Origin of the sequence: Brevibacillus sp. (genome assembly GCF_003521185.1) — a bacterium.
GTDB lineage: Bacteria > Bacillota > Bacilli > Brevibacillales > Brevibacillaceae > Brevibacillus > Brevibacillus parabrevis.
Genome location: NZ_DOTK01000094.1, coordinates 1 through 55622, shown reverse-complemented (window position 1 = coordinate 55622; position 55622 = coordinate 1). Strand labels below are relative to the sequence as shown.

At 52.7% G+C, this 55622-nt stretch carries 58 protein-coding genes; 1 reads left to right on the top strand and 57 read right to left on the bottom strand.

The window, feature by feature from the left end; all coding sequences use genetic code 11:
• Positions 1 to 73: 73 nt before the first annotated feature.
• From asnS to DEP07_RS27235, 21 genes are all read right to left on the bottom strand, one after another.
• The gene (gene asnS, locus DEP07_RS27335; RefSeq protein WP_122963540.1) at positions 74 to 1363 is read right to left on the bottom strand and encodes an asparagine--tRNA ligase; all 1290 of its coding nucleotides are present in this window, start codon (positions 1361 to 1363) and stop codon (positions 74 to 76) included.
• Positions 1364 to 1555: 192 nt separating this feature from the next.
• The gene (locus DEP07_RS27330) at positions 1556 to 3973 is read right to left on the bottom strand and encodes a WIAG-tail domain (protein WP_229049901.1); all 2418 of its coding nucleotides are present in this window, start codon (positions 3971 to 3973) and stop codon (positions 1556 to 1558) included.
• 176 nt (positions 3974 to 4149) lie between these two features.
• Positions 4150 to 5664 (bottom strand): AAA family ATPase, encoded by a 1515-nt coding sequence (locus DEP07_RS27325; protein WP_122963542.1) that lies wholly within the window; start codon positions 5662 to 5664, stop codon positions 4150 to 4152.
• On the bottom strand, positions 5657 to 6184 hold the full coding sequence (locus DEP07_RS27320; RefSeq protein WP_287103266.1) for a hypothetical protein: 528 nt from the start codon (positions 6182 to 6184) through the stop codon (positions 5657 to 5659). Before DEP07_RS27320 ends, DEP07_RS27325 begins: the two co-directional genes overlap by 8 nt.
• A gap of 171 nt (positions 6185 to 6355) precedes the next feature.
• Entirely contained in the window at positions 6356 to 6835 is a 480-nt protein-coding gene (locus DEP07_RS27315) for a cell wall elongation regulator TseB-like domain-containing protein (RefSeq protein ID WP_122963544.1), read from the bottom strand.
• Between the two features lie 30 nt (positions 6836 to 6865).
• Complete coding sequence (locus tag DEP07_RS27310) at positions 6866 to 7561, bottom strand: hypothetical protein (RefSeq protein WP_287103265.1); 696 nt, start codon at positions 7559 to 7561, stop codon at positions 6866 to 6868.
• Positions 7562 to 7938: 377 nt separating this feature from the next.
• On the bottom strand, positions 7939 to 9243 hold the full coding sequence (locus DEP07_RS27305) for an amidohydrolase (RefSeq protein ID WP_063226990.1): 1305 nt from the start codon (positions 9241 to 9243) through the stop codon (positions 7939 to 7941).
• Between the two features lie 15 nt (positions 9244 to 9258).
• On the bottom strand, positions 9259 to 9882 hold the full coding sequence (locus tag DEP07_RS27300; RefSeq protein WP_122963546.1) for a redox-sensing transcriptional repressor Rex: 624 nt from the start codon (positions 9880 to 9882) through the stop codon (positions 9259 to 9261).
• Between the two features lie 15 nt (positions 9883 to 9897).
• Positions 9898 to 10794, bottom strand: coding sequence for a ComEC/Rec2 family competence protein (locus DEP07_RS27295; protein ID WP_122963547.1), 897 nt, complete (start codon positions 10792 to 10794; stop codon positions 9898 to 9900).
• A 41-nt stretch (positions 10795 to 10835) separates the two neighbouring features.
• Positions 10836 to 13742 carry an ATP-dependent DNA helicase DinG gene (gene dinG, locus DEP07_RS27290; RefSeq protein ID WP_122963549.1) on the bottom strand — a complete coding sequence of 969 codons (2907 nt, stop codon included), beginning with the start codon at positions 13740 to 13742 and terminating at the stop codon, positions 10836 to 10838.
• 90 nt (positions 13743 to 13832) lie between these two features.
• On the bottom strand, positions 13833 to 15356 hold the full coding sequence (locus DEP07_RS27285) for a tetratricopeptide repeat protein (RefSeq protein WP_287103264.1): 1524 nt from the start codon (positions 15354 to 15356) through the stop codon (positions 13833 to 13835).
• Between the two features lie 90 nt (positions 15357 to 15446).
• The gene (panD, locus tag DEP07_RS27280) at positions 15447 to 15830 is read right to left on the bottom strand and encodes an aspartate 1-decarboxylase (protein ID WP_122963551.1); all 384 of its coding nucleotides are present in this window, start codon (positions 15828 to 15830) and stop codon (positions 15447 to 15449) included.
• 53 nt (positions 15831 to 15883) lie between these two features.
• Positions 15884 to 16747, bottom strand: a complete 864-nt coding sequence (gene panC / locus DEP07_RS27275) for a pantoate--beta-alanine ligase (protein ID WP_287103263.1) — start codon at positions 16745 to 16747, stop codon at positions 15884 to 15886.
• Positions 16744 to 17598, bottom strand: a complete 855-nt coding sequence (gene panB / locus DEP07_RS27270; protein WP_122963554.1) for a 3-methyl-2-oxobutanoate hydroxymethyltransferase — start codon at positions 17596 to 17598, stop codon at positions 16744 to 16746. The genes panC and panB overlap by 4 nt, the downstream gene beginning before the upstream one ends.
• Positions 17599 to 17860: 262 nt before the next feature.
• Positions 17861 to 18844, bottom strand: a complete 984-nt coding sequence (locus DEP07_RS27265; RefSeq protein WP_122963555.1) for a biotin--[acetyl-CoA-carboxylase] ligase — start codon at positions 18842 to 18844, stop codon at positions 17861 to 17863.
• On the bottom strand, positions 18834 to 20057 hold the full coding sequence (locus DEP07_RS27260; RefSeq protein ID WP_122963556.1) for a CCA tRNA nucleotidyltransferase: 1224 nt from the start codon (positions 20055 to 20057) through the stop codon (positions 18834 to 18836). The genes DEP07_RS27265 and DEP07_RS27260 overlap by 11 nt, the downstream gene beginning before the upstream one ends.
• Positions 20058 to 20212: 155 nt before the next feature.
• The gene (gene bshA, locus DEP07_RS27255) at positions 20213 to 21328 is read right to left on the bottom strand and encodes an N-acetyl-alpha-D-glucosaminyl L-malate synthase BshA (protein WP_122963557.1); all 1116 of its coding nucleotides are present in this window, start codon (positions 21326 to 21328) and stop codon (positions 20213 to 20215) included.
• Positions 21329 to 21348: 20 nt separating this feature from the next.
• On the bottom strand, positions 21349 to 22044 hold the full coding sequence (gene bshB1 / locus DEP07_RS27250) for a bacillithiol biosynthesis deacetylase BshB1 (protein WP_063226979.1): 696 nt from the start codon (positions 22042 to 22044) through the stop codon (positions 21349 to 21351).
• Entirely contained in the window at positions 22041 to 22451 is a 411-nt protein-coding gene (locus DEP07_RS27245; RefSeq protein WP_063226978.1) for a methylglyoxal synthase, read from the bottom strand. The genes bshB1 and DEP07_RS27245 overlap by 4 nt, the downstream gene beginning before the upstream one ends.
• 50 nt (positions 22452 to 22501) lie before the next feature.
• The gene (gene dapB, locus DEP07_RS27240) at positions 22502 to 23254 is read right to left on the bottom strand and encodes a 4-hydroxy-tetrahydrodipicolinate reductase (RefSeq protein WP_122963559.1); all 753 of its coding nucleotides are present in this window, start codon (positions 23252 to 23254) and stop codon (positions 22502 to 22504) included.
• Positions 23247 to 23594, bottom strand: a complete 348-nt coding sequence (locus DEP07_RS27235; protein ID WP_122963560.1) for a nucleotide pyrophosphohydrolase — start codon at positions 23592 to 23594, stop codon at positions 23247 to 23249. The genes dapB and DEP07_RS27235 overlap by 8 nt, the downstream gene beginning before the upstream one ends.
• Before the next feature lie 231 nt (positions 23595 to 23825).
• Between DEP07_RS27235 and DEP07_RS27230 the strand changes: the two genes are divergently transcribed.
• Positions 23826 to 24683: a YitT family protein gene (locus tag DEP07_RS27230; protein WP_287103262.1), complete on the top strand. Its 858-nt coding sequence runs from the start codon at positions 23826 to 23828 to the stop codon at positions 24681 to 24683.
• Between the two features lie 69 nt (positions 24684 to 24752).
• Here DEP07_RS27230 and DEP07_RS27225 read toward each other — a convergent pair whose 3' ends face one another.
• The 36 genes from DEP07_RS27225 to DEP07_RS27050 form a co-directional block, all read right to left on the bottom strand.
• A complete protein-coding gene (locus DEP07_RS27225) occupies positions 24753 to 25568 on the bottom strand; it encodes a sporulation protein YpjB (protein ID WP_122963561.1) in 816 nt (271 codons plus the stop codon).
• Positions 25569 to 25617: 49 nt separating this feature from the next.
• Positions 25618 to 26217: a DUF1405 domain-containing protein gene (locus DEP07_RS27220; protein ID WP_217021773.1), complete on the bottom strand. Its 600-nt coding sequence runs from the start codon at positions 26215 to 26217 to the stop codon at positions 25618 to 25620.
• A 75-nt stretch (positions 26218 to 26292) separates the two neighbouring features.
• On the bottom strand, positions 26293 to 27087 hold the full coding sequence (locus DEP07_RS27215; RefSeq protein WP_122963562.1) for a menaquinol-cytochrome c reductase cytochrome b/c subunit: 795 nt from the start codon (positions 27085 to 27087) through the stop codon (positions 26293 to 26295).
• Positions 27088 to 27116: 29 nt separating this feature from the next.
• A complete protein-coding gene (gene qcrB / locus DEP07_RS27210) occupies positions 27117 to 27788 on the bottom strand; it encodes a menaquinol-cytochrome c reductase cytochrome b subunit (protein WP_049740092.1) in 672 nt (223 codons plus the stop codon).
• A 1-nt stretch (position 27789) separates the two neighbouring features.
• A complete protein-coding gene (locus DEP07_RS27205) occupies positions 27790 to 28308 on the bottom strand; it encodes a ubiquinol-cytochrome c reductase iron-sulfur subunit (RefSeq protein WP_063226971.1) in 519 nt (172 codons plus the stop codon).
• 222 nt (positions 28309 to 28530) lie between these two features.
• Positions 28531 to 28956: a DUF2487 family protein gene (locus tag DEP07_RS27200; RefSeq protein ID WP_242771736.1), complete on the bottom strand. Its 426-nt coding sequence runs from the start codon at positions 28954 to 28956 to the stop codon at positions 28531 to 28533.
• Positions 28957 to 29044: 88 nt separating this feature from the next.
• Positions 29045 to 29260 carry an IDEAL domain-containing protein gene (locus DEP07_RS27195; RefSeq protein WP_063226969.1) on the bottom strand — a complete coding sequence of 72 codons (216 nt, stop codon included), beginning with the start codon at positions 29258 to 29260 and terminating at the stop codon, positions 29045 to 29047.
• Between the two features lie 9 nt (positions 29261 to 29269).
• Positions 29270 to 30388, bottom strand: coding sequence for a hypothetical protein (locus DEP07_RS27190; protein ID WP_122963564.1), 1119 nt, complete (start codon positions 30386 to 30388; stop codon positions 29270 to 29272).
• Positions 30389 to 30517: 129 nt separating this feature from the next.
• Positions 30518 to 31462 (bottom strand): tetratricopeptide repeat protein, encoded by a 945-nt coding sequence (locus DEP07_RS27185; RefSeq protein WP_122963565.1) that lies wholly within the window; start codon positions 31460 to 31462, stop codon positions 30518 to 30520.
• Between the two features lie 101 nt (positions 31463 to 31563).
• Positions 31564 to 32214 carry a zf-HC2 domain-containing protein gene (locus DEP07_RS27180; protein WP_122963566.1) on the bottom strand — a complete coding sequence of 217 codons (651 nt, stop codon included), beginning with the start codon at positions 32212 to 32214 and terminating at the stop codon, positions 31564 to 31566.
• Positions 32211 to 32801, bottom strand: coding sequence for an RNA polymerase sigma factor (locus tag DEP07_RS27175; protein WP_063226965.1), 591 nt, complete (start codon positions 32799 to 32801; stop codon positions 32211 to 32213). Before DEP07_RS27175 ends, DEP07_RS27180 begins: the two co-directional genes overlap by 4 nt.
• A gap of 146 nt (positions 32802 to 32947) precedes the next feature.
• Entirely contained in the window at positions 32948 to 34069 is a 1122-nt protein-coding gene (locus DEP07_RS27170; RefSeq protein WP_122963656.1) for an amidohydrolase family protein, read from the bottom strand.
• A gap of 388 nt (positions 34070 to 34457) precedes the next feature.
• On the bottom strand, positions 34458 to 35738 hold the full coding sequence (aroA, locus tag DEP07_RS27165; protein ID WP_122963567.1) for a 3-phosphoshikimate 1-carboxyvinyltransferase: 1281 nt from the start codon (positions 35736 to 35738) through the stop codon (positions 34458 to 34460).
• Positions 35739 to 35819: 81 nt separating this feature from the next.
• On the bottom strand, positions 35820 to 36923 hold the full coding sequence (locus tag DEP07_RS27160; RefSeq protein WP_122963657.1) for a prephenate dehydrogenase: 1104 nt from the start codon (positions 36921 to 36923) through the stop codon (positions 35820 to 35822).
• Between the two features lie 70 nt (positions 36924 to 36993).
• On the bottom strand, positions 36994 to 38088 hold the full coding sequence (gene hisC / locus DEP07_RS27155; protein WP_122963568.1) for a histidinol-phosphate transaminase: 1095 nt from the start codon (positions 38086 to 38088) through the stop codon (positions 36994 to 36996).
• A gap of 29 nt (positions 38089 to 38117) precedes the next feature.
• Positions 38118 to 38936: a tryptophan synthase subunit alpha gene (trpA, locus tag DEP07_RS27150; RefSeq protein WP_122963569.1), complete on the bottom strand. Its 819-nt coding sequence runs from the start codon at positions 38934 to 38936 to the stop codon at positions 38118 to 38120.
• Positions 38936 to 40168: a tryptophan synthase subunit beta gene (gene trpB / locus DEP07_RS27145; RefSeq protein ID WP_122963570.1), complete on the bottom strand. Its 1233-nt coding sequence runs from the start codon at positions 40166 to 40168 to the stop codon at positions 38936 to 38938. The genes trpA and trpB overlap by 1 nt, the downstream gene beginning before the upstream one ends.
• The gene (locus DEP07_RS27140; RefSeq protein ID WP_122963571.1) at positions 40128 to 40799 is read right to left on the bottom strand and encodes a phosphoribosylanthranilate isomerase; all 672 of its coding nucleotides are present in this window, start codon (positions 40797 to 40799) and stop codon (positions 40128 to 40130) included. Before DEP07_RS27140 ends, trpB begins: the two co-directional genes overlap by 41 nt.
• Positions 40796 to 41593: an indole-3-glycerol phosphate synthase TrpC gene (gene trpC, locus DEP07_RS27135; protein WP_122963572.1), complete on the bottom strand. Its 798-nt coding sequence runs from the start codon at positions 41591 to 41593 to the stop codon at positions 40796 to 40798. Before trpC ends, DEP07_RS27140 begins: the two co-directional genes overlap by 4 nt.
• Complete coding sequence (gene trpD / locus DEP07_RS27130; RefSeq protein ID WP_122963573.1) at positions 41583 to 42608, bottom strand: anthranilate phosphoribosyltransferase; 1026 nt, start codon at positions 42606 to 42608, stop codon at positions 41583 to 41585. Before trpD ends, trpC begins: the two co-directional genes overlap by 11 nt.
• On the bottom strand, positions 42602 to 44116 hold the full coding sequence (gene trpE, locus DEP07_RS27125; RefSeq protein ID WP_122963574.1) for an anthranilate synthase component I: 1515 nt from the start codon (positions 44114 to 44116) through the stop codon (positions 42602 to 42604). Before trpE ends, trpD begins: the two co-directional genes overlap by 7 nt.
• A gap of 283 nt (positions 44117 to 44399) precedes the next feature.
• Positions 44400 to 44777: a chorismate mutase gene (gene aroH / locus DEP07_RS27120; protein WP_122963575.1), complete on the bottom strand. Its 378-nt coding sequence runs from the start codon at positions 44775 to 44777 to the stop codon at positions 44400 to 44402.
• The gene (gene aroB, locus DEP07_RS27115) at positions 44777 to 45880 is read right to left on the bottom strand and encodes a 3-dehydroquinate synthase (protein WP_173595811.1); all 1104 of its coding nucleotides are present in this window, start codon (positions 45878 to 45880) and stop codon (positions 44777 to 44779) included. The genes aroH and aroB overlap by 1 nt, the downstream gene beginning before the upstream one ends.
• Positions 45880 to 47043: a chorismate synthase gene (aroC, locus tag DEP07_RS27110; protein ID WP_122963577.1), complete on the bottom strand. Its 1164-nt coding sequence runs from the start codon at positions 47041 to 47043 to the stop codon at positions 45880 to 45882. Before aroC ends, aroB begins: the two co-directional genes overlap by 1 nt.
• A 203-nt stretch (positions 47044 to 47246) precedes the next feature.
• Entirely contained in the window at positions 47247 to 47414 is a 168-nt protein-coding gene (locus DEP07_RS27105; RefSeq protein WP_007785434.1) for a hypothetical protein, read from the bottom strand.
• A 77-nt stretch (positions 47415 to 47491) separates the two neighbouring features.
• Positions 47492 to 48265, bottom strand: a complete 774-nt coding sequence (locus DEP07_RS27100) for a CheR family methyltransferase (protein ID WP_122963578.1) — start codon at positions 48263 to 48265, stop codon at positions 47492 to 47494.
• A 130-nt stretch (positions 48266 to 48395) separates the two neighbouring features.
• Entirely contained in the window at positions 48396 to 48839 is a 444-nt protein-coding gene (gene ndk, locus DEP07_RS27095) for a nucleoside-diphosphate kinase (protein WP_063226951.1), read from the bottom strand.
• Positions 48840 to 48943: 104 nt separating this feature from the next.
• Positions 48944 to 49909 carry a polyprenyl synthetase family protein gene (locus tag DEP07_RS27090; protein ID WP_122963579.1) on the bottom strand — a complete coding sequence of 322 codons (966 nt, stop codon included), beginning with the start codon at positions 49907 to 49909 and terminating at the stop codon, positions 48944 to 48946.
• 16 nt (positions 49910 to 49925) lie between these two features.
• On the bottom strand, positions 49926 to 50789 hold the full coding sequence (locus DEP07_RS27085) for a menaquinone biosynthesis protein (RefSeq protein ID WP_122963580.1): 864 nt from the start codon (positions 50787 to 50789) through the stop codon (positions 49926 to 49928).
• 4 nt (positions 50790 to 50793) lie between these two features.
• Entirely contained in the window at positions 50794 to 51390 is a 597-nt protein-coding gene (locus DEP07_RS27080) for a UbiX family flavin prenyltransferase (protein WP_122963581.1), read from the bottom strand.
• Complete coding sequence (locus tag DEP07_RS27075) at positions 51387 to 52256, bottom strand: UbiA-like polyprenyltransferase (protein WP_122963582.1); 870 nt, start codon at positions 52254 to 52256, stop codon at positions 51387 to 51389. The genes DEP07_RS27080 and DEP07_RS27075 overlap by 4 nt, the downstream gene beginning before the upstream one ends.
• 50 nt (positions 52257 to 52306) lie before the next feature.
• A complete protein-coding gene (locus tag DEP07_RS27070) occupies positions 52307 to 53026 on the bottom strand; it encodes a demethylmenaquinone methyltransferase (RefSeq protein ID WP_287103261.1) in 720 nt (239 codons plus the stop codon).
• Between the two features lie 4 nt (positions 53027 to 53030).
• Positions 53031 to 53864, bottom strand: a complete 834-nt coding sequence (locus DEP07_RS27065; RefSeq protein WP_122963584.1) for a heptaprenyl diphosphate synthase component 1 — start codon at positions 53862 to 53864, stop codon at positions 53031 to 53033.
• Between the two features lie 115 nt (positions 53865 to 53979).
• On the bottom strand, positions 53980 to 54495 hold the full coding sequence (locus DEP07_RS27060) for a hypothetical protein (protein ID WP_287103260.1): 516 nt from the start codon (positions 54493 to 54495) through the stop codon (positions 53980 to 53982).
• 70 nt (positions 54496 to 54565) lie between these two features.
• Entirely contained in the window at positions 54566 to 54793 is a 228-nt protein-coding gene (mtrB, locus tag DEP07_RS27055; protein ID WP_063226943.1) for a trp RNA-binding attenuation protein MtrB, read from the bottom strand.
• 36 nt (positions 54794 to 54829) lie between these two features.
• Positions 54830 to 55510, bottom strand: a complete 681-nt coding sequence (locus tag DEP07_RS27050) for a lytic transglycosylase domain-containing protein (RefSeq protein ID WP_122963586.1) — start codon at positions 55508 to 55510, stop codon at positions 54830 to 54832.
• Between the last annotated feature and the right edge of the window lie 112 nt (positions 55511 to 55622).

Genomic DNA, 55622 nt, shown 5'->3' with positions numbered 1-55622 from the left:
ATCGCCCATGCTGGGCGCACCAATAGGAACACCCTGCTGCCCTCTCGCAACAGGGTGTATGAGAAACACGAACTTACGGATAGAGACGATAGAGCATACGCGGGAACGGAATCGTTTCACGCACGTGATCCAGACCGCAAATCCAGGCGACTGTCCGCTCAAGCCCCAGACCGAAGCCGGAGTGAGGAACGGTTCCGTATTTGCGCAGGTCCAAGTACCAGCGATACGCTTCCTCGGACAGCTCGTGCTCGGCGAACCGTTTTTCCAACAGCTCCGGATCGTCGATGCGCTGGCTGCCGCCGATGATTTCGCCATAGCCTTCCGGCGCGATCATGTCTGCGCACAGCACTACTTCCGGACGCTCAGGATGCGGCTTCATGTAGAATGCCTTGATCTCGGTCGGATAGTGCGTGATGAACACAGGCTTGTCGAAATGGTCCGCAATCAATGTCTCGTCTGGCGCTCCGAAATCGTCGCCCCACTTGATCTCGCTGCCTTTTTCCTGCAACAGCTTGATCGCATCGTCATACGTGATGCGCGGGAAAGAACCCGTTACGTTTTGCAGTTTGGTTGTATCGCGCTCCAGCGTTTTCAGTTCGCGCTGGCAGTTTTTCAGGACGGATTGCACCACATGGGACACAAAAGCTTCCTGAATGCGCAAGTTTTCCTCGTGATCGACGAAAGCCATCTCCGGCTCGATCATCCAAAACTCGATCAAGTGACGACGCGTTTTCGATTTCTCTGCACGGAAGGTCGGACCGAAGGAATAAACGCGACCCAATGCCATAGCGGCCGCTTCCATATAGAGCTGACCGGATTGGGACAAATACGCGTCTTCATCAAAATATTTGGTATGGAACAGGTTCGTTGTTCCTTCTGCTGAAGTCGGTGTCAGGATTGGCGGGTCTACTTTCACAAATCCGTTTTCATGGAAATACTCGTATACAGCGCGAATCACTTCGGAACGAATCGCCATAACCGCACGCTGGCGCGGAGTGCGCAGCCACAGGTGGCGATGATCCATCAGGAAGTCTACACCGTGCTCCTTCAGGGAGATCGGGTATTCCTGGGCGATCTGAATGATTTCAACGCCTGTTACCGTCAGTTCGTAACCGCTTGGTGCACGATCATCTGCGCGAACGACGCCGGTTATGTATAAAGAGCTTTCCTGAGTCAGTTGGGATGCATTTTCCCAAACGTTTTCCGCTACTTCTGCTTTCACTACTACGCCCTGAATGAAGCCGGACCCGTCGCGAAGCTGCAGAAATTGAATTTTCCCGCTGCTGCGCTTGTTGTACAGCCAGCATCCAATGCGTACTTCTTGTCCAACATGCTGCCCTACTTGGGCAATCGTCGTCAACATCGAATAATTCCCTCCATTTACCATGCCACACAACAGACTAAGTGTACCCAACAATTATACTATTGGGGGCAGGCAAATTCAATCAAAGACTCCCTTGAACGGGTGGTTACCATAATATAATTATGTTAACAAAAAGCGAGGAAGCCGACTGCACTTCCCACCAACGGCCCCTCGCTTCTTGTTTCTCATTGCTCAGGAACGCAAATCGTCCTCATCACGAAATGTTTCATGCTCATCCGCTGCTTTTTCCTCGCCGGCATCTTCATCTGCTTCGTACTCGCCCTCTTCCCATTCTTCCCCCAAGTCGTCATCCTCTTGCTGCTCATGATGCAGGGCTGTCACCTCGTCATGCACCTGCTCGCCTTTTTCGCCAATGGCGATCCACTGCAAAACGCCGCTGTCTTCCTGCCCGGTTTCCTGACGAAAGACGGTAAGCACAGCCGAGGTGCGTTTGGTGTATTTGAGCGACACGGACACCCCGACCTGATTCGTCATCGCAACCAGGCAATAATGGACGTCTGCATAGGGAGTGGGCAAGCGGACCGTGACGTCTGCCGTCTGGCTTTGCGCCGGAATGCGGAATGGGACAAAGCCAAACTGCTGAAGCGTCGTGCCCAGCTGAACATTCGTCTCAACCGTTTGAAAAGCCAGCTTCTCCCGCGTAATCGACTTGTCGGCCAGATGCTCTGCCGTGACGGTTCTCGGCGCTATTTTCGCTCCGCTAACGGCATGATCGGCCAGCTTTTCTTCCGTTACCGTATTTGTTTGCAGGTGCTGACTTTCGATGGAGTTGACGGCAAGATGCTCGCCCGTGAGTGTTCCCTTGACGAGATGGTCACCGCTCAAGCTGCTCTTTTCCACATGTATGCCTGTAATCGCATGCATTTCGAGCTTGCTTCCGTCGACAGCGTGATCCGCCAACTTTTCGCGTGTGACGCTATTCTCTTGCAGCTTTTCTTTGGAGATGGACTTGGGCTGGATATGTTCGTGCTGCACGGATTGATTGGCAAGATGCTGGGCGGTCACCGCTTTTTCGCCGATTTTTTCGCCAGTGACGGCTCCTTTGCCCAAGTGCCTTGTCTTGATGGCCTCTGTCGCCAGCTTGGGAGACGTAACCGCCGAATCGGCCAGTTTGTTTGCGGTAATGCTCAAATCCGTCACTTTGTCGGTCGAAACAGACTCGGGAGCGAGTTTTGACGTCGTCACTACATGATCGTGCAAATGCTGCGTCTGGATCGCATATTCCCGCAGATGACTGCTGCCGATGACGCGTTCACCGATATGCTGCTCCTCGATTGAGCGCCGCGCGATTTTCTCCGCACGAACAGCCCCGTCAGCCAAATGCCTGCTGTTGACGCTCTCCTCCACCAATTGCTGCTCGCCTACGCTGCGATTTGCCAATTTGTCGAGCGTGACGGCTTTGTCCGCCAGCTTGGCTGCCGTGACCTGTTGCTCCCCGATTTTTCTGGTCGTGACGAGTCCATCTTGAAGATGCGTCGTTTGAATGCTGCTTGCTTGCACGTGGACGCTGGCGATCGACTCTTTTGCCACTTTTTCCGAAGTGACGCTGGCGTGATCCAGATGTTCGGTGAGGACGGCGTAAGGACTGATTTTATCGCTTGTGACCGCTTCCGGCTGCAAATGCTGGCTGTAAATGGAATGAAAAGCGATGTGCTGATCCGTGACGCAGCCCGCCGAAAGATGCCCGCCGTCTACGCTGTTCTCCGCCAGATGATGATGCAAAATCGCTCCCTCGCGAATATGCTGGGACTCGATCGAATCCTCCTCCAGCTTGGTGGAAGTCACGGCCCCATCCCGGATTTTGTCGGTCGTGACCGCGCCGTCCTCCAGCTTGACGGAGTTGATCACATAGTTGGCTAGGTTGCGAGTCTGAATGCTGCCCATCTTGATTTTGTCCGATGTGACAGACTGATCTTGAAGCAGCTCATTCGTAATCGCCTGATCCTGGATGTGCTTCGTCTGGATCGCAGACTCTGCAAACTTCATGGAATCAATGGTCTTGTCAGCCAATTTGTCGGACGTAATGCTGTTGTTGACAAGCTTTTGCCCGGTAATGGAATGGTCCTGCACATTTTCGCTGGTGACCACATGTCGTCCCAGATGCTCTCCGAGGATCGCGTACGGAGCGATTTTGTTTGAAGTGACGCTTTTGTCTGCCAGCTTGTTGCTGTCGACGGCGTAGTCCTTCAACAGCGACGTATCAATCGTTCCCGGCTTGATTTTGGACGAATCGACAGCGCGGTTGGCGATTTTTTCCGTAGTGACAGACTGATCCGTCAAATCATCGGTATAAACAAACGATTGCACCCGGTCATCATTGCGATCTTTGATGATCTTGGAAAAAGTCGTCTGGTTGGACGACACACCCTGCTTGGGCATTTTCTGCAATGGTTGTTGTATCGGGCTTGTCGGTGCATGGGAGCTTGGCTTGGGGCTGTTGACAGCGGACTCCAGCAGTTCCAGCTCCAGATCAGCCATCCAATCCTGCTCCGATGTAGAAGATGTTTGCATAAGCGGAATTTCATGCAAGGTTTGCCTGAACGTTTTGGACAGACCTCTGCTCATTTTTTTTCGGTTCGCGTTTGCCATAGAGTCTCCTTGCCTCCTGATGTCATTCCCGGATCATTCTGTAAGATATTCAACCCTATAGGCATTTGGCACCGCAACGCAAAATTTGTTTCGCCCGTTCACAAGTTTTCCCCACGCAAAAAAACCTGCCAGGCCAACATCAGTTGCTGTCTAGCAGGTTTTTCGTCGCGATTTGATTACGATACAGCCGCTTCCTGTCTCGTTTGGGACAAGAGCGCCCTAAATTCATCTCCTTGCAGCACTTCTGCTTCCAGCAGCGTGCCCAAACCAGTCTGGAACACCGCATCGTACTGGCGAAGCAAGCGGTGCGTCTCCTCCAGCAAACGGGACAAGAGTCGCTCTACCTCATCGTGAATCCTCGTTTTGTCTACGTATTGCAGATGGACAATCCCGAGGTCCGACATCCCGCTGGACACGATTTCCTGAGACATGCCCAGCGCTTGCTCGAAGTCGTTTTTGGAGCCGGTACTGCGGCCGCCGTAGTAGATTTCCTCTGCTACTGCTCCGGCGAGGCTGACCATGATCTGTTTCTCCAAAGCGTCCCTTGTGTACAAATAGCGGTCTTCCATCGGATTTTGCCGAACGTAGCCGAGCGCTTTGCCGCGCGGGCTGAGCGTTACTTGCGAGACAGAACCCGGACGCACGACCTCACTGATGATCGCATGTCCCAATTCATGCAAGGCGACGCGCTTTTTCTCTTCCTCGGAAGCCTGGCGGTCGACTTTTTCTCCGAGCATGACCTTGTCTACGGCGTAAGCAAAATGCTTGGCCATGATCTTGTCGCTTTTGTCGCGCATGGCGTAAATCGCTGCCTCGTTCGCGACACTTTCCAACTGCGCTCCCGAGAAGCCGAACGTCTCCTGCGCCACCTTTTCCAACACCACATCCGCGCCCAGCGGCTTGTTTGCTGTATGGATGGTCAAAATCTGCTCGCGCGCAGGCTTGTCAGGCAAATCTACCGTAATGTGCCGGTCAAAACGTCCTGGTCGAAGCAACGCGGCATCCAGCATGTCTTTGCGGTTCGTTGCCGCCATGACCAAAATGCGCGGTTTCTCGCTCGTCGCTACGCCATCCATCTCGGTCAGCAGCTGGTTCAACGTTTGGTCGTACTCCCGTTGTTGCTGCCCGTCCCTTTTTCCGCCGACAACATCAATCTCATCGATAAAAATAATCGCGCTGTCCTGTCCGTTTTTCTCGGCCATCGTCTTCGCCTCTTTAAACAGCTCACGGACACGCTGCGCTCCGACACCTACATACATCTCCACGAATTGCGAGCCGGAAGCCGCGACAAAGGCAGAGTTGGTGTAGTTCGCTGCCGCTTTTGCCATCAACGTCTTCCCGGTACCAGGAGGCCCGGTCAGCAGCACGCCTTTGATCGGACGAATGCCGTATTGCTCAATCTTGTCTTTGTAGACGAGAAAATCAAGCGATTCTTTCAGCTCTTTTTTGGCGCGTTCCTGACCGCCGATATCGGCAAACTGCACGTCCGACTTGGGAATCTCGTGCTTGTTCTGCTTCCGTTTGCCGCCGAGCGCCACATTGCCGCCCTGACCGTTTTGCTGACGGATGACGAGGAAATAAATCGCCCCCAGCACGGCGGCGAACAAAATAAACGGTGTGATATTCACGCCCAGAAACACAAGAAAAACGAGTATCGCAGGAACGACGCCGATCAGTACCTCTTTACCCACGAGCCGTCACCTCTTTTGCCTCGGAACGGGGAACAATCGTATAAAAGTCCTCCGTTCCTTTTTTCAAATAAACGTAGATGTTTGCGTCATCCATAAAAGCATCTGCCGCATCGAGCTTGTTCGTCTGTTTCCACTCCGCAATCAAGGCAGGAATGCGGCTGTATTGATGCAAGTCCAGCGCTTCGGTGAAAATAAACTGGCCGCTTTTCCAAACCTCTGTCATAGCCTCTGACTGATTCGCTACCACGATAGCGACTTGCTTGTCGCCCGCAATCTTTTTCGTTCGCGCAACCAGATCGCGATACTCCGCTGGAAATGCTTGCGGATTCGTCACTTTTACATCTATTTGAATTTTATCTTTGCCTACATGGAAATTACTGAGTGTAGCTGATTGCATCTGGCTGACTTCTGTGCGGATCGGCTCTTCAATCTCCATCTTCTGATACAAGAACCATCCTCCAAACAGGAGAGCCAGTGTCGCCAGCAAGGACAACCCGATTGCACTTTTTTTCAACTGCACAGCTAGTCCCCCCATATCGCGTTCTCATTTTCTCTCTTGTCAACGAACCCAGTATATCACATGAGTATATCAATTTTTTATACAGATGTTGGGTGGCATGCCAAACAGGCCTTTTCCAACAAGGAAAAGACCTGTCGCGAGCGTATATACCCTCTGGGTCAAAACAAGCAATCAGGTAGGCGACAATACATAAGAAGCGAGCAGGGCGCCACTGAACAAGTCATAGTGCAAGTAATGATAGCGACCGTTTGCATCCTTCACGGTCACTTCCCAAAACTTCTTGTCCTTTTCAAGTCCGGGCACGATATGGGTAATCTCGGACTTCGGAAAAGCCTTGTTTACCGCATCCTCCACATTTTTGCGCGGAACGGCAAGATCCATGCGATCAAACGATACTTTGTCTGCGGTCATCCAGGCTACTACAGGCGTACCGGCTTTGTTCTTCCCGATCACCACGGCATAGCTTTCCGTACCGCGATATTCGTCGATGGATTCGATTTCGGCAATCGTCGTCCTCGTCTGCACCCACTCACGTACGGTCGCATCGAATTGCGTGCGCTCTCCTGCTACGGAAGCAGTCAAATGATAGGCGAATCCCGCGATTGTCAACAACAGCGCGGCGATTACTCCCACGATAATTCTCACTAACACGTTTTTGGTAACTCCTTTATGCGGTTGACATTACAATCGGAAACGAAGCTGGTCCTGTTTGATCCCCGCCACGGTTCTGATTTGCATTTCCAGCTCCAGCTGGCGAAGCGCGCCTGTGTCAGGCTCATACCAGAGCTGATATTCGATGTTGATCCCTCTGGCAAGCTCAGGGGTAATATCAGCGATCGGAAAGGACGGCCCGAGCCACATCGCCAACAAGGATGTCACTTTTTCCGGCGGCACCGTGAGACGATAACCGCTCCAGTCGCTTCCCGAAGTATCGGCGATCGTCTGCGGCTCGACCGATGACAGCACGCTTTGCAACAGGACAGCGTGTTCATACGGCGTAAACAGGGCGTAAGGGAGTGCTGCATGATCCTGAACTTGTCCGTCTATTGTTACGGTAACCGGCTGCTCCTGGTTACGGCTGATGGCCAGCTTGTGCCCGCCGATTTCTCCGTCCAGGCTGAATGTCTCATGCCGATAGCGGCCATTCAGCGCTTGGTCCTGCATGTAAACGAGAAACGAGCGCTCCTCTGACCGAGTCAGCTGTTCCAAAAGTTGCGGCACGGCATACGCCTCTCGTTTGCCAATCAAGCCCTGTTCATTCCCGGCATCGGCAGCTGAACGGTTCCACAAACCAAAAGAGCCGAGCGCCATCCCGAGGCCAAACAGGCCGAGAAAGATCGGGATCAGCCACCATAGCTGTTTGGGCCGGACGTACATCTGGCGTTCCCCCTGTCCCATTTTTGTCATAGCCTATGCTATACGGGAAGGTTTTAGAACGGCACGGAAAACTTGCTAATCATAGCTCGGGGCCAAGCGGTCATACTACTTATACACCCGCAAGGAGGTGAGCGCGTGAAGTCGCCGCAACAAAACGCATCTCCTGACATACTTGGGTTTTTGCTACAAGAATACCGCGTCTCCTGGGCTGGACTGTCTTCTCCCTTGCGTCAACTGTCGCACACACCCACACTGCATTTTCGCCATCATCCCCTGACAGAGCTGTGGCGAAAATGAGCACGGCACGATGTAATACCCAAATTCCCCTACCTACACCTACACTCCCTTACTCCTGTCCCACACCAGACAGGAGCCTTTTACCGTTTCAGCGCAGCGAATACGCGATTGGCTTCGTAGATGGCACGCTCTTCGTCGATGGTGAGCAGCTTGTGGTTGCGCATCAGGAACTTGCCCGCAACGATTGTGTCTTTGACATCACGGCCGTTTGCCGCATACACGACATGGGAAATCGGCTCATGCGCAGGATGGAAATGCGCCTGGTGGCTGTCGAGAACGATCAGGTCAGCCTTTTTGCCTACTTCAATGCTGCCGAGCGTATCAGCCTGGAACACACCGTCTGCCCCGTAGCGAGTAGCCATGCGCAGCGCCTCTTCAGCCGGAACGGCTACCGGGTCGTTGTTCACGCCTTTGTGCAAAATCGCTGCGAGTTTCAGTTCTTCAAACAGGTTGAGGTTGTTGTTGCTCGCCGAGCTGTCTGTTCCGAGCGAAACGCTCACGCCTTTTGCCAGCATTTTCGGTACAGGTGCTACCCCGCTTGCCAGCTTCAGGTTGCTGACGACGTTATGGGAAACTTTCACTTGATATTTTGCCAAAATGTCAATCTCTTCATCCGTCAAATGCACGGCGTGGGCAACCAGTGTAGGGCGGTTGAACATGCCCAGCTTTTCCAGGTGAGCGACTGGACGCAAACCGTAATCTTTCTCGTTTTGCCCCACTTCCCATGCCGTTTCAGACATATGGATATGCAGCGGCAAAGACAGCTCGTCCGCTTTTTCAATAATTTGGCTGATAAACTCAGGCGAGCACGTATACGGTGCATGCGGTGCCATCATTACGGTGATACGGCCATCCGCCTGGTTGTGCCATTCTTTGGCAAAAGCGGTCGCATCGCGCAGCTTGGTCTGTCTTTCTTCCTCGGAGCACAGACCGATCATGCCGCGGCACAGGCGGGCACGCATGCCGGATGCATCGACTGCCTTGGCTACTTCGTCCATATGATCGTACATATCGACGAATGTCGTGGTTCCGGTACGGATCATTTCAATCAGGGACAGTTGGGTTCCCCATTTGACAGAATCAGCGGTAAATTGCGCTTCCAGCGGCCACATTTTCTCTTCCAGCCATTGTTGCAACGGCAAATCGTCCGCATAGCCACGCAAAAGCGACATGCCCGCGTGTCCGTGTGTATTGATCAAACCAGGCAGGATGAAGTCGCCTTTTTGGTCGATGACTTCATCGTAGCCTGCATCGGAAAGGTCTTCAGGGGTAGGGCCTACATATGTGATTTTGTCGCCTTCGAACGCGACAGCTCCATCGTGGATAACCTCGTTTTGTTCATTTACCGTAATCACTGTTGCGTGGATGAGGATGGTCTTTTTCATGACTACACTCCATTCTTACGTTAAGTAGTAGGCCAGGCTCTGCAAATTGGAAGTCACATCCGCATAGTGGATGCGCACATCCTTTTTCGCGCGAATTGTCGTAGGAGCAAAATTGAGGATTCCCTTGATACCCGCTTGAGTCAACTGATCACATACGGATTGCGCAGCCGGTGCGGGCACGGTGATAATCGCCAGCTTGATTTGTCTTTGCGCAATCGTGTCCGCCAGCTCATTCAATGGCTGAATCGGGATGCCCGCCACTTCTTTTCCCAGCTTGCCGGGATCATTGTCAAAAATGGCCGCAATCCGCATGTTATCTTTCAAATAAGCGTTGTAGTTGCTGATCGCATGGCCCAAATGGCCTGCTCCAACGAGCGCGACGCGTATCTCATCCGTCAGCTTCAAAATCTGGCGAATTTTTTCCACCAAGTAATTGACGTCATAGCCAATTCCTTTTTTCCCGAAATCGCCGAATGTTGCCAGGTCTTTTCGGATTTGGGCCGGATTCACATCCAAGTTTTTGCCCATTTGCTGGGAGGAAACAGTAGTTACCTCGTTTTGCTGCAAATAGCTGAGGTAACGCAGATAAATCGGCAGGCGGCGGACGACCGCTTCCGAAATCTTTTCGTGTTTAGCCACGCTCGGTCTTCCCCCCTATTTCTTTTGCTTGAATACCCTGTAATCTTTCCCGTTGGACAAGATCGTGATCGATCCGTCCCGGCCCGTCATATACGTCTCCGCCCACGACTCGCCCAACCGCTCCAGCACCTCGGTCTTGCCCTCTTTTTGCATGTCGCGCTCTGTATTGCTCTGGATGATGGCGACCTGCGGATCGACCCGGGAGAGAAAAGGCTGCGAAGTTCCTTGATTGCTGCCCTGGTCTCCCACTTTCAGCACAGCCGACTTCAACTGCTCGGGATGGCGGGCGAGCAAGCGCTCCTCGGCCTGTTCGTTGATGCCGCTCACAAACAAAAAGCGCAACTGATCATGCGTCAGCGCAAAAACGAGCGAATTGTTTTGCGGCGATAAAAACAGCGGCTCGCTGGGCAGCAATACATCCATCGTGATGTCGGTATCGAGAATCAGCTCCTGGTTCTCCTCGAGTTCTCTTTGCTTCGCGATCTTGTCGTACGGAACGAACTGGCGGATCGAAGGCGCAATCAGCTTGGGCACAATGACGGAATCAATGATGATTTGCTGGTGTAAAAAAGGGAATCCTCCTGCATGTTCAGGCTGATCGTTCGTCAAGACCAGATAGTCCAGGCGCGTCAACTTCGCAGCGGAAAGATGCGCGGCCAAAGCTGGCCAATCCTCCGCGCTGCCCGTATCAATCAGCATGGTTTTCCCGCTCGGCATCCGCACCAAGGTGCTTTCTCCATGAGGAAGCGCCCAGTAAGTGATGACAAGACCCGTAAACTCCGCTTCGTTCTCGGTTGCAAACGGGTCGTCCACCTTAACGGCTTCCTGCAAATGGGTATCGATGGAGCATGAACATAGCAATGCCACACATGCGACGAGAAGCAGCCAGGCCCACTTTTTTTTCCATAACATTTATTTTATCACCTAAATCCCTGCTAGACTATTGCTTCATTTTATGAATCTGGCAGGGATTGCATACGTAAGAACGGTTCAATTCGCTCGCGCAGCGTCGGCCAGGAGCCTGTCTCCACCTGAAACGGCGGGAGAGATTGCAAAAAGGAACGGCCGTAGCGGGATTCGACCACACGCGTATCGAACACGACCACAACGCCCCGGTCCAAATGGTGACGAATCAACCGTCCGACTCCTTGCTTGAACAAAATGACGGCTTGCGGCAGCGCCAGCGACATGAACGCGTTTTTTCCGTCTGCTTTCAACGCTTCCGCACGTCCCTGGTAAACCGGGTGGTTGGGCGGCGTGAACGGCAGCTTGATGATAACCAGACTGCTCAGCCACTCTCCTTGGATGTCCACGCCCTCCCAGAAGCTGCTCGTGCCAAGCAAAACGCTTCGTTCCATCGAACGAAACAGACTGACCAGCTTGCTGCGGTTGTTGCTGTCAATGCCGTGTCCAAACAGCGTGTACGGCTCCGGTTCCCCGGCCAGACGCTCTTTCATGGCTTGATACACCAGCCGCAACATCGAATGCGAGGTAAACAAAATCAGCGTCCTGCCTTTTGACGCCACAACCACGTCTACACAGCCTTGGATGATCGCTTCGAGATACGTCTGGTCGTTTTCTTTTCCCGGCGCCGGAAAATCGGAAGGAATCAATAGCAGCCCCTGCTCTTCGTAATGGAACGGCGATGGCAGCGACAGCGTGCGTACCCGCTCGGCAGGCAGCTTGTCGAGGCCAAAGCGGCTCATGACGTAAGAAAAGCTGTTTTTGACCGTCAGCGTAGCGGAAGTCATGATCAGGCTGCGCTTCTGGGAAAAAAGCGGCTCGGCAAGCGAATCCGCGACATCGAGCAACGCCGCAGACAAGTGCACCTGCTTGCGGGCCGTGCGCGACTCGACCTCCATCCAGTAGACGTAGTTCGGATCTTGCTCTTGCAAAAAGAAATGCAACAGCTCCATCACATTTTGCCATTCCTTCACCAGCCCGAACAAATCCGTCTGCAAGCTGCGGATGAGGAAGGGCGGCTTCTCCTCTTGGGGAACGGGAACCAGCTTCAGCATCTGTTCCAGTCTGGAGGCGAAGTCTGTCATGGCGTCGATCAGCTTTTTCGTCACCTTGCGAATTTTTTCTTGTTTTCCCGTGAAAGAAGCTACCCGATACCGCACCGTCTCCCTGCCTGCGTCTGTCGTCTCCTCGGCGCGCTCGGAAGCCCATGCGTACAGAAACTGCGTCCATTGCTGAGCCTTGTCGCGCAAAGACGCAGACAGCTTCTTGCACTCCAGAAGAACCGTGTTCAGCTCTTCCTGGACAGACGGCTGCCAGCTTTGCATTTCCTCGGCAAAGCGTGCAATCGCTCCCCCCTCCTCGACAGAAGCGCGATCCAGCAAAAACATCACCTGTGTCGTTGTCAGCTGCTTGCCCAAGTGCTGTGTCGCGGCATCTTCCAGATGGTGTGCCTCGTCGAGAATCGCGACCTCGTACGGCGGGAGAATCCGGTTCTCTGCCTGCAAGTCGCTGATGAAGAGAGCGTGGTTGACGATGAGCACATCTGCTTCTTTTGCCCGGTCTTTCGCCTGAAAATAATAGCAGCGGCTAAACCACGGACAGGCCCGGTTCAAGCAAGAGCTTGTATCGCTTTTCACCTGCTGCCAGAAAAGCTGGCCGCTCGGAGGCAGGCTCAGCTCCTCCACATCACCCGTTTCGGTCTGCGTTAGCCACGTGAGAAGCTGGCCTTTTGCCAGCCGCATCTCCTGGTTGCTGCCCTCTACCGGCTCCTCCAATGCCATCTCGAATTTGCGCAGGCACAAATAGTTGCCCCGGCCTTTCAACGTCGACGCGGTAAAAGCAAAAGGAAGTGTCTGCTGCAACGTGGCGATCTCTTTATGGAACAGCTGCTCTTGCAGTTGAATCGTGTTCGTGCTCACTACAAGCTGCTGTTGATTTTGATACGCCCAAATGATCCCGGGCAGCAAGTACGCCAGAGACTTCCCTGTGCCTGTCCCTGCCTCCACCAAAAGGTGCGTGCCCTCCTGCATGGCGTCGAAGACAGCGTGCATCATCGCTTCCTGTGCTTCCCGGCGCTGGTAGCCGCTCATGCTGGCATGCATCTGGCCTTTTTCGTTCAGCATTTCTTCCAGTTGCTCGCTGAACGCTTTTCCGTAGCTCCGTTCTGTCTGCGGGCGCTGGAAACTCGCCTTCAGCTTTTCCTCGCGCTTTTTCAAAGCCAGTTGGCGGTATATATCCCACAGCGGTGAAGCTTGCCGTGCTGGCTCGTCGCCCAGCTGTGGCAGCTCCGCCAGCTTTTCCATTTCCATTTGCCGCAAAAGTGTCGCGATGTCCGAACGAAACGACGATACGAGCATTTGCAGTCGTTGAATCGTCACGAGCGGCAACTGCTGCAAAATATCGAGCAAGTGCAAGAAGAGCTGGGCGGTTGCCAGCGCGTCACTGTCGGCCTGGTGAGGATTGTCATGCTCGATCGCAAGCTCCGACGCCAGTTCCCCAAGCCTGTAGCTGTTTTGCATCGGCAAAAGCAAGCGGGACAACTCGACTGTGTCGAGCACATATCCGTCAAACGCATAATAGCCCTGGCTCAGCAGGGCTTCTTGTAAAAATTGGAGATCAAAGCTTGCATTATGGGCAACAAAAGCTCGTCCATCCAATAAGCGCAAAAATGTCGGGAACACCTCTTCCAAAGTAGGCGCGTCAGCCACCATTTCGTTGGTGATCCCTGTCAGTTGCGTAATAAAAGGGGGGATGTCCTGTCCGGGATGAATCAGGGTCGAGAAGCATTCTGTGATCTGCCCGTCGTCGATCGCCACAGCGCCGATCTGAATAATGCTGTCTCCCTGCCGCGGATGGCTCCCCGTCGTTTCAAAGTCTACTACCAGTAATCGATTCAAGCGTTGTCACCTCGTAACCTGGGCGGAACCTGTCATCCGCACTCATTCACATTCGGCAACAGTGGGAAATATTCCTGCTTCCGACTGCAATTACGGCTGCACAAGCTCGTTTTGCACAGCTTCTGCGCCGAGCTTGCTCGCGCACAGCTGCAAGTAAAGCGGGATTTCCCGAAACTGGTCTGCGTGAGGCAACGTTCGCTGGAAATACTGCTCAGCCAGCCGCCAGTTTTCCTCCACCATCGCCAGTCTCCCCAAGTGGAAGTACCCAAGAGAACGGATATACGGGTCCGCATCATCCAGAAACAGCTTGGCCAACCGCTTCGCTTCCAGCGTTTCTCCAATTTTTTCAAAAGCGGAGATCATTCCGGACTGCCCCAGGCGGTTTTCGCTGTTTTTTGCCAAAATGCCGCGAAACGCTGCAATGGCCCCCGGGATATTGCCATCAAACAGCTGCATCCAGCCGTAGCTGAACACAAAATCATCCTGCTCTGGCGCCAGACTGATCGCTTTTTTCACAAGTGTCAGCGCTCGTTTGCTCCCGGCGATCAGCCAGGTGTTCCATGCCAGCCCGTGCCACGTCCAGCCTTCCTTGGGCAACCGTTCCGTCAAAAAATGATAGCACACTTGTGCCCGGTGGTAATTGCCCACAGCTTCGTACAAATGAGCCATTTCCTGCAACGTCTCGTTATCGAGATCGCGGTTGGGCAAAGTCAGGCTCGATGGGGCAACAAGCTCTGCCGTCTCGTCCATCTGCATCAGCAATTTGGCGGCGCGAAGCCATAACAGCTGCGCCTCCCAATCTTGCTCGTGCTTTTGCAAATAACATTCGATCTCATCGAGCGCTTCCTGGGCATCGCCGTCCATCAAGTAGCAGAGAGCGAGGTTGTACTTGGCTTCCTCCTGCTCAGGCTTTACTTCCAGCGAGGTTTTAAAAGCTTGCACGGCCTCCAGCCACTGCTTCTCCTCCGCTAATATGCAGCCGATGGCATTGCTGCTGATCGCCACGATCGCAGGCGAGCTTGCCGATTTTCCCAACAGCCGAAACTCGCGAAAAGCCATTTCCTTGTCGTCGCAAAACAACAGGCTGTAAGCGTAATACAGCCGACCGCTTTCCCAGTCCGGCGCTTCTTTCACCAGCTCGGCAAAACACTTTTTCGCGTCCTGAAACATGCGCAGATGGTAAAATCCTTCTCCGCGGCGAAATACAGGCTCGTAAGCGTGCATCGCTTGTGGCAGTTTGTCGGCTTTGGCTTCGAATTTCGGCTCGGATTTTGACTCGCTTTTAGTCTCGTTCTTGGCCTCGCTTGCCGTCCCTTTTTGGCCATCCTGTTTATGGTCCGCCGCTAACGGTTCTTTTTTTAAGGAAACGGGCTTGGCCTTTTCCTCTTGCGTCTCTGTCGGCAGCTGCCCTTCCATTTGCTTGATGTGCCGGATCGCGTTGGACAGCTTCTCTTCAAATTGCAGCCACAAATCGACGACCGTATCGCTGACCTGCCGCAAGTAAAACAGTTGATCCGCTAATTGAAGCCTTTCCTGCTCCGATGCTTCCTGCCACCGTTCCTCTATCGTCTGTGCTTTTGTGCGCAACGTCTGAAACCAGTCTTCGATCTTCACGAAAAAGCCACCCCCCTGTGAGGCATGAGTAGTTTCATTGTCTCACAAGGCAGGTGGCTCTATGCGCAAAGCCAAAGGCAAATGCTTTGTCTACAGGATCGTCGCGTGTACTTCCTCGCCAAGCATTTCCTTGATCCGGTTCTTCTCGTCCATGATCGCCACTTTTGGCTTGTACGTACGAGCTTGCTCATCGGTCATCATGGCGTAGGCGATAATGATCACGATATCGCCTTCCTGAACGAGACGGGCTGCTGCGCCATTCAGGCAAATTACGCCACTTCCTGGCGCTCCTTCAATCACATACGTTTCCAGACGCGCCCCGTTGTTGTTGTTCACGATTTGCACTTTTTCATTGGGCAAAATATCGAGCGCATCCAAAATATTTTTGTCGATCGTGATGCTCCCCACGTAGTTGAGGTTCGCTTCTGTCACTGTTGCGCGATGGATTTTCGCTTTCATCATAGTGCGAAACACAGGCATTACCTCCCTTGTCATCCTTATGGAACTTTTTCGCTTACCACGTATGATTAACGGACAGACGCGATCAGGTTGTCAATCAAACGTGTCTTGCCAAAACGGACAGCAAGCGCCACGATAATGTCTTGTCCGGATGTCTCTTTTTCGATTGGCTCCAAATCAGGATAACCCAAAATTTGGATATAGTCGATATCTGCCAGCGGTTTTGCTGCAATCATTTGCTCGATACGCTCTTTGATCTCGGCAAGCGGCTTGCCCTCTGCGAGCCACTCTGCTGCCTGCTGCAAGCTTTGCGACAGGATGAGTCCCTGTGAGCGTTCTTCTGCGGACAAATACACATTGCGCGAGCTCATCGCCAGTCCATCGGCTTCCCGAACGATCGGGCATGGCACTACCTCTACCGGAACGGACAAGTCTTTGACCATTTGCGTGACCACGGCTACTTGCTGCGCATCTTTTTGACCGAAAAACGCATAGTCAGGCTGGACGATGGAGAACAGCTTCAAGACCACCGTCGACACTCCGTCAAAATGCCCCGGCCGGGAAGCGCCGCACAAAGGTGTCGTGACGTTCGCTACCGATACCGTCGTCAAGATCGGCTTGGGATACATTTCTTCGACAGTTGGTGTGAACAGCAGATCGACTCCCGCTTCAGACGCCATCCGGCTGTCACGCTCGATATCGCGCGGATACCGTTCAAAATCTTCATTCGGGCCAAATTGCAGCGGATTGACAAAAATGCTCATGACGACGAGGTCACACTTTTCTCTCGCTGCCTTGACCAGACTGAGGTGTCCTTCATGCAAAAAGCCCATCGTGGGCACAAAGCCGATTGTCTTGCCTTGCCGCCGTGCTGCTTGTATTTGAACGCGCACATCCTCGATTGTGGATAGCTGCTGCATCGTTTGAATCATGATTGGGTCACTCCTTCTCCGTACAGCTCCTTGATCGTCTCTTCCGATGCACGAAACACGTGATCAGGCCCCGGAAAGTGACGAAGCTCGACTTCTTTGACGTAAGTGGCGACTGCCTCGCGAATGGATGTGCCGATGTCAGCGTAGCGCTTGACGAATTTCGGCGTCAATTGGGAAGCGTAACCAACCAGGTCGTGGAACACGAGCACTTGTCCATCACAGTCTGCCCCAGCGCCGATGCCGATTACGGCAATCTCCAGCTTTTGGGCAATCATTTTGGCTACCTCTTGCGGCACGCATTCCAGCACAATCGCAAAAGCGCCAGCCTGCTGCAAAGCCAATGCGTCATCCAGCAATTTTTTTGCCGCTTCCAGATCGCGTCCCTGCACTTTATAACCGCCAAGCTGATGAACCGACTGCGGAGTCAGGCCGATATGTCCCACTACCGGAATGCCTGCCTGAACCAATCGGGTGATCAGAGGCGCAAGCTCGCTTCCGCCCTCCAGCTTGACTGCTCTGGCGAGTCCCTCCTGCATTAGTCTTCCCGCATTTTTCACCGCTTCTTCGATCGTGCCGTGATAGCTGAGAAACGGCATGTCCGAAACGACAAAAGCGCGTTTGGCCGCTCTTGTCACCGCCTTCGTATGGTGGACCATATCGTCCATCGTCACAGGCAGCGTGGAGTCGTAGCCAAGCACGACCATGCCGAGCGAGTCGCCAACGAGAATCATGTCCGCGCCAGCGTCCTCTACCAGCTTTGCCGATGGAAAATCGTAAGCTGTCACCATCGTGATGGGAATGCCCGCTTCTTTCTTTTTGCGGATGTCCGAAGTCGTGACTTGTTTTGTCATTTGCGTCTTCTCCTCTTTCGCGCCAAGCTTCGTGGATAGAGAGGAATAAAAAAACCTTCTCGCTCATAAAAGGGAGAAGGTTGTCCATGCCAAAGAGACATACTTGTCTTGAACGGATTCCTTCTGTCTCGGTCCACAAAGGCTCTGAGCAGATTTTTGTCCTTGCGTATTTGCCTTATCTATACACCATTTGCTGCAAAAATACTCCGGGAGTACCGTTCTTGAAAAGATACAGCCTCCCTTTTGGAGTATAGCAAATCATCTACACATTTGCACGATAATTGACGTCCGCCGAATACACTTTATGGATCTGGCCTGCCCGATCTTCCACCATGAGCACGCCTTCCTCATCAAGCCCTATCGCTTGACCTTCCAGCTTTTGCGAGATCGTCTGGACGGTTACCCAGCGGCCAATCGAATAGGAGTTGGCTTCCCACTCTTGCTTCACACGCGCGAAGCCTGCGCGCAAGTAATGGTCGTACTCCTCCTCGAAGTTTTGGCAAAAGCGCTGGATGAACGAAACGCGCTTGATCGGAGTGCCTGACTCGATTCGCAAAGAAGTCGCGATAGACAACAACTCTTCGGGAAAGTCAGCCTGTACACTGTTGGCGTTCAGCCCGATGCCGATCACCAAGTAATTGACGCGATCCGATTCCGCGTTCAGCTCGGTCAATACCCCACACACTTTTTTGTCCCCGATAAAAATATCGTTCGGCCACTTGATTTTGACAGGAAGCCCTGTTTCCTCGCGAATCGTTCTCGCGACAGTCACCGCTGTCAGCAAGGTCATCTGCGGCGTTTTCGGCAGCGGGATCGCAGGGCGGACGATCAGGCTCATCCAGATGCCTGTCCCTTTCGGAGAGTGCCAGGGACGTCCCAGCCGCCCTTTTCCTCCCGTCTGTTGCTCCGCCAAAACGAGCGTGCCTTCCTGTGCGCCTTTTGCCGCAGCCTCGTGCGCGAGCGGCTGCGTGGAGACGACCTCGTCATGGGCGATGACATGCTGTCCGATCCGCGCGGTAGACAGCCCCGCCATGATTTCTGCCGCAGACAGCCGATCAGGCGCTGCAAGCAAGCGATAGCCCGACTTGCGGACAGCTTCTACCTCGTACCCATCCCGCCGCAACTCCTCGATGTGCTTCCAGACCGCTGTTCGCGAACAGCCGCACGTCTGGCTCAGCTCTTCGCCGGAAATAAAGCGTCCCGGCTGATCGCGAAAGGCTTGAAGAATGACTTGTTTAATGTTCATCTTGCGCAACCTCTTTCTTTGCAGCTTCAATCAAATCATGGGGGGTGTTCGGCAATCCGTGCAGGGCCGCTTGCCGCAGCAGCGTCCGCAACACGTGGACAATCCATTCCCCCGGTTTCTTTTGCAGGGCGAGTTGCAGATCAAGCCCGGTTATCGCAAGTTCCTTCATGGTTTTGACCGGCATCGCGTGATATTGTTCGGACAGGCTCGCCAGCATGGCTTGCGGCTGCTGATTCCACCAGCATGCCAGCAAAAGCTGGGCGAGCTGCTCGCATTTTTCCCAGCCTGCTTCGAGCAACAACTGCCCCCACTCAAGCGGTTTTGGCTGATCCCACTCCGGTTGCAAATGCCGCAATTGCTCCACAAAAAAACCGATTGCTTCCGTCTCCCGCTTGGACATTCGCAAAAGCTGGCAGGCAGCGATCGCTTCCTCGGAGGTAAACTGCGCTGCGTAGAACAGAAGCGCCCATTTTTGCGGCAGACTGTTTACATGCGCACTCCGCCAAAATTGGGAAGCCGAATCGCGAAACAACCGCTGCAAGACAGGCGAATAGCCAAACAGTTCCGTTTCGTTGATCAGATCGCAACCGATTTGCGGGGCTTGGCTGCCGAGCATTTTATTCAGCTCTTCCCGGACACGCTCCACAGCGATATGCGCCAAAAGCGAAGCCGTCTCGCTCATGGCAGCAAGCGTCCTGGCCTCAATCGCAAAACCGAGCTGCGCCGCAAAGCGAACGGCTCGGAGCAATCGCAGCGCATCTTCCCGAAAGCGCTCCAGCGGTTGTCCCACGGCCCTGACCAGTCGCGCTGCCATATCTGCCTGACCGCCAAACGGGTCCTGAAGCTCTTTCATCCGATTCATCGCCATGGCATTCATCGTAAAATCCCTGCGCTCCAAATCCAGTCTGAGATCGGACACGAACTGGACGTCTGCCGGACGGCGATAGTCTTCATACTTGCCTTCCGTCCGATAAGTCGTCACTTCAAAAAACTGCCCCTCGATCCTGACAGACACTGTCCCATGCTTGAGTCCGGTCGGAACGTGATCGGGAAACAAGCGGATGACGTCGCCAGGATGGGCATTCGTACATATATCTATATCGTGCACGGGCCGAGACAGCAGCCAATCGCGGACGCATCCGCCGACATAGTAAGCTTCAAATCCGTGATTCTCCAACGTCTCAAGAACCCGGTTTGCCAGATGGAGCGTCATACCGCTCCCCCCTTTCTCGCATGGTTCACCCGATGTTATGAGGAGGCGACACTCATGAGATTTTTGTATGGGCTGTTCATTTTTGTATCCAAGTTGCATCAATTGGTGAAAAGCCGATTGTCCCGCCAATAGCTGTTGTTGCCCGTATCGAGTGCTTATCCGAGCAGCTTGGCGTAGAGCGCCTCGTACTCGGAGGCAATCGTTTCGTGACAAAACGTTTTGCAGGAGCGTTCGATGCTGTTCGCGGAAAACTGGCGATACATTTCTTCATTTTGCAACAGACGAATCGCCGCTTGCGCCATGCCTTCGACGTCTCCGATCGGACGCAAAAAGCCGTTGACGCCATCGACAACCACTTCGGGAATCCCGCCAGCCACGGAAGCCACGACAGGAACGCCACACGCCATTGCCTCCAGCGCAACCAAGCCGAAGCTTTCCTTTTCCGACGGCAAGAGCATCAAGTCTGCCATGGACAACACTTCCGCTACGTCCTCCTGTTTGCCCAAAAAGCATACGTCCTCTGTCAAATCTTGCTCGGCGATTTGCTTGCGGACGGCCCCCATCTCCGGTCCTTCCCCAATCAGGATCAGACGCGCAGGCATCTCTTGCCTGACTCGCGCAAAGATGTCAATGACATCCGGAACGCGCTTGACCGGACGGAAGTTGGATATGTGCATGAGGATTTTCTCCCCGTTTGGAGCGAACACTTTTTTCAGGTGCTCTACCTCTTTCGGGTAGTAGCGCCGCTTGTCGACGAAGTTGTACACCGGAACGATTTCTTTTTCGACGTGCAAAAGCTCTTTTGTCTGCTTGATCAAATCTTTGGATACAGCCGTCACGAGATCGCTGCGCTCAATGCCGAAGCGAATCATGTCGCTCAAGTTCGAGTCATACCCCAACACGGTAATATCGGTCCCGTGCAGAGTCGTGACGATTTTCAGATGATCCCCGACCATTTGTTTCGCTAAAAACGCACACAGCGCATGTGGCACGGCATAATGTACGTGCAATAAGTCCAGCTTTTCATTTTTGGCCACCTGCGCCATCCGGTTTGCCAGCGTCAAATCGTACGGCGGATATTTGAACACGTCATAATGGTTCACTTCTACTTCGTGGTAAAAAATATTCGGATGGAAGGCTCCCAGGCGAAAAGGCATCCCGCCGGTAATAAAATGCACCTGATGCCCGCGCTCCGCCAACAGCTTGCCAAGCTCTGTCGCGACAACCCCTGAGCCTCCCAAAGATGGGTAACAAGTAATCCCAATGTTCATTTCTTAGGTGTCACCCCTTTTTACAAGCTGTTCAATACATAAGGCGCAGCACTGACAAATCCTTCTGCATACATCACGCCTGCTTGTTGCCCAAACAAGCGCTCGCGATACTCGACCGATTCCAGATACCCGTTGGTCAACGGAGTCTGCACACTGCCTTCTTCCAGCTCGAATTGACTGCGGTAGCAGCGGAGCACTTCCATTTTTTGCGGGTAGATCGCGGTAATGTCGACCACAAACTGGGGTGTGACCGTCGAATTAATAAAATAGTACAGAAATTGAGCAGGGCGATACGCTGGCAGCTCCGAATCAGGCAAATACTTGCGGATACCCGCATTGAAGATAGCTTCCCGCACGATGCGGCTTACGCTCTCATGGTCGGGATGCCGATCGGAAAAATACGGAGCGAGCACTGTACGCGGACGCGTTTCGCGGATCAGCTTCACGACCCGCTCGATCGCTTGCTCCCTGACGCTCTCCAGCCCGCGGTCAGGCAAGCCAAAATTGTAGCGCGCCGCAACCCCTAGCAGCTTGTCAGCCGCAGCCGCTTCCTGTTGTCTGCGCTCCACCGTGCCATTCGACGACAGCTCGGCGTACGTCAGATCGAGAATCGCTGTACGCTTCCCGGATTGCGCCGCCAAAAGCAGGCTCCCCGCCGCGCCGATCTCCACGTCATCAGGATGCGCACCAATCGCCAAAATGTCGAGTGAACTCATGCCTCATTCTCCTCGTGCAGCACCTCGCGCCAGGACAACTCCCCGCGCTCCAGCGCCTTGAGCATGATTTCCGCAGACCCAAGGTTGGTGGCAAACGGAATTTTATGCACATCACACAGCCTGAGCAGCGCAATAATGTCCGGCTCATGCGGCTGCGAAGTAAGCGGATCACGCAAGAAAATAATCAGATCCATCTCGTTTCGGGCAATTTTCGCCCCGATTTGCTGGTCGCCCCCCAGAGGTCCTGACAAAAATCTGGTGAGTTTCAGCGAAGTGGCATCCATGATTCTTGCGCCTGTCGTACCCGTGGCATACAGCTCATGCTCGGCCAGGATCGACTCGTAGGCCGTTGCCAATTGGACAATCTCTTCTTTCATTCGATCATGCGCTATCAATGCAATTTTCACGAGAAACTCTCCCTTATGTCTCGATAGAGATCGCTTTTTTAATCAAACGTTTAATCAATCAAATGTTCCAGCCCGTAAATCAAACCGTACATGCTCATCACAGCTTTGATCGCCAAGTTGACGCCTGGCATAAACGACTCGCGATTGATGGAATCGTGGCGAATCGACAACGTTTGCCCGGTCGCACCGAACAGCACTTCCTGGTGAGCAACCATTCCCGGCAAGCGGACGCTGTGAATGCGGAAACCTTCGTACTCGGCTCCCCGCGCACCCGGAATCGTCTCCACTTCTTCCGGGTGTCCCTGCTTCAGCTCCTGGCGCACAGCAGCGATCATTTCCGCCGTCTTTAGTGCTGTGCCGCTTGGCGCATCCAGCTTGCGGTCGTGGTGCAGTTCGATGATCTCCACATGCGGCATGTACTTCGCTGCCATCGCGGAAAATTTCATGCAAAGAATGGCCCCAATCGCAAAATTCGGAGCAATGATCGCCCCCAGACCCGCTTCTTTGTAACGATCGGTCATTTCCTGCAACTGCTCGGGAGTCAACCCGGTCGTCCCGATCACAGGTCGAACGCCGTGTGCCAAACACAGCTCCATGTTTTTGTACACGCTATGCGGTGTCGTAAAATCGACAAGCACGTCAGGCTGCATTTCTTCCATTTGTTTGGCAATTTGTTCCGCGTCAAGGCGCGTATCCAGATTGCCGGTATAGATCATCTGGTCGTCCTGCGCCAGCATTTTGACAACTTCCTGTCCCATGCGTCCGTTGGCGCCCGCCACCGCTACCCGTATTTGTTTATTCATGCGGATCGTTCTCCTCAATTCTTGTCCAGCGATCTTTATCGCGTGTGTTGAATTTGTGCATAATACGATCAAACGCTTCCTGCAAATCAATGCCAAGCGAGTTGGCGAAGCAGATCACAATAAACAGGACGTCGCCCAGTTCTTCTTCGACCGTTTTCTCGCCTTCGTCTTTCTTTTTGGGCTTTTCGCCGTAAAAATGATTGATCTCCCGTGCCAGTTCCCCGACTTCTTCCGTCATGCGAGCCAGCATGGACAGCGGTGAAAAATACCCTTCCTTGAATTGCGATATGTATTGGTCCACTTCCTGCTGGATTTCTTGCATCGTTTTTTGCCGTTCCATTCGCCCACTCCTTTGTTGTTTTCATCCTTCTCTCTTTCACCTATCGTACACAAAAAGGCTGCGTTTGCCAAATCTCAATACTTCCTCTTCCAACATATGGACAATCAAATAATCGGTCATTTATAATGGCTTTCGTATGACCCTCAGGCATCAAGGTTTTCGCTCGCACAACTGCACAACATGTCGGACAAAAAAGCATCCATTTCGGCTCCGGCAAAACAGGAGGACACTATGAACATCCGTTTAAAGAGCATCATCGCCATCATTATCGGTTCTGCCATCATGGGATTCGGCATTAACGCCTTTAACATCCCCAACCATCTTGCCGAGGGCGGTATCACGGGGATTAGCATTTTGATCAAGCTATTGTTCCCGGTCGTGGATCAAGGGATTGTCTTCTTCGTCTTGAACGTACCGCTGTTCTTGTTAGGTTGGAAAATTCTCGGCCGCACGTCTTTTTTCTACACGATTTTAGGAACGGTCGCCCTTTCCGTCTTTCTCTCCGTCTTTGACGGCGTCATGCCACTCGTGATGAAAGACCGACTGCTCGCTTCCCTGTACGCTGGTGTAGCTGTCGGCGTCGGTTTGGGCATTATTTTCCGCTATGGCGGAACGACTGGCGGAGTAGACATCATCGCCCGCTTGCTGCAAAAATACATGGGTGTCAGCATGGGTAGAACGCTGTTTTTCGGCGACATCCTCGTCATCGGCGCATCGCTCATCTACTTGAACCTGGAGAGCGCGATGTATACGCTCGTCGTCGTGTTTATCGCAGCGCGCGTGATCGACTTTTTCCAGGATGGGGCTTACGCCGGAAAAGCGCTGATCATCATTTCCAATCACGCCGAGCAAATCTCGAAGCAAATTCTCGATCTCGGCCGTGGCGTAACGCTTCTGGCGGGTAAAGGAGCTTACTCTGGGGAAGAAAAGAAAGTCATTTACGTCGTCGTCAGCCGCAACGAAGTCATGCGCTTTAAAAACATCGTGCAAGAGATCGATCCGCACGCTTTCGTGATCGTCAATGACGTGCACGAGGTGCTGGGCGAAGGCTTTACGCTTGATGAGAATAAAAAGCCGCTGCATGATTAAAGCTTCAAACGCAACAAAACCTTGCCTGAGCATAAGGGCAAGGTTTTTTGTGTACGCTTCCTTCCGTTTTCAGGTGGAGCGAATTTCGCCATCGTACTTTTTCCACGCCACATAAGCCAAAGCGGCAACGAGCGCAATCGCTATCGAGAGCAGCATCGTCATGGGCGAATCAGGCCGCATCATCAGGCGGGCAAAGGTGCTTTTCTCCTCGCCGACAAATGCCGTCTGAATGGAACCGTTCAAATCGCGCAAAGCTTCCCTGATGAGCTGCCAGTCCATTTGCGCGTTTCTCATCTCTTTGGAAATGACATCGTAAGCCGAGGAAATCGAAGCCAATTGCTCCTCCGGCAGCTGGATGCTCATGCCCGGTTTGATCGCCAAAAACAGCCGATAATTCTCGTCGAACTGCTCGCGAAATTGGGTGAAATTACGCTCTACCGCAGATTGCTGCAAGTTTTGCACTTGGGTGACAAGAGAGGGATAATAGCTGCGCCACATCGGCTGATGTTCATGCGTCAAAGCATCAATCGCTACCCGAACTTGCGTGGCGTGCCACAACAGCTGCTGCTCGCTCACGTTGGCCGAAGAAAAGCTTTTTTTCGCCGCCAAAATCGACTGCGTTACCGCGTTCAGGCTCTCGATTTTGAGCGGAGACGTCAAATGCTGGTTCGGGAACTTCTCCGCCAGTTGCACAATCCGCTCTTGTGCGCCTTCAATATCCCCTTTTTTTGCGTAATTCAAAAAATCATTGGCAATCTGATCCAGAGCCACTAATTGCTGTGCTTCGATCGGTTGATTCAGCTTGGAGTACAAACTGTGTATCGGCCAGGACAAAAACAATCCGATCGCCAAAAAGAACAGTAAAAACCGGATGTTTTTCTTCAACGCAAAAAACCTCCTTCCCCTAGTACAGCCTATGGAAAGGAGGACAAGATTAGACCTTGTTTATCGTGTGCTTGCTGTTTGCAATCCAAATAACCGATATGGATATCAGGCTGAGAAGCACAGTAAACAGCCCGACGAAACCATCGTACGGGTCAAGCACACTTGGCAGCCATGGGTGGATATCCATCACGTAATCCAAAAAGTCGTTGTTTAAAGTCCACAGCGCAGCGATCCCCACTGGCAGGATGCTCAATTTGTAAAAGCGTGCATACAGCACCGATTCAGCCGCCATTCCAGCATGTGAAATAATTAACATCACATCTGTCCAGCGTACTTCATTCCCCATCATCCAACCCGCCAAGATAATGCAAACGGCCCATACACCATACTTGAAATTCGTGATGCCTGCCAGTGCTTCCAGTACCGGGATGTGGCGACCCAACAAATAGGTAAGGATGACCAAAGTAAAAAGGCCACTACCTGTTGGGCTGTCTGGGACAAAAGGAGTCAAGTACGCTGGCGTTTCTGCCAGCTGGTTTTTATACCAGATGAATCCGTATATAGTTCCCAGCAGGTTTACGATAAACAGCGTCCATAGAAACCATCTTTTCCCCAAAGAATGCTTGAACCACTCCCATATCCAGATCATGTTTATCGTCTCCCGCTGTGTACGCCGCTAAAGAAAAAGCTGACCGCATCGTCAGCCAGCTTTTTCTCTATTAGCTTATTTCAAGGTTGCCATGTACTCGGCCAACTTCGTGATTTCCGCATCATCCTTGATCATGCCGCCTGGCATTGCAGGTGGCTTACCATTTTTGATGATATCGGCAATCTGCGTTGCATCGTATTTTTCACCGATCTTCTGGAGGTTTGGACCCATGCCGCCCTCCATGTTTTTGCCGTGGCAACCCATGCAGCTTGTTTGAGCTTTCCATACCGCATCTGCTGTAAAGCTGGTGTCAGCAGGTGCCGGAGCCGTTGCGTTGGAGCCATGACCAGCGCCACCAGAATCCTTGCTGGATGGATGGCTCAGGGAGTGCTCGTGATCCGCAGCCCACGTAAGGTAGAAAACGCCTACCAGAGCTGTCAGCATCAAACCAGTTGCTACCGGACGCTTGGAAGGACGGCGCTCTTTGCTGGTATCCAGCCAAGGAGCAAGCATCAGTCCGCCAAAGGCGATACCCGGAATAATGATCGTACCGAGGACTACCCAATCTCCCGCAGCCCAAGGGTATTTCAGCATTTGGTACAGGAACAGGAAGTACCAGTCTGGCAACGGAACGAATGACGTATCATTCGGGTTTGCCTTGTCAGTCAGCGGCGATGGATGAGAAACCGTCAGCACGAGGAAGCCGACCAAGCAAACAGCTGCCACCATCCACTCTTTCAGCAGGAAGTTCGGCCAGAACGGCTCATTTTTTCCCGGAAAGTCGGAGTAAGATGGAGAAATATTAGGGATACGCTTCGCCGATACTCGGGAATCTCCGACGAAGGTAGCATCTTTATCTTGTTTTGCCATGCTATTTCCTCCTTTTTATCGAAGACCCATTATAGTGGACCCGAGATACCTTGCGAACGGATCATAACAAAGTGAGCGCCCAACAGGCCGAGCAATGCGCCTGGCAGGAAGAATACGTGAATCGCGAAGAAGCGAGAAAGCGTTTGCGCACCTACGATGTCTCCACCTGTGAGCAACATTTTTACATACGGACCAATGAGCGGAACGGAGTTTGCAATCTCCAAACCTACTTTTGTCGCAAAGTATGCGGTGTTGTCCCATGGCAAGAGGTAGCCTGTGAAACCGAGGCCCAGCATGACGAAGAAGATCAGCATGCCCACAACCCAGTTCAGCTCGCGAGGCTTTTTGTATGCACCTGTAAAGAAAACACGCAAAGTATGTAGGAACATCATCACGATGACCAAGCTCGCGCCCCAGTGATGCATACCGCGTACGATTACCCCGAATGCAACTTCGTTCTGGAGGTATTTAACAGACTCGTAGGCGTTGATAATGTCTGGTACATAGTACATCGTCAAAAACATACCAGACAAGATTTGAATAACCGTAATAAAGAACGTTAGGCCCCCAAAGCAGTAAACGAAAGCAGAGAAATGGTGTGCCGGGTTCACGTGCTCAGGTACTTCGTGGTCGGCCAAGTCGCGCCACATCGGAGTGATATTCAGGCGCTCATCGACCCAATCATACATTTTTTGTAACATCTTAGCCGTTCACCCCCGGACGAGGATTTGCCTTTACCTTACCCAAATAAAGCTTGCCGTCTTTTACTTCTGTTTCGTACTCATCAAGAGATGCTGTCGGCGGTGTACCCAAGATGTGTTCACCGTTGATCGTGTAACGGCCCAAGTGGCATGGACAGAAATACTGATCTGGATGTTCCGGACTGGTATTCCAGTCAACGGTACAGCCCAAGTGCTTACAGATTGGGGACAGAGCAAGGATCTCACCCTTGTCGTTTTTGGTTACCCATGCAGACAACGTAGATTCGGATTCATACCAACCGTCCTTGGTATGTACCTTAAATTCAACGCGCTTAGGTACTGCGCTGAATTCATCTGGAGAACCAACTGCTACTTTATCTCCACCTGCATGTCCCTGCAGTAAAGGGTCAACCGCAAAGCGAATCATCGGGGTGATCATACCCGCAGCAAGGAACCCGCCAGTTCCCATCAGAGCGTAGTTCAAAAAAGTACGTCTGGAAATTTCGCGTTTGTCTCCCATCTCTTTTTTCCCTCCTTATCCTGTAAAATAGCGCTACGATGGCGTTTTCATACATATACACTAGGTCAATCCCAATCATAGCTAACGCCTATAAAGATGTCAAGAATGTCCAGCGGGCATGGTAGAAGCCAACCCCTGCCTGCTGATAGATTGTTGCCATTTTGTCAAAATTTGCTCCTTGTCCCTCCCGTTTTCCTGTAGTATTACCGGAAAACGCTTTCTCTATTGCGCCGTCTTTCGCTGCCACAGACGAATAATTTCCTGGACCAAAACATCCACAGTCACTTCAAAACGCAAGGCTGAGTCCAGATCTTCTTCTCCGACCGGAAGCATGAGACAGCCTTCCTGCCCCGGCTCGTCCAAGCGAATTTTGTCCTGCGAAAAATGCAATCCGACTGAAAAAGCGAAGTCTCGCGGCGTCTTCTGGCCTTGACTCGCTTCTGCAAACTGATAGCTGAGCGGAAACAGGAGAACTCGCCCCTTGAGCCGCTGTTCGATGCCTGCCGCTATATTCAGCAAATAGTTCATGCGCAGCACGTGTTCTTCTACCCCGATACCGTCCTTGTACAAATAAAGAGGGAGCAGCGCGGTATCCACATAGGGTCGCAGCTCCTCCCAATTTTCAAATTCGTTTACATTCCATTGCATAACGCCGTCTCCTCTTCTCGTGTAGATTCTGGAAACTAGCGTACCATGAATCGGCAAAGTCTCGCAACACAGCTTCCGGCCAAGGCAGCTACGCCTTTTCGTAAGCCATGATCTCTTTCAATTCGCCCGTCAGGCGGATGAACAGCTCTTTGTTTTTGGTAGCCAACGCCTCGTCAATTTCCTGGTACAGCGTCCGCTTGCGGTACTGCCGCATTTGCTCGTCGATTACCATCTCGGACAGCAACCCGGACACCATTTGATTGTTCGTTCCGTACGCGTTGGAATAGAAATTTGGCCACTCCATACCCATCCCTCACTTCAATAAAATAGTCGTTTCCGTAAAGCCGTTGTATTTTCGAAGCCAAGTCTGGCTCGCATAGGTGGCAGTGTACAACCACTGTTCATGCTCGTCTTGGCCGACTCGAAGCAATCCGAGATGCACCATCATTTTGCAGACTCGATTGATCAAAATATCTGCGGGTGCATCGTAGTAAAACTCTTTGATCCAGGGAACCAGCGTATGCAGCAGCGATTCCTGCCGCACCCAGCCGCCAGAGGCGATGAGCGGAATCAACTGGACAAGCATCGGCAAATTCGGGATCGCCCGCTTGTACAATCGCATCCAGAAGCGGATCACATCATGGTAAAGCTGATCGGAATACGGCTGTTCCAACCGCTCCCGTCCCGCCTCGGTAATGCCTACTCTCCCCTCCGCCTCCTCCATCCATTTGTTGTAGTAGCAGAAGTCGTAAAGCAAAGAGAAGCGATCCGGGTATACATCGAAGTGCAGCCCGTATCCAAAGCGCCATTTTTGCGGCAAAAGCGGCTCTTCCTTCACGTACAAAAATTGAAACAACTGCTGCTGATGCCGTTTATACATGCCTCCCTCAGCCGTAAGCGGTACAGGCTCCTGCTGAAGGAATTGTAAAAATTGCATGATATCGTCGCAAAGAGCCGTTCCTTCGTCCCTGTACGCCTGCGGCCCCGGGATCACCAGATCGTTCTCCTCGCGCCACTGATCGAGCCAGGCTTGTATGAAAGGTTCTCGGATGTCCAACGGGATTTGATACTGCCCGACCGTTTTGCTTTTGGCAGGAAATATCCAGCCTCTTTTCATCGCCGCCGCGACAAATTGCCTTGCCGAATCCTGCTTTTTTTCTTTCGCTGCCAAAAGAGCCACGCCCGCTTTGGCGAGCAAATCCTCCAGCGACATGACGGTTCGCTTGTCGAGCAAAAGCTGCAGCAAAAAGTGTATTTCGGCTTGAGACAACTGCGCTACTTCCTGAGAGATTGTCAACCGGTGACGCAGACTGGACAAGAGAGAGGTGATCAATTCGTTTTTGGAATGAGGGTTGCATTCGCATCCGTAGTGGTTGGCAATCTGATGGAGCTGCCGGATATCGGTGTAGACCAAGATCTCAGCCAAGTTCATCTGTGCATCCCTTCTTTGCGATGGCTTTCTTGTATCCCTCATTCTTGCCAATAAGCGGAAAAATAAACAGGAAGCCACATGAGTGACTTCCTGTTCGTCGATTTTTTTATGCACTGAAGCTTTTTTTGCTTACTCTTCTTCTGTTTCGTGATCCCACTGATCGTGCAATTGCTGGTATTCTTTCGCTTCGTCGTATCGTCCCGCTTGCGTCAACAGCGCAATCAGTCGGCGAATTTGATCGAGGTCAAAGCCGGACAGCGTCACGTATTGCTTCAAGGCGTCGATAGCTTGCTCGGTTTTGCCCAGCGACAAGTAAATGTCTGCCGCCAGCGGGTACGAAGCCACGTACTCTTCGTCAATGGCTTGCAGCGTGGTTACCAGCTCCACCGCTTCCTCCAGTCGTCCCACGTGGAAAGCCATCAGTGTCGCTCCATACAGCACTTCCGGCGAGCGATCGAGCACAAGCGCCTGGCGGAATACTTGATACGCCTGCTCGAACTGCCCGTTTTGCGCCAACGAGCGTCCTTTGGTCAAGAGCAGCTCCAGACTTTCACTGCCCGCCTGCTCCAGAAGCTGCATCGCGACTTCATCTTCCCCGATGCGGAAATACAGGTTGCCGAGCGCAGCCAAAATGTCCTGATTGTCAGGCTCTTTTTGTCTGGCCTGCTCCAAATATTTGACAGCCACCTCGTCCAAATCTTGCAGCGCGTACAAATCTGCCAATAGCAAATCGAGCTGAATGCTGTCATAGCCCGATTCTTTGCACTCGTAGAGCAGATGCTGCGCCGTTTCAAAATCACTGGAATCAAGCGCGATTTCGGCAAGCAGCAATTGGCACTCTCTGCGCAAGGAAGGGTCCAGCTGCGGATTGTTTTCCAGAACCTCCGACAACAGTTTGCCTGCCACGTCCAAATGGCCCAGACGGTACCACACTTCCGCCAAATACATCATGACATCAGGCAAGTCAGCCCCGTGCTCCTGCACTTTTTGCAAGGCTGTCAAACCCAGTTCCACTTCGTCGTTCTCAATTCGCTTAATTGCCTCATCTATGACATACAGCCATTTTTTTGGCATCGTGCTCACCTCATATGTATTATGCTTAGGCCGTATTCTGGATGAATAGCCACAAAAGACCGTCCTAAGACGGTCTTTTCATTTCTCTTGATCATATACCATTATGCACGTGTAAGCCAGCTCATTGTCAATACGGTCATCAAAATCCCGAACACACTGAGCACAATCGGGTAGTTCGGCTTCGCTGAATCCGTTGCTGCCGGTTTTCCATCCAGCGGAACGATCGAGGCGGTCGCACTAGCCAGTGCATCACTTTGCGAAGTGAGCGGCTGTGCTTCTACCACGTATGTACCATCGTCTGTCTGCATGGAAGAGGAGATGACTTGCGCTTTTGGCGTGTTCATCGCCATCACTTCCCCGTTGATCACGAGGGAATTGGCTTGCTCGGTGGAAGTGGAATTGACATATAAAGTAAAAGTAAACAACAATAGCAACAAAACGGCTACACTTGCTCCCATGCGTCTCATTCTGGCTGTTACACTGAAAATTTTTCTGCCAATCGGGATCGCCCATTGCTCCTCGGACAAAATCCGGGCCATGACAGCATCAACAATGGAACGGGAAGGCGTAACGGAATGGTACTCTTCCTTGTCCATTTCCATCCACTCCCCGCTGTCCGACCAGATTTCATAGTCGGCACGACAGGCATAACACGATGCCATATGGTGATCAACACGGCGTTGGGTCACCTCTGACAACAGATTTTCGGCGTATTCAGGCAGAATTTCCTGAACTTCTTCACATTTCATCATCGATTCATCCCTTCAGCTTCATCCAATTGAGGGTCCAGGATGTAGGTTTCCAGCTGGCCTTTTATACTTTGGCGTGCCCGAAACAGCAAGGATTTCACGGAGCTGACGGTCAAATCGAGAATCGTGGCGATCTCTGTGTAATCCATTTGTTCGTACTCTCGCAAAATCAAGGCTGAGCGCTGCTTCTCCGGCAAGTTGTTAATAGCCAGTCTGACCATGCTCTCCCGCTCGTTGCGCAACAAAACCTGCTCGGGCAAAGTTTTGGGAGATGCCATCGGCACTTGCAGTGTATCATCGAGATACACGTCGGAGTTGCGGCTTTTGCGCAATTCGCTGAGTACAGAGTTACGGGCAATCGTATAGAGCCAAGTAGAGAAGGTTGCTTCTACATCACGGAAAGAATGAATGCTCTTATACGCCTTGTAAAACGTCTCCTGACAAATATCCTCAGCAATATGCTCCAGATGTGCCTGACGCAAAAGATGAGTGACAAATGAGAGGATCTTTTTTTCATATCGACGAATCAGTTCAGCATAGCATTCCAGATTACCTTCTTTAATTTCTCGGATAAGCTGGGAATCGGTCATGATCAGGATTACCTCCTTGCGATTCCGATCCCTCAGCGGCCTTTGTAACATTAGACTGCTGGGGATGTAAAAAGTTGCGCGACCTTACGATTCTTTTTCTCGTCAGACTGCGGGAATCCTTCACGAAAAAACCCCCATTTTTGGGGTTAAATGACATATGCGTAGGGCTTTGTGTCGAAAAGGCGTCTGCCCATCCCAACAGACGAGCTAAACTGCGCGTTTCGATACAACCATTTACCGTTCGACATAACAGATGTTGGAAGATGCATTTCGCTAAAATTGAGAATAGTGGAAAGATCATACTTTGTCAACCAGTTTTCCTTTTTCAGGAAGACAATATCAGCGTCTGCCCCTGGTGTCAAGCTCCCTTTTTGCGGATAAAGCCCGACTGCCTTGGCAACGTTTGTCGAAGCAAGTCTGACGAGTAGACAAAGCAACCTTTCCGGCGAATACCATCTCCGGCGATAATCAATGCGAACATCGTGAAGGGGAGCAGCGACTTGCCAACTGTCGTAAAAGTGCTGGTGCATGTGGCGAATGGCCCGGTCTGTCACTTCTGTTGGCAAACGAAAAATGTGCAAAAACGGATCGTGTTCTCTTGTTTCAAAGGCCACTGACGGATCAGCGATGACGGTACGCACCTTCCAGTATTTAGTAGCGTCCAGCCAAAGCTGCCGAATTTGATCACGCTGTTCTTTTTTTACGGACGCATCATTTTGTATGTGCAAATGCAGAATCGTTTGTTTAGACGTATGAAGTTGCAAAAGCGTTTCCCATTTTATTGTGGAAATTTCTTCTGGGCTGCGAACCGATACGTGAAAGGCCGCCAAGCCATGTTCACCGTATCTCGCCACCGTTTTCGCCTGTAGCTGGTCAGCCCCGATCCCGACATGCCAGACGTAATCCAGCGGACTGTTGAAATGGCGGGTTTGCTGGTATTCCATCTGCGGCTTGCTCATCCAGCTTTCGTGCAAAAACACGTCGGCGAAACTGGTGCAGCCGCTCCTGACAAATCCCTGCATCACTTCTATGTATGTGTGCCTATCTTTTATTTTATATAAAGATTGTGTCGGCAGTGCGACAAAGCCAGGCAAAAGATACATATCGGACGCGTCTACTTCGGCAAAAGCAGTCTCGCCTGTCGTCTTGGGCAAGGTGTCTTTGGCGATGCGGACGATCTTTCCTTCGTGCACCCACAAATCCGCTTCCTTGATTCCGTATGCAGTAACAACGGCTCCCCCTCGAATGACCATTCCTTGCTCCGACATGCTTGTCCCCTCCCGACCCTCGCATCGCACTGCGATTTGTACGAGCATATGCGCGGAAAAGGGAAAAAATGCAAAACGGCCATGGCCGTTTTGTTGACCGCAAGCGGTCACATCCCGTTTCATGAAAAACGTCTCGACGTTTTTCACAAAAAAAAGACCGCCGTTGATTGTAAGCGCATTCAAACGGCGGTAGCACATGTGTGCTTTTATAATATTGGATAGGAGTGGAGAGAAACCATACTGTATTTTTATAATAAACGGAATGTAAGCGCTTGTCAAATCATTTTTGCTAAAAAACGTCAGAGCAGTTCCTCCTCTTCTAGGCCCAATTGCTCATACAGAAAGGAGCCTGCTGTCTCGTCAACAGCAGGCTCTCTCTCCCGTTCCCTTATTGGCTGATGTTTTTCAGCAGTTCTTCAAAGCCCGGGAACGATACATTGATCGCTTCCTCGTTCTCAATCCCCGTCTCTCCTGTCGCAGCAAGACCAGCAATCGCCATCGCCATGCCGATACGGTGATCGCCCATGCTGTCGATCACCGCCCCTGTCAAGGCTGTCTGTCCTTCGATGATCATTCCGTCGTCCGTCGGCGTGACCCGGCCTCCGAATTTGGACAGCTGGCTCACGACCGTAGCGATCCGGTCGGTTTCTTTTACTTTCAGTTCTTCTGCATCACGAATGACCGTCTGTCCGATTGCCTGCGTAGCCATGACGGCAATGACCGGAATCTCGTCAATCAGTCGCGGAATGATATCCCCGCTGATTTCGATCCCGTGCAGCTGCGAATGGGTCACGAGCAGGTCGGCGACCGGCTCTTCGTTGACAATTCGCTCGTTTTGCAGCTCCAGGCTTCCGCCCATCGCTTTCACCACGTCGATGATGCCTGTACGGCTCGGGTTGATCCCGACATTTTCAATCAAAAGCGAACTGCCTGGCACTACCATGACCGCCGCGATCAAAAAGGCCGCAGAGGAAATGTCGCCCGGGACGGAAATAGCTCGTCCGGTCAGCTTTTGGCCGCCCTCTACAGACACCGTCAGCCCATCGCGAACGACAGAAACGCCAAACGCTTGCATCATCCGCTCCGTATGGTCACGGGACAAGTGCGGTTCGGTTACGCTGGTCACGCCTTCTGCTTGCAAGCCGGCGAGCAAAATCGCCGATTTGACTTGCGCGCTCGCGACCGGAGACTGGTACGCCATGCTTTGCAGCTTGCCGCCGCGAATGGACAAAGGGGTAAACTCCCCGTCTTTTCTGCCGTCAATTTTTGCCCCCATCTGGCGCAGCGGTCCGATGACACGGCGCATCGGTCTTTTGGCAATCGACTCGTCGCCTTCCATGACCGTATGAAACGGCTGTGTCGCCAAAATGCCGGACATCAGGCGAATCGTGGTACCGGAGTTGCCTACATCCAGATGCTGCATCGGCTCTTGCAAGCCGTACCAGCCTTTGCCTTGTACCGTTACTTTGTCACCCTGCTGCTCGATCTCGATGCCCATGCGGCGGAAGCAACTGATCGTACTGAGGCAATCCGCGCCAGGCAGGAAGCCTTCGATCGTCGTAACGCCTTCTGCCAAGGCTCCGAACATGACCGCACGGTGCGAAATGGATTTATCTCCCGGAACACGTACGGTTCCTGCTATTTTCTTTGCTGGACGAACTCGAAGCACAGTGCCACTCCCCTTTTTCTCTTCACCCGTTAGTCATACTGTGAAGCGTCTTCGTTGTAAAGCGTGTTTGCGCGACCAGGCTCATGTACGCCTGTATACATTGTAATCGAAAAAGCGGAGAAGTTCCTCCCCCTTTTCCATCTCCTCCTGGGAATGGAAGGTGATGCGCAGCGCACCGTATATATCTTCACGCGTCTCCCTGATTTGCAGGTTGGTGATGTTGATTTGCTTCGCACCGAGCAACGTCGTAATGCGCCCGATCTCCCCTGGATGGTCAGGAATGTCGATATACAAATCGTTCAAAGGCGGCAAAGCTCCTGTTTTGCGCTCAGGCAAACCGTCGCGGAAGTCGCGGGCTGTCTGGAAGAACCGCTCGATTCCATCCGGGTCGCCTTCTTCCACAAGCTCGACGACATCTTCCAAAGCTTTTGCCCAGTCTTTGGCGATCTTCACAATATGCTCGCGGTTTTGCAGCAATACGTCGCGCCACATGCGCGGATTGCTCGAAGCAATGCGGGTAATGTCACGGAAGCCGCCTGCGGCCAGACGCGCATGCCACGCGTTCTCTTCGTCGTATCCGGCGACCAGGTTGACCAGAGCAGATGCCAGGACATGCGGGAAATGGCTGACTGCTCCCACTACCTGATCGTGGGAATCCGCGTCCATCTGTACTACTTTTGCCCGCGTGAGGGAGAGAAGCTCGGTTAGACGCTCCACTTTTTCTGCTGCCGTGCCAGGGGCTGGCGTCAAAACGTAGTAGGCATTTTCCAACAGTCTGTCCGAAGCCGCCTCCACGCCTGATTTGTGCGATCCGGCCATCGGATGCCCGCCGATAAACGTCACATGCGGCGGAATGACTTCTACCGCCTGTCTGACAATGCCTGACTTGGTGCTCCCCACGTCTGTGACGATGACGTCTGGTTGCAGCTCCATGTCTTGCAACAAGCGCAGTGTAGCTACGATTTGCTCGACGGGGGCTGCGAGGAAAATGACATTGGCTTCGCGGACAGCCGTTTGCAAATCAGTCGTTCCAGCGTGAATCACTCCAAGTGTCAACGCTTTATCTAATGGTTCTTGTCGTACATCGTAACCGACAACACGGATATTGGGGTCACGTCGCATGGACAAAGCGATCGAACCGCCAATCAATCCGACACCGATTACAGTGATGGTTACTTTTTTCATCTCCACTTCCTGTCCTTCCTCATATGCGCGTAGACAAAGATGCCGGGGAACGCCCGGCATCTCGTGTCCGTTATTTCAATGCGCCAGTTACGATTTCTTTTAGCACAGACAAAATCTTTTCGTTCTGTTCTTTTGTTCCCACTGTAATCCGTTGATATCCAGGGAAGCCGAGCGCATTGCCCGAGCGAACGATGATTCCGTTCATCAAGAGCTTTTTGAATACTTCATCGGAATCCATTTTCAGGTCTACCAAAATGAAGTTGGTTTGCGTCGGGAAGTAGGAAAGTCCCCAATCGTCGAATGCGTCAGTCAATTGCTTCAAGCCTTCGCGGTTGCGGTCGCGGCAAGAGATGACAAACTCCTGATCGTGCAGGGCCGCGCGTGCTGCCACCTGACCAAGCGCTCCGGTATTGAACGGCTCGCGGACGTGCTCCAGAGCGGACACAAGCTCTTCGGAGGCGATGCCGTAGCCGATGCGCAGCGTTGCCAAGCCGTAAATCTTGGAGAACGTGCGCAAAATGATCAGGTTCGGATACTGGGACAGCATCGGAACGGTTTGCGGATACGCGGAATCAACGACATACTCGTAATAAGCCTCATCCATGACGACGAGAACGCTGCTCGGCACTTTTTGCAGGAACGCTTCCAGCTCTGTCGCCGTAACGATCGTGCCGGAAGGGTTGTTCGGATTACATACCCAGACGACTTTCGTCTGCTCGTTGATGGCAGCCGCCATCGCTTCCAGATCGTGCACGCCATCCTTGAGCGGAACCTCGATCAGCTCTGCCCCTTCGATAATCGCATTGGAGCGATATTGGGAGAACGTCGGCGTAGCCATGACGGTGTTCGTGCCTTCGCTCAGGAAAGCGCGAGAGATCATCAACAAGATTTCATCGGAACCATTTCCGAAGATCAGTTGACTAGGCTTCACACCGAGGGCATCTGCCAAGTCCCAGCGCAGGTTGAGGCTTGCGCCGTCCGGATAAAGAGCGAGATTGTCCAGTTGTTCCGCAATAGCTGCCTTTGCCTTTGGCGAGCAGCCATAAGGATTCTCGTTGGACGCCAGCTTGATCACTTCTGTCAAACCAAACTCCCGTTTGACGTCTTCAATGGGTTTCCCTGGCTGATATACCGGGGCATTGAGTATGCGTTGCTTCGGTTGCATCCACGTTCACTCCAGTCACATTTTTCCCACTATTGTAGCGCACTCGCCAACTGATGTACAAACGTTTTTATTTTTTCAACAGCATCTGGCATTCGTGCCGGATCTTTCAGTTCGTTCTCGTAGTTTTCAATCTGCTGCACAATCGCACTGCCCACGATTACCCCGTCCGCATGAGGAGCCACGGCCCGCACCTGCTCTGGTGTAGAAATGCCGAATCCGACAGCAGTCGGCGCACTCGTACTCGCCTTCACCCGTTGCAAAAAGTCTGCCAGATCCTCGCGCAAATCCGTCCTCGCCCCTGTCACGCCGAGCGACGAGACGCAATACAAAAAGCCTGTCGCCTGTTCGCCAATCGTTTGGATGCGCGCTTCGGAAGTCGGCGCGACCAGCGAAATGACATGAAGGCCGTTTTGCTTCGCCGCCGCAACGCAAGGGCCGTTTTCTTCAATCGGCAAATCGGGAATGACGACGCCATCTGCCCCGTGTGCCGCCATTTCCGCAAAAAACCGCTCGACTCCATATTGCAGCACCGGGTTGAAGTAGGAGAACAACACGATGCCCGCTTCTACTTTCGACTGGCGCAAACGGCTCACCAGTTGCAAAGCGTCTGCAATCGACACGCCGTTTTCCAGTGCGCGCTGGGAAGCTCGCTGAATGGTAGGGCCGTCTGCCAGCGGGTCAGAGTAAGGTATGCCCAGCTCAATCACATCGGCTCCGGCCTCCGCCATGGCGGTCACAAGCTGAAAAGTCGCTTCGATAGTTGGATCGCCCACCGTAATGAACGGGATAAAACGCTTGCGGCTGCGATCCGCAAACAAACGGTCGATTCGATTGGTAGCTGCCGTCATTACGCCTCGCCTCCTTCTGTCCGTTCTGCCAACGCTTCCTGAATGGTCAACACGTCTTTGTCTCCGCGCCCCGACAGGCAAATGACCAGCACTTGCTCAGGAGACATTTGCGGAGCGCGCTTGATCACTTCCGCAATCGCATGAGCGCTCTCCAGCGCGGGGATGATGCCTTCCGTCCGGCACAAAAGCTCGACTGCCGCCAGCGCCTCCGCATCTGTGACAGACGTATACGTCACTCTGTCCGTATCTTTCAAATACGCATGCTCGGGACCGACACCCGGATAATCCAGCCCGGCGGAGATGGAATGCGCTTCTTGCACCTGTCCATGCTCATCTTGCAGCAAGTAGGTAAGCGAGCCGTGAATCACTCCTGGACGTCCAAGCGTCAAGGTTGCCGCGTGTTTGTCCGTATCGATTCCTTTTCCCGCCGCTTCCACGCCGCGCAGCGCAACAGACTCATCCTGGATGAACGGATAGAACATGCCGATCGCATTGCTTCCGCCTCCTACGCACGCGACCACTTCGTCAGGCAATTTGCCGAGCTGTTCCAACACTTGACGCCGGGTTTCCTCTCCGATGATTTTCTGGAACTCGCGGACCATGTACGGATAAGGATGCGGGCCGACGACCGATCCGATGACGTAAAACGTTTCCTCTACGTGAGAAACCCAGTGGCGAATCGCTTCATTCGTCGCGTCTTTGAGTGTGCGCGAACCTGATACCGCCGGAATGACTTCCGCTCCGAGCAAGTTCATGCGAAACACGTTCAGCGACTGACGGCGAATGTCTTCCTCGCCCATGAATACTTTGCAGGAAAGCCCCAGCTTCGCTGCTACGGTAGCGCTCGCGACACCGTGCTGGCCCGCTCCTGTTTCCGCGATAATCGATTTTTTGCCCATCCGTTTTGCCAAAAGGGCTTGACCGAGCGCGTTGTTCAGTTTGTGCGCCCCGGTATGGTTGAGGTCTTCGCGCTTGAGGTAGATTTGCGCCCCGCCAAGCTCTTGCGTCAACCGTTCAGCGTACGTCAACGGCGTAGGACGCCCAGCGTATTTGCTCAGCAGCTCATTCAGCTCTGCTACGAACTGTGGATCACGTCGCGCTTCCTCAAAAGCAGTCTCCAGCTCGTACAAAGCGTTCATCAACGTTTCCGGGACGAATTTCCCTCCAAACGCTCCAAAACGTCCATTTTCGTCAGGCACGACCCGCGCGGTTGTCTGTGTATTGCTTGGCATGCGCCTTCACCCTCTCCACCAGTTTTTTTATCTTTTCTCCGTCTTTCTCTCCATCCGTTTCCACTCCGCTGGACACATCGATCACAGGGGCCTGATACGTTTCGAGCAGCTCTCCGACATTTTCGGCGTGAATGCCGCCCGCGATGATGCAATCAGCCGCTTGGCACGCAGCCTTCAACAGAGGAATCTGCTCCCACGAAAACTTTTTCCCGGTTCCCCCGGCTTGGGCAGGGTCATACGTATCGAACAAAAAGGCGCTTACGATCCCTTGATACGCTCCAATCGCCCGGGCTGCATCCTCTTCGCCGCCGACAGCCAGCGCTTTCCACACTTCCACGGAAAAACGTTCCCGCACTTGACGGCAAAATTCCGGCGTCTCCTGCCCGTGCAGCTGCACGGCAGCGAGCGGCACTTCCTGCAACACCTCCGCCAACTCGTCCAGCGTCGGGTTGACGAACACGCCTACCGCTGGCGGATGAGCCGGGACGGCTGCAAGCAGCTCTCCAGCCGTCCGTGCGTCGATCCTGCGCTTGCTCGAGGCAAAAACCAGGCCCACGTAGTCGACATCCAGCTCTTTCAAAAGCGCAAGCGTTTCCGGGCGTTTGATCCCGCAAATTTTTAATCGGGTCACAAACTCACCCCCGCTTTCGCTCCAACCAGCTCGATCACCGCTTGCGCTACGTCTGGCTGACGCATGAAATGCTCTCCCACCAAAACGGCGCGCGCACCTGCTCTCCTTACCTTCTCGACATCCTCCGCTTTGGAAATGCCGCTTTCGCTCACGACTGTCAACGAAGCAGGCAGTCCGCCAATCAGTTCGTCTGTCACAGCGAGATTCGTCTCGAATGTGCGCAAATTCCGGTTGTTGATTCCGAGCAGCTTCGGTTCGATCGCCCGGAATACGCGGTCGCATTCCGGCTTGTCATGCACTTCGACAAGTACGTCCATCCCCAGCTCTTCTGCGGTTTGATACAAATGCCGCAGTTGCTCGTGATCGAGAATCGCCGCGATGAGCAAAATGCAATCCGCGCCCGCTGCCCGCGCTTCCACGACCTGGATGTCCTCGATGAGAAAATCTTTGCGCAGGAGCGGACGGTTTACCACTTCGCGGATGCCTTGCAAATAAGCCAAACTTCCTTGGAAAAATGTCTCGTCGGTCAAGACGGACAAGCATTCCGCTTCGGCAGCTTGATACGCCTGCGCGATTTGCAGCGGATCAAAATCCGGGCGAATCAGCCCTTTGGACGGAGACGCCTTCTTCACTTCTGCGATGACGCTGACTGGACGGGAACTTTGCACAAGCGCTTGATGGAAGCCGCGCGGACGATCCTGGTTTTTCGCTTGCTCAAGCAAGTTTGCGATCGTCGTCACTTGTTTCAGGTGAGCAATTTCTCCGCGTTTCTTTTCCACAATGTTAAGAAGCATGAATCATTCCTCCTGCAATTTGCCGGATGTGCTCCAGCTTGCGCATGACCAGTCCGTCGTCGATCAGCTCTGCCGCCCGAATCACTCCTGCCTCAATGGAACGCACGCGATCAGACAAGTAGAGGATCGCTCCTGCATTCAACAGCACGATGTCGCGTGCCGCACCGCGCTTGCCAGCGAATACATCGCGAATGATCTCGGCATTTTCGCTCGAATCCCCGCCGCGCAGCGCCTCTTTGTCATGTCGGCGCAATCCGAACTGCTTGGGATCGATCTCGTACGTGCGAATCTGGCCATCTCGCAGTTCAGCGATCTGGCTCGTTCCCGTCACGGTCAGCTCATCGAGTCCGTCCGAGCCTGCCACAACCAGCGCCCGCTCTACGTGCAGCTCTCGCAGTACAGCCGCAACCGTCGGGAGCAGCTTCGCATCGTAGACGCCCATGAGTTGGTGACTGGCGTTTGCCGGGTTGGTCAGAGGGCCGAGCAAATTAAACACGGTGCGTACAGCCAGCTCCTTGCGCGGTCCGGCTGCATGCTTCATCGCCTGATGGTACAGCGGGGCAAACAGGAAGCACAGATTGGTAGCACGCAAGCAATCCGCAGCCTCTTTTGGCGACAGGTTGACTGGGACTCCCAGCGCTTCCAGCACATCCGCACTGCCGCTCTTGCTCGATACGGCACGATTGCCGTGCTTGGCGATCCGCACGCCGTCGCTTGCCGCCACAATCGCACTCGCCGTCGAGATGTTGAACGTGTTGCTGCCGTCTCCTCCGGTGCCGCACGTATCGACCAAACCGGGATGATCGATCGGAAAACGCATCGCTCGTGCCCGCATCGCCTGGGCAAACCCGATAATTTCCTCAACCTGCTCTCCCTTGAGCCGCATGCTGGCCAAAAAGGCGCCGATCTGGGCAGGAGTCGCTTTGCCGTCCATGATCTCTCCCATTGCTTCCTCAGCGATTGCTCGTGTCAAATCGCTTCCTTGCAAAATTTGTTCCAGTGCATAGGTCAGCATAGCAATTCCTCCTTGCGCGCAAATAGCTGTTCTGCTTTTTCCAGAGCCGAAATCATCGCGGCCGCCTTGTTTACCGTTTCCTGATATTCGCTTGCCGGAATGGAATCCGCCACGATGCCTGCGCCAGCCTGCACATGCGCGTATCCATCCTGGAAGAACAAAGTGCGAATCGTAATGCAGCTGTCGAGCGAGCCGTCAAAGGAAATGTAGCCGATCGCTCCCGCATACAAATGGCGCTCATCCTGTTCCAGCTCGGCTATGATTTCCATCGCCCGCAGCTTCGGCGAGCCTGAGACAGTTCCCGCAGGAAAGGCGCTCAACAGGGCGTCAAACGCGTGCAGTCCCTCGCGCAGCTTGCCTGTCACATGCGATACCATGTGCATCACATGCGAGTAATTTTCGATGACGAGCGCCTCCTCCACTTGCACGCTTCCGTACGCGGAGACTTTGCCGACGTCATTTCGGCCCAAATCGAGCAGCATGTAATGTTCGGCCCGCTCTTTTTTGTCTGCCAAAAGGTCTGCGGCCAGCTCCTCGTCCTCTTGCGGTGTCGCGCCTCTTTTTCTCGTCCCGGCAATCGGGCGCATCTCGACTTTTTCATCCTCCACCCGCACGAGCAGCTCAGGAGATGTTCCGACCACCGTCTCGCCTGCGTATTCGAGGTAGTACATGTACGGAGAAGGATTCAGCGTACGCAGCAGCCGGTACACGGCAAACGGGTCGACATCGGTCTTCACGGAAAAGCGTTGGGAGAGCACGACCTGAAAAATGTCTCCTGCGGCGATGTACTCTTTCGCCTGTTCGACCATGCGCTCGTATTGCTCGCGGCTCATGTTTGGCTCGACCTGCAGCGGTTTGGGCGAATCGACTGCCACTTGAATCCGGCTGTCCTGTTCCAACGGAGCGGTGACTTTTTCCGCCAATTGCTCCAGCCGTTCGCAGACTAGCCTGTATTTTTCGTCAATAATGGCTGGCGAATCTCCTGGCTCGACGTGCAAATTCACGATCAACTGAATTTCTTGTTTCAGGTGATCGAACGCGATCATCTCGTCGACGAACAGAAAACGCATGTCAGGAGCTTGAACCGCTTCCTTGCGATGGGCCGGGAGGTTTTCAAAATAGCGCAGCGTATTGTAGCCAAAAAAGCCGACCGCTCCGCCGCTAAGCCGGGGAAAGCCCGGCAGCTTGGGGCTTTTGAAGCGATCTGTCTCCTCGCGCAAAAAGTCGACGGGGTTGCCTGTCATCGCTTTGCGCTCACCGCTTCTCGACACAACGGAGATGTCTGCTCCTTTTGCTTCCACGATCTGAAAAGGGTTCATCCCGATGAAGGAAAAGCGTGCCCAGCGCGCGCCGCCTTCTACGCTTTCCAGCAAAAACGAATCGCTGGTGCGAATCTTCTGATACAAACGGATAGGAGTCTCCTGATCAGCCAGAAGTTTCAAGCTCACAGGAATCAGGGAATACGACGCCGAAAGGGTCTTGACCTCGGCAAGGGAGGGAAAATACATGGAACTCTCATCTCCTTTTTAGTGGGAGCGAAAAGGACGAAGACACCCGTCTTTTCACCACCCGCTGTCTAGAGCGAGAGGTAGGGGGAGAAAAAAATATACAAAAAAATCCAGCAAAAAGAACTGGATCGGGTAGATAAATATGTACCCAGCCTGCTCTTCTCTCCTCAACCTAACTCATCTCTACTCTGCTCTACTCATTCTCATCTCAGCCGGAATTGGCTCTTCACGAACAAACGAGGCGCTCTCGTTTCACTTATGGTAAAAGAGAGCGCCCTGATTGTCAACTGCGATTTGTCAAATCAGGTCGAAGCTTTACAGCATCCCGCAAGAAGACGTGTTGAATCTCTTTTGCCGATTTCTCTGTGTTGACATGCATCATGACACGTATACAGAGCGGCAAGCTGCCTGGTACAGGAATTTCGCGTGCGCACATCAGGGGAACATACTGCCACGCTTCCCCTTCAAGAAGACGTGCCGCCTGGGCGGGAAATGTCGCACACAAATCCTCTGTCGTCGTGATGATAATGCTGCCAATCTCTTCAGGATTCACTTCATTGCGCGTAACCATTTCTTCCAGCAGCCACTTGGTGGAAGAGACAATCTCGTCTCGCGTATCGGCTTCCACCGTGACTGCGCCTCTAATTCCTCGCATTCCCATTACAAAGCCCCCGCTTCTTCACTCATTACTGTCAGGATGAGCTGTTCGTCTACATTTTTCACAATCTCCGCCTGCCCGATTGCGCTAGGCAATACGAGGGCAAGCTTGCCGCCAACGGTCTTCTTGTCCCGCTTCATCGCATCGAGTACATCTTGCGGCAGCAGTCCTTTTGGCCAAGCCGTAGGCAAATGGTACAAACCAATCAAGTGCTTCGTGCGGTCGTACACACCGTTTGGCGCAAGACCGATTCGCTCTGCTAGTTTGGCAGCCAGACACATCCCGATTGAAATCGCTTCGCCGTGATTCAGCGTGGAGTAAGCTGACAACGCTTCAAACGCATGCCCGAACGTATGCCCCAAATTCAATAGCGCCCGCGGGCCCTGCTCCGTCTCGTCAGCAGAGACAATCGCAGCCTTCACTGCGCAGCCTTTTTCAATCGCTTTCCCTAACAATTCTGAATCAAGCTCCCACAGGCTTGCGGCGTTCTCCTCCAGCCAATCTGCAAAGGAAGCATCGGAAATAAGGGCGTGCTTGATTACCTCGGCAAAGCCGGCAGCCACTTCACGCTTGGGCAAAGTGTGCAGCACTTTTGTGTCATAGATCACGACGCGAGGCTGATGAAAAGCGCCGATCAAGTTTTTCCCCAATGGGTGATTGATCGCCACTTTCCCTCCGACCGAGCTGTCGTGGGCAAGCAAAGTAGTCGGCAGCTGGACAAAATGAATGCCGCGCATAAACGTAGCCGCCACGAAGCCAGCCAAATCTCCCACGACTCCGCCGCCCAATGCGAGAATCGCAGATTGGCGATCCAATCCCGCTTGAATCGCTTCGGTCATCAGCCGTTCATAGACTGGAAGACTTTTCGATTGCTCGCCCGCTTCCACTACGCTCGCTGTCGCGTTGTATCCGGCAGCGCGCAGAGCATCACGCAGCGGCTCTAAGTAACGAACCGCCACGTGCTCATCTGTAATAATCATGAGTTTGCTTGTGGAGACAACCCCCGCCTCCGCAAGCAAACCAGGCACCTGCTGCAATAGAGAATCACCGATCACAATCTCGTAGGAACGCTCTCCCAGCTCTACTGTCAGTCTGTTGGTATCCATTAGAATTTCTCCGTGTATGCGCGGTATTCACGCACGTTTTCGATCATGTCGTCCATGGAATCACTCGGGAATTTCTCGCACATCGCTTGGGCGATTTCCCATGCAACCACAGCTTCTGCCACGACACTCGCTGCCGGAACCGCGCAGCTGTCGGAGCGCTCGATGCTGGCCGAGAACGGCTCTCTGGAGTCGATATCGACGCTCATCAGCGGCTTATACAGCGTCGGGATCGGCTTCATCACGCCTCTGACAACGACAGGCATGCCTGTGGTCATTCCGCCTTCCAGCCCGCCTGCCCGGTTTGTTTTGCGACTGTAGCCTGTTTCCTCGTTCCAAACGATCTCGTCATGAACTTGGGAGCCTTTCAAATCCGCAGCTTCAAACCCGATTCCGATCTCCACGCCTTTGAAGGCTTGAATGCTCATGATCGCCTGAGCGAGTCGTCCGTCCAGCTTGCGGTCCCATTGCACGTGGCTGCCCAAGCCGATCGGCACGCCTTCCACGATGACTTCAACCACGCCGCCGAGGGAATCCCCGTCTTCTTTGGCCTTGTCGATCGCTGCCATCATAAGCGGCTCCGCTTCTTTGTCCAGGCAACGGACAGGTGATTCTTCCGTGCGGGCGATCAGCTCTTCCAGGCTGACTTCCTGGCGTTTTGCCACGACATCATTGATCTGCAACACTTGTCCGCCGATCTGGATGCCAAAAGCGGCGAGCAATTGACGCGCTACTGCGCCGACAGCAACACGCACAGTTGTTTCGCGGGCGCTGGAACGTTCCAGAATATTTCGCATATCCCGTTGATGATATTTAATCGCACCGTTCAAATCAGCATGGCCTGGGCGCGGGCGAGACACGCGGCGTTTTTCCTCTGCGCCCTCTTCTACCGGCTCGGCACTCATGATCGTCTGCCAGTGCGTCCAATCCTTATTTTCAACAACCAGCGTGATCGGTGCTCCTGTCGTATACCCGTGGCGCACGCCAGACAAAATTTTCACCTGGTCCTTTTCAATTTGCATTCTCCGGCCCCGCCCGTGACCTTTTTGGCGGCGCGCCAGCTGTTCGTTGATTGCCTCAATGGAAATCGGCAAGTTGCTTGGGATTCCCTCGATGATCGCTGTAAGCTGCGGTCCGTGGGACTCCCCCGCTGTCAAGTAACGCATCTCTTCCTTCCTCCATCCTCCAGGCAGCTCATGTCCCCAGTTCCTTCCGGTTCGGGTCGCTGTCCTTTATCACTTTTAAGCGCTATAATATCATACCTGTCTCGCTCTGGAAACACAAAAAGTACAATCCTACGCGAAAACCTTTCGCTTGAAGAAAAAACGCCCCTCCAATGGAGAAGCGCTTCGCTTACAGATGGCGCTGACTAGAAAGGATCGACCATCAAAAATGGATTGGGGCTCAGCGGCCTTCTGGAATGATCCACACGTATCAAATCATCCAGCTGAGTTTTTTCAGCCCCAAGTATTTGTCCGCATTCTTGCAACGTAATCAAACCCCGACGGTATGCTTCGATGACCTTGTGCTTATCCATCTGCTGCCTCCCTTGGCAAAGTAAGTATTCCTAGTCTTGGGAAAAAGGGGCAGAGTTATACACACGGCCATAGAGAATCATCCCATTTTTCGGTAAAAGAATGTGTCTTCCGTCTCCAGCTGGTATTGCTGCGGCTGGAAGATTTGCTCCGTGCTGCCGACAAACAGCACGCCGCCCGGTTTGAGCGCCCGGCTGAATTTGTGGTACAGCTCGTGCTTGGCTTCCTCTGTAAAATAGATCATCACATTGCGGCAAATGATCAAATCGAACTGGGTATCAAACGTATCCGCCAGCAAGTTATGCTTTTTGAACGTGACACGCTTTTTCACCTCTTCGGAAATCCGGTAGCTGAGCGTGTCTTTGACGAAGTATTTGTCCACAAGCTCTTTCGGACAATCTTGCAAGGAACGGTCTGTATACACGCCTTGCTTTGCCTTGGACAAAGCGCCCTCATCGATATCCGATGCCAGCACGGTAGCATCCAGACGCTTGCGCAGCAAAATCAGGGAGAGCGTGTACGGTTCTTCGCCAGTGGAGCAAGCCGCGCTCCAGCACTTGACACGCGACGATTGCTTGGCAAGCCGCGGCAAAATTTTGTTCTCCAGCACCTCCCAACGACCTGGGTTGCGGAAAAACTCGGAGACGTTGATCGTCATCCGATCGAGAAACTCGTAAAAAAGCTCCTTGTCCTTTGCAATCGCATCAAAATATTGGACAAACGTGCCGTAGCCCCGCTTTTGCCGCAACGAAGTCAGGCGCCGCTTCATCTGTGCTTCCTTGTAGAGGGCAAGATCAATTCCGGTCATTTTTTTAACGCTTGCAATAAATTGGAGAAAGTCTTTATCTTCCATTCAGAATCGTACCCCCTTTCATACCTGTTGTTCATCATTTCGCTATCGTTCGCCAAATTCCTATCCATTTCGCGGGAGTTTTTGACGAAAAAAAGAAAAAACCCCAAAAAGGGGTTTTTGTGGTGATATCTTAGATCCAGCGTTGGATTGTTTTCTCGAAGGAGAGAACTTCTTCAGCGGAGAACCAGAGACCGATTTCACGCTCAGCGCTTTCTGGGGAATCGGAGCCGTGGATGATGTTCATGCCAACGGAAGTAGCGAAATCGCCACGGATTGTGCCGGAAGCTGCATCTACTGGGTTTGTTTTGCCCATCATAGCACGAGCTGTGGAGATCACGTTGTTACCTTGCCATACCATAGCGAATACAGGACCGGAAGTGATGAAGTCAACCAGTTCGCCGAAGAATGGGCGCTCTTTGTGCTCAGCATAATGTTCTTCAGCCAGTTCGCGGCTTACAGTCATCAGCTTAGCGCCAACGAGTTGGTAGCCTTTTTTCTCGAAACGGGATACGATTTCTCCGATCAGGTTACGTTGTACGCCGTCAGGTTTTACCATAAGGAATGTTTTTTCCATTGTAAGTATGCCTCCATCAAAGCTATGTATTGGTGTATACAACACCAACGAAAATTTTATCAAAACTGGGGTGGTCAAGCAACAGTCAGACCGTTAAAATCTCATTAAAATTTGCGATCGACGATAAAATTAGCAATTCCTGTCAACGATGTTTTTGCCTGCGTATTGGGCAAATCGCTTATAATGGCATGCGCGCGGGCAATATAGCGCTCGGCCAGCCGCTGGGAAAATGCGATTCCTTCGTCAGCCCGCACCAGGCGAATCGCTTCGTCCGTGTGCTCCCAAAACGTATTTTCCTTGATCCACTCCTGGAACTGTCCGCTCGCCTTGCCATGAAAAGCGGTGTAAAGGGCTGGCAGCGTGATGTTTCCATGCAAAAGGTCGCTCCCCGCCGGTTTTCCCAACTGCTTCTCCGTTCCGGTGAAATCGAGAATGTCATCGGTAATTTGAAAAGCCATCCCCACGTTGTACCCGTACCAGTACATTTTGCGTACCAGCTCTTCAGTAGCACCGCTGGCAACGGCACCCAACTGACAGCTGATCGCAATGAGCAGCGCCGTTTTCCGCTTGATTCTGCGCAAATACGTCCGGAAGTTTTGATCCCAGTTGTTCAAATCCTTGACTTGCTCGATCTCGCCTTTGCACACCTCGACAATCGCTCTGGACAAAATCTGGTGCAGCTTCGGATTCGGCAATTGGGAAGCGACTGCAAGCGCACGGGCGAAAATGTAATCGCCTGCGTACATCGCCACCTTGTTGTCCCATTTCATGCGCACCGTGTCTTTGCCCCGTCGCTTGTCGGCGTCATCAATGACGTCGTCGTGCACCAGCGAAGCCATATGAATCAGCTCAAGCGGCACAGCTACGTGCTTCAATACTTTTACATCGTACTTGCCCCATTTGCCTCCGAGCAGCACAAAAACCGGACGAATGCGCTTTCCCCCAGCTTTAAGCAAATGAGTCGAGGACTGATACAGTTCCCGCACATCCGTATCAATCGATTTTTCCAGCTCATCTTCAATGTACTGGACATCCTTTTTCATCTTGAAGTAAATATCGACTAGGTTCATCCGTTATCCGTTCCACCTATCTCGCAAGCGTAATATTGGTCTTGTGGCCATCCGCCTGCCACAACTCGACTGTCGCGGGTGCCGCAAGAAGCCCCAGCTCTGCCGCGCATCGGTAATAATACTCCAGTCCTACCCGCTGCACTTCGCCAAAATCGTGTTGCAGTCCCGCGAAGTAACGAAGCCACTCCTCTTTTGTCCCGCCAAAATGCGTGCATACGTAATCGACCAACGGGCCAGGATTTGCTTTCGTCTTCTTCTTGCTCGTCAAAAAAGAGGCGTGCACTTCCGCAATCAACGCAAAATGCTCGTCAATCACCTCGCGTCGCAGCGCCCAAATGGCAAACGTCATGGAATAGCCTGTGAAGCGGTGCCACAATTCGCCGAGATCGTATACGTGCAGCTCACCAGCTGTCCGCTCTGCGGTAATCGCATCATCGCCAATGAGCAGGGCAGCATCCGCATCTTGCAGCATGTGTGCGAGATTCGGCTCTTGTGTAACGTAGGTGATCTCGTAATCGTAAAACTTGTGGAGAATGATTTTCAGCAAGTTCACTGTCGTTGCCGACGTGTTGGTCAGGGCAATTTTGGCCCCGTTCAGTTGCTCAATCGGCTTTTTGCTGAATAAGAAAAGGGAGCCTACTCTCCCGTTGGCACTGACAGACAGGTCTGCCAATGCCACATATTGGGAGGCATGCTCAGCATAGCTAAACGAGGAAATCGGCCCCATGTCAATCTCGCCTTTGGCCATCGCCAGATTCAACTGGGCAGGCACCTGGCGGATGAACGCGATGCGATCCTCGAATTTTGCTTGTTCAAAATAATAGTAAACAGGCAGTACGTTGGTATACAAGATTTGCCCGATCCGCAAAGACTTTTGCATGCGTCTATTCCCCCCAACGCCGAAACAGCGAATGTGGTACATCAAGTGCATCCAAAGCTTTCCCCACGACAAAATTAATCAAGTCATCCATCGTTTGCGGTTTTTGATAATAACCAGGCATGGCTGGCAAGATCCGCACACCCAGCTTGCTCAATGTCAGCATGTTTTCCAGCTGGATCGCATTGAGCGGCGTCTCCCGCGGAACGAGGACCAGTCGTCTGCCTTCCTTGATCATAACGTCAGCGACGCGTTCCAGCAAATTGCCCGAAGCGCCGTGTGCAATCCCGGAAACCGTTCCCATCGAGCACGGAACCACGATCATGCCGTCGCAGCGATACGATCCGCTCGCCGCCGGGCAGTTGAAATCGCGAAGCCCCCAGTAGTGCAGCTCTCCCGGGAAGGATTGTTGCAGCTTTTCTCGCAGCAAACCTTCCCGGTCGTCTGAATGCCAGTCCAGCTCATCGTGAAAGACTTGCCAGCCTGCCTCGGTAATCATCAAGTGAACGATATGACCTGCGCGCAAAAGCTCGGTCACCACACGCACACCGTAAATCGCGCCACTTGCCCCTGTAATTCCGACTACCCATTTTTGTTGGCTCATGCGATCACCAGATCAATCATAGTAAACACGAACATGACTACGCTCAAAATGCCGTTCATGTTGAAAAACGCAACGTTTACTTTGGACAAATCCGTCGGCTTCACCAGCGTGTGCTCGTAGATCAGGATCGCACCGGAAATGAGTACGCCGAGCAGGAACCAGATCGACAAGTCAGCCACTACATACAGCGACATCAGTCCAACAAAAGTGATGATGTGGCACAGTCTCGCCACAACCAAGGCGCTGGCAACCCCAAAGCGGCTCGGCATGGAAAACAGCCCTTCCTTGCGGTCAAAGTCAGCATCCTGGCAGGCGTAAATAATATCGAAGCCCGCCGTCCAAAACAGAACGGACACAAACAGGAGCAAGCCAACCGCGTCTACCTGGCCTGTCGTGGCGACCCATCCTCCCAACGGTCCGAACCCGATTGCTACTCCCAAAACAAAGTGGCACAGCCAGGTGAAGCGTTTGGTGTAGGAATACAGCACCAGGACAAACACAGCAAGCGGCAACAGCTTGACTGCCAAATCGTTCAACTGGAACGCCGCAATGAACAGCACGGCGAACGAAACGACGATAAACAAAACAACTTCCAGGACGGAAATAAGCCCCGCCGGAATCGCTCGTGTAGCTGTCCGCGGGTTTTTGGCGTCAATGACGCGGTCAATCAGCCGATTCAACGACATTGCTGCACTGCGCGCCCCGACCATCGCAACCGTCACCCAGAAAATCTCCATCCAGGTCGGCCACGCCTTCTCCACTACAATACTTCCCAAAACCGCCCCCATAAAAGCAAACGGCAAAGCAAACAGGGAATGCTCGAATTTTATCATTTCCAAGATGATTTTCAATTTACGTAGACCCATCTATGACACTTCCTATCTACTGAAAAAATACCGTTGTTGTCGAGGCGCGGTTACGGCTTCGTGCCCATGTGCAGCGCAGATACGCCGCCCATGAACAGCTTGACTTGAACCGGGTCCAAGCCTGCTTTTCTAAACATCCCGGCAAGCTCGCGACTATCCGGAAAATTGGTCAGCGAGTGCGGAAGCCAGGCATATTCCTCGTATTTGTTCACGGTCATTTTCGCAATCAATGGCAAAATTTTATAGAAGTATAAGTAAAATAGCTTGCGATACGGAATGAATGGAGGCTTGGACACTTCCAAAGAAACGACTTTCCCGCCCGGTTTGACTACGCGCGCCATTTCGTTGAGCACTTGCTGCACATCCGGAACGTTGCGCAGGGCAAACCCGATCGTGGCAAAATCGAATGTATTATCCTCGTAAGGCAAATTCATCGCATCGGCATTCACCAGCTTGACGTTGTTGCTGACTCCCTCATTCGCCACCTTGTACGCGCCTACATCCAGCATGTTCTGGCTGAAGTCGAGCCCGACCACCTGGCCCTCTTTCCCCACCGCTTTGGCAAGCGCGATCGTCCAGTCCGCCGTGCCGCAGGCTACATCCAATGCGGTATGGCCCGGTTGAATGTTCATCTGCTTCATGGTGTAGTTGCGCCAGGCCAGATGGCTGCCAAAACTGATGACGTTGTTCATTTTGTCGTAGTCGCTCGCGATGCTTTCAAATACGGAGTGAACGTATTTTGCCTTCTCGTTCATTTGTGTCTGGTCCACTAGGCTACATCTCCTCAATAACTCGTTTCAGGCGATTCACTCGATGGGAGTAACGAGCTGTTATGGAAGCAAGCACATTGCGTGTTTCTGCTGGCAGCGAACGCACCATTTGCTCGCACATGCCGATCATTTCCATGGCTTTCATCTCAACGCCCGACAGTACCTGGGCAAGCGTAGCACCCGGTTTTTGCAGCAAAAAACGAGCAAAACCAAAGGGAACCTGCTCTTGCCACTTGATTTGCTCCCACTCTCCGATAACGCTTTCTACCTTGGCCGTTTCTTTCATCAGATCGACCCACAGACGGCGGCGATCATCCGAATCGGCATACTTCTCTACGATTGCTACGTACAAACCTGTGTCGATGGCGTTGCGCAATTCCCAGTACTCTTCATCCGACAAGCTTCTGGAATCGCGTCCCGCAATGTACAGCTTCATTTTGGCTTCATTCACGCGCTGAATGGCTCCGGACAACACTTGAATCGCTTCAATCTCGCCCGTTTCCGCCAGCAGGTTGTAGTAGCGGCTGCTGTAGTAATCTCCGGCGAGCACAGTCAACTGTCTGTTTCGCTCTGCGCTCAAGGAATGTTCGTATTGATTTTCCACATTTTCATGCATGTCCAGTCCCAGCTGGACAAGTCCAGTCGCTGTGCAGAAAATGGATGCCCGTTCCTTCGTCATGCCTTGCTCCAGCAAAAACAAATACAAGAGTTCCAGGCGATTCTCCGCCATGGAAGGAACGTCCACGTAATATTCTACATAGGAATGGGTGGTTCGCTTGTAGATCTGCTCGATGATTGATCGAACCTCTTCTACATAGGGGGTATGTTCTTTGCTCATGCGTCCTCCTCCACAAGCTGCGCAACCTAAAGATGTCTGCCTGTTCCGTACACTTCCGTCTACCTTTACCATCCGGTCAAAAGGCCGTCCTTGCTATCATACCATACTTCTACCATCAGGGACTAATTCTCTCATAAAAATACGGATCGATTCGCACGGGAAATGTGTTTTTCACAAACGAATCCACATCGGGGATCTCCGCCGCCGGTTTGGAAAATGACTTCAAATTCGCCCCAGTTGTTTGAATGGCAACAAGGAGTCTCGACTCTTTTGGCTGTTCGCTTTCTTCCAGCAAACGGAAATACACTTGACCAACATTATCCGTGTGCGTTAGCAAGCCGTATGTCAATCCGTAAAAATCACGATAAACTTGACTTTCATCCACTTTTTCACCCGGTTTCACGATCAAATCGACATAAACCGACGGATTTTCCCATTTTATACGCTTCATTTTATAATGTGTGGGCGTCAATGTAAACAAATCCAGGACATTTCGCTCGCTCAGCTGAACAGGGTGTGATGTCTGAAAAGTGGGCACATCTGCCTGCCTCCATAAAGCACTCGGGACCATCGACAGCATCAGAGCCAGAAAAGTGGAAACAGCGATCGCCATGAGCAGTTGGCGCGGCATAGACATCCCTCCTCTTCACCATTGTACAAACAAAAAAAGCAGGCTATGCCTGCTTTTCCGCTGGAGCTGTTTATTCTGTCGTATCGACAACACCGTGCTGCGAGTAAATGACGGCTTTTCCCCGAACTTTGATGGCCGAAGTATGCTCCGTGAATTGAAAGATCATCACTTCGCCCTTGTCGAGCTTTTCTGTGTGATGAAAACGGGTGTCCGAGCCTCTCGTAAGCCCGATGACATGCACGCCGTTTTCCTTGGCTTTGACGACAAAATAGTCCTGGTTGATTGTTGGCTGTGACAAGTTGTTTCCTCCTGACCAGTGCGTGATGCGCCTCGTCTAGTATGATGTCCCGTCTGTCTCCAAACGGCCCATGATTTTTGCTACATACTTCTGCGTTTCCCGAGGCAGCTGGCTGTACTTTGCCTCCAGCTCCTCGTCACTGTCGATACCCAGACGGCCTACCCGGCCCGGACCTGCATTGTACGCCGCCAGCGCCACCTTGACATTGCCGTCGTAGCGGTCGAGAAGCGATTTCAAATATTTCGTTCCACCCGCCAGGTTTTCATCCGGGTCGTATGAATTGCGGACACTCATCGCCTGTGCTGTTTTGTCCATCAGTTGCATCAAACCTTTGGCACCCGCTTTGGACACGACATTCGGATTGAAATTCGACTCGGCTCTGACGACTTCCCGGATCAGATCGGGATCGACGCCAAGCGATTTGGCGGTTCGTTCAATTTTCTCCAAAATAGCTCCGGGAGCAACCGCTGCTCCTTTTTCCATCGTCGGATTCAACTCTGACTCATAGTCTGCGGCCAGCTTCCATTCTCTGCTGCCGTCGAGCTTGGCCAAAATCTCTTGCGAGGAGATGACGCGCTGTCCTTGCGCCAACTGTGATTGCAACACGTCAGAAAAGAGATCCTGCTCCTCGTAGGACAAGGAGGAAGCTGCGCGATTGCTTGAATAGGATTGCTGTGTTGATTGTAAATACGGCTGAAGCGATACAGGCACCTTCATGGCACTAAACAACCCTTCCCTTGCTTGTCTCCCTACTATTATAAAAAAGAAAGATCAGGAAGCCAATAGCAAAAATGGCAATTGTCAAGAAATCGAGTAGGAGGGGGCGACT

Coding starts and splice junctions, on each gene's coding strand:
- DEP07_RS27180 (WP_122963566.1), bottom strand. CDS start 32,214: ATGATGAAATGTGAAGAAGTTCAGGAAATTCTGCCTGAATACGCCGAA.
- DEP07_RS27170 (WP_122963656.1), bottom strand. CDS start 34,069: ATGTCGGAGCAAGGAATGGTCATTCGAGGGGGAGCCGTTGTTACTGCA.
- dapB (WP_122963559.1), bottom strand. CDS start 23,254: ATGAATAAACAAATACGGGTAGCGGTGGCGGGCGCCAACGGACGCATG.
- trpC (WP_122963572.1), bottom strand. CDS start 41,593: ATGCTTCTTAACATTGTGGAAAAGAAACGCGGAGAAATTGCTCACCTG.
- asnS (WP_122963540.1), bottom strand. CDS start 1,363: ATGTTGACGACGATTGCCCAAGTAGGGCAGCATGTTGGACAAGAAGTA.
- panC (WP_287103263.1), bottom strand. CDS start 16,747: ATGATTCAAACGATGCAGCAGCTATCCACAATCGAGGATGTGCGCGTT.
- trpA (WP_122963569.1), bottom strand. CDS start 38,936: ATGACGGCAGCTACCAATCGAATCGACCGTTTGTTTGCGGATCGCAGC.
- DEP07_RS27175 (WP_063226965.1), bottom strand. CDS start 32,801: ATGACCGATTCCCAGCTTATCCGAGAAATTAAAGAAGGTAATCTGGAA.
- trpE (WP_122963574.1), bottom strand. CDS start 44,116: ATGTATTTTCCCTCCCTTGCCGAGGTCAAGACCCTTTCGGCGTCGTAT.
- trpD (WP_122963573.1), bottom strand. CDS start 42,608: ATGCTGACCTATGCACTGGAACAAATTTTGCAAGGAAGCGATTTGACA.
- DEP07_RS27200 (WP_242771736.1), bottom strand. CDS start 28,956: ATGCAATGGAATGTAAACGAATTTGAAAATTGGGAGGAGCTGCGACCC.
- DEP07_RS27205 (WP_063226971.1), bottom strand. CDS start 28,308: ATGGGAGACAAACGCGAAATTTCCAGACGTACTTTTTTGAACTACGCT.
- bshA (WP_122963557.1), bottom strand. CDS start 21,328: ATGAACATTGGGATTACTTGTTACCCATCTTTGGGAGGCTCAGGGGTT.
- DEP07_RS27050 (WP_122963586.1), bottom strand. CDS start 55,510: ATGAAGGTGCCTGTATCGCTTCAGCCGTATTTACAATCAACACAGCAA.
- DEP07_RS27220 (WP_217021773.1), bottom strand. CDS start 26,217: ATGATCTGGATATGGGAGTGGTTCAAGCATTCTTTGGGGAAAAGATGG.
- DEP07_RS27085 (WP_122963580.1), bottom strand. CDS start 50,789: ATGCAAAAGTCTTTGCGGATCGGGCAAATCTTGTATACCAACGTACTG.
- DEP07_RS27215 (WP_122963562.1), bottom strand. CDS start 27,087: ATGGCAAAACAAGATAAAGATGCTACCTTCGTCGGAGATTCCCGAGTA.
- aroB (WP_173595811.1), bottom strand. CDS start 45,880: ATGGATACCAACAGACTGACAGTAGAGCTGGGAGAGCGTTCCTACGAG.
- DEP07_RS27065 (WP_122963584.1), bottom strand. CDS start 53,864: ATGAGCAAAGAACATACCCCCTATGTAGAAGAGGTTCGATCAATCATC.
- DEP07_RS27310 (WP_287103265.1), bottom strand. CDS start 7,561: ATGTACGTCCGGCCCAAACAGCTATGGTGGCTGATCCCGATCTTTCTC.
- DEP07_RS27195 (WP_063226969.1), bottom strand. CDS start 29,260: ATGGAGTGGCCAAATTTCTATTCCAACGCGTACGGAACGAACAATCAA.
- DEP07_RS27060 (WP_287103260.1), bottom strand. CDS start 54,495: ATGCCGCGCCAACTGCTCATGGCGATCGCTGTTTCCACTTTTCTGGCT.
- aroC (WP_122963577.1), bottom strand. CDS start 47,043: ATGCGTTACTTGACAGCGGGGGAGTCCCACGGACCGCAGCTTACAGCG.
- DEP07_RS27080 (WP_122963581.1), bottom strand. CDS start 51,390: ATGAGCCAACAAAAATGGGTAGTCGGAATTACAGGGGCAAGTGGCGCG.
- DEP07_RS27260 (WP_122963556.1), bottom strand. CDS start 20,057: ATGACGCTCCATCTGGCAAACCGGGTTCTTGAGACGTTGGAGAATCAC.
- aroH (WP_122963575.1), bottom strand. CDS start 44,777: ATGGGAATGCGAGGAATTAGAGGCGCAGTCACGGTGGAAGCCGATACG.
- ndk (WP_063226951.1), bottom strand. CDS start 48,839: ATGGAAAAAACATTCCTTATGGTAAAACCTGACGGCGTACAACGTAAC.
- DEP07_RS27330 (WP_229049901.1), bottom strand. CDS start 3,973: ATGGCAAACGCGAACCGAAAAAAAATGAGCAGAGGTCTGTCCAAAACG.
- panB (WP_122963554.1), bottom strand. CDS start 17,598: ATGACAAAACAAGTCACGACTTCGGACATCCGCAAAAAGAAAGAAGCG.
- DEP07_RS27100 (WP_122963578.1), bottom strand. CDS start 48,265: ATGGAAGATAAAGACTTTCTCCAATTTATTGCAAGCGTTAAAAAAATG.
- DEP07_RS27295 (WP_122963547.1), bottom strand. CDS start 10,794: ATGTTATGGAAAAAAAAGTGGGCCTGGCTGCTTCTCGTCGCATGTGTG.
- DEP07_RS27190 (WP_122963564.1), bottom strand. CDS start 30,388: ATGAACTTGGCTGAGATCTTGGTCTACACCGATATCCGGCAGCTCCAT.
- DEP07_RS27265 (WP_122963555.1), bottom strand. CDS start 18,844: ATGAACATTAAACAAGTCATTCTTCAAGCCTTTCGCGATCAGCCGGGA.
- DEP07_RS27075 (WP_122963582.1), bottom strand. CDS start 52,256: ATGGGTCTACGTAAATTGAAAATCATCTTGGAAATGATAAAATTCGAG.
- bshB1 (WP_063226979.1), bottom strand. CDS start 22,044: ATGAGTTCACTCGACATTTTGGCGATTGGTGCGCATCCTGATGACGTG.
- DEP07_RS27160 (WP_122963657.1), bottom strand. CDS start 36,923: ATGAAAAAAGTAACCATCACTGTAATCGGTGTCGGATTGATTGGCGGT.
- DEP07_RS27235 (WP_122963560.1), bottom strand. CDS start 23,594: ATGGAACGGCAAAAAACGATGCAAGAAATCCAGCAGGAAGTGGACCAA.
- DEP07_RS27185 (WP_122963565.1), bottom strand. CDS start 31,462: ATGCCAAAAAAATGGCTGTATGTCATAGATGAGGCAATTAAGCGAATT.
- DEP07_RS27105 (WP_007785434.1), bottom strand. CDS start 47,414: ATGGATAAGCACAAGGTCATCGAAGCATACCGTCGGGGTTTGATTACG.
- DEP07_RS27090 (WP_122963579.1), bottom strand. CDS start 49,909: ATGAACCTAGTCGATATTTACTTCAAGATGAAAAAGGATGTCCAGTAC.
- qcrB (WP_049740092.1), bottom strand. CDS start 27,788: ATGTTACAAAAAATGTATGATTGGGTCGATGAGCGCCTGAATATCACT.
- DEP07_RS27230 (WP_287103262.1), top strand. CDS start 23,826: ATGAACATCCGTTTAAAGAGCATCATCGCCATCATTATCGGTTCTGCC.
- trpB (WP_122963570.1), bottom strand. CDS start 40,168: ATGCCAAGCAATACACAGACAACCGCGCGGGTCGTGCCTGACGAAAAT.
- hisC (WP_122963568.1), bottom strand. CDS start 38,088: ATGCAACCGAAGCAACGCATACTCAATGCCCCGGTATATCAGCCAGGG.
- DEP07_RS27305 (WP_063226990.1), bottom strand. CDS start 9,243: ATGAAAAAGACCATCCTCATCCACGCAACAGTGATTACGGTAAATGAA.